General features: G+C 42.0%; 53 protein-coding genes (1 of these 53 running past the window's edge). 13 read left to right on the forward strand and 40 right to left on the reverse strand.

The genetic code is table 11. From position 1 onward, the window contains the following. The first annotated feature begins 480 nt into the window (after window positions 1–480). Complete coding sequence (locus AYJ08_RS19580; RefSeq protein WP_064019100.1) at window positions 481–978, forward strand: chemotaxis protein CheW; 498 nt, start codon at window positions 481–483, stop codon at window positions 976–978. Between the two features lie 161 nt (window positions 979–1,139). Here AYJ08_RS19580 and AYJ08_RS19585 read toward each other — a convergent pair whose 3' ends face one another. From AYJ08_RS19585 to AYJ08_RS19620, 8 genes are all read right to left on the reverse strand, one after another. Further along, a complete protein-coding gene (locus AYJ08_RS19585; RefSeq protein WP_064019101.1) occupies window positions 1,140–1,820 on the reverse strand; it encodes a hypothetical protein in 681 nt (226 codons plus the stop codon). A 125-nt stretch (window positions 1,821–1,945) separates the two neighbouring features. Further along, window positions 1,946–2,533 (reverse strand): RNA 2',3'-cyclic phosphodiesterase, encoded by a 588-nt coding sequence (gene thpR / locus AYJ08_RS19590; protein ID WP_064019102.1) that lies wholly within the window; start codon window positions 2,531–2,533, stop codon window positions 1,946–1,948. 77 nt (window positions 2,534–2,610) lie between these two features. Beyond that, window positions 2,611–3,099, reverse strand: coding sequence for a hypothetical protein (locus tag AYJ08_RS19595; RefSeq protein WP_022586508.1), 489 nt, complete (start codon window positions 3,097–3,099; stop codon window positions 2,611–2,613). Between the two features lie 91 nt (window positions 3,100–3,190). Then, window positions 3,191–4,219 carry a hypothetical protein gene (locus tag AYJ08_RS19600; protein ID WP_064019103.1) on the reverse strand — a complete coding sequence of 343 codons (1,029 nt, stop codon included), beginning with the start codon at window positions 4,217–4,219 and terminating at the stop codon, window positions 3,191–3,193. Window positions 4,220–4,238: 19 nt separating this feature from the next. Next, complete coding sequence (gene surE / locus AYJ08_RS19605) at window positions 4,239–5,021, reverse strand: 5'/3'-nucleotidase SurE (RefSeq protein WP_064019104.1); 783 nt, start codon at window positions 5,019–5,021, stop codon at window positions 4,239–4,241. A 185-nt stretch (window positions 5,022–5,206) separates the two neighbouring features. Further along, the gene (locus tag AYJ08_RS19610; RefSeq protein ID WP_064019105.1) at window positions 5,207–5,992 is read right to left on the reverse strand and encodes a class I SAM-dependent methyltransferase; all 786 of its coding nucleotides are present in this window, start codon (window positions 5,990–5,992) and stop codon (window positions 5,207–5,209) included. Between the two features lie 27 nt (window positions 5,993–6,019). Continuing rightward, window positions 6,020–7,195: a S8 family peptidase gene (locus AYJ08_RS19615; RefSeq protein ID WP_064019106.1), complete on the reverse strand. Its 1,176-nt coding sequence runs from the start codon at window positions 7,193–7,195 to the stop codon at window positions 6,020–6,022. A 61-nt stretch (window positions 7,196–7,256) separates the two neighbouring features. Further along, window positions 7,257–8,597 carry a hemolysin family protein gene (locus AYJ08_RS19620; protein WP_064019107.1) on the reverse strand — a complete coding sequence of 447 codons (1,341 nt, stop codon included), beginning with the start codon at window positions 8,595–8,597 and terminating at the stop codon, window positions 7,257–7,259. Between the two features lie 147 nt (window positions 8,598–8,744). Here AYJ08_RS19620 and AYJ08_RS19625 point away from each other — a divergent pair, with 147 nt between their 5' ends. The 3 genes from AYJ08_RS19625 (at window position 8,745) to AYJ08_RS19635 (ending at window position 12,759) form a co-directional block, all read left to right on the forward strand. Then, window positions 8,745–10,436, forward strand: a complete 1,692-nt coding sequence (locus tag AYJ08_RS19625) for a DNA repair helicase XPB (RefSeq protein ID WP_064019108.1) — start codon at window positions 8,745–8,747, stop codon at window positions 10,434–10,436. A 228-nt stretch (window positions 10,437–10,664) separates the two neighbouring features. Then, window positions 10,665–11,234 carry an RNA polymerase sigma factor gene (locus tag AYJ08_RS19630; RefSeq protein WP_064019109.1) on the forward strand — a complete coding sequence of 190 codons (570 nt, stop codon included), beginning with the start codon at window positions 10,665–10,667 and terminating at the stop codon, window positions 11,232–11,234. Next, window positions 11,215–12,759, forward strand: coding sequence for a hypothetical protein (locus AYJ08_RS19635; protein ID WP_064019110.1), 1,545 nt, complete (start codon window positions 11,215–11,217; stop codon window positions 12,757–12,759). Before AYJ08_RS19630 ends, AYJ08_RS19635 begins: the two co-directional genes overlap by 20 nt. 84 nt (window positions 12,760–12,843) lie before the next feature. On the opposite strand, the gene AYJ08_RS19640 is transcribed toward AYJ08_RS19635, so the two are convergent. Next, window positions 12,844–13,824, reverse strand: a complete 981-nt coding sequence (locus AYJ08_RS19640) for an ABC transporter permease (protein ID WP_081873091.1) — start codon at window positions 13,822–13,824, stop codon at window positions 12,844–12,846. Further along, entirely contained in the window at window positions 13,817–14,764 is a 948-nt protein-coding gene (locus AYJ08_RS19645; RefSeq protein WP_064019111.1) for an ABC transporter ATP-binding protein, read from the reverse strand. The genes AYJ08_RS19640 and AYJ08_RS19645 overlap by 8 nt, the downstream gene beginning before the upstream one ends. A gap of 174 nt (window positions 14,765–14,938) precedes the next feature. On the opposite strand from AYJ08_RS19645, the gene AYJ08_RS19650 reads away from it, so the two are divergent. Beyond that, window positions 14,939–15,751: a GDSL-type esterase/lipase family protein gene (locus tag AYJ08_RS19650; RefSeq protein WP_064019112.1), complete on the forward strand. Its 813-nt coding sequence runs from the start codon at window positions 14,939–14,941 to the stop codon at window positions 15,749–15,751. Between the two features lie 82 nt (window positions 15,752–15,833). Here AYJ08_RS19650 and AYJ08_RS19655 read toward each other — a convergent pair whose 3' ends face one another. After that, window positions 15,834–17,057 carry an MDR family MFS transporter gene (locus AYJ08_RS19655; RefSeq protein WP_064019113.1) on the reverse strand — a complete coding sequence of 408 codons (1,224 nt, stop codon included), beginning with the start codon at window positions 17,055–17,057 and terminating at the stop codon, window positions 15,834–15,836. Between the two features lie 219 nt (window positions 17,058–17,276). Here AYJ08_RS19655 and AYJ08_RS19660 point away from each other — a divergent pair, with 219 nt between their 5' ends. Continuing rightward, window positions 17,277–18,332, forward strand: coding sequence for a ketoacyl-ACP synthase III (locus tag AYJ08_RS19660; protein WP_064019114.1), 1,056 nt, complete (start codon window positions 17,277–17,279; stop codon window positions 18,330–18,332). Window positions 18,333–18,369: 37 nt separating this feature from the next. Here the strand turns inward: AYJ08_RS19660 and AYJ08_RS19665 are convergent, their stop codons facing one another. The 15 genes from AYJ08_RS19665 to AYJ08_RS19735 form a co-directional block, all read right to left on the reverse strand. Then, window positions 18,370–19,065: an SdpI family protein gene (locus tag AYJ08_RS19665; protein WP_064019115.1), complete on the reverse strand. Its 696-nt coding sequence runs from the start codon at window positions 19,063–19,065 to the stop codon at window positions 18,370–18,372. A gap of 71 nt (window positions 19,066–19,136) precedes the next feature. Then, window positions 19,137–19,976, reverse strand: a complete 840-nt coding sequence (locus AYJ08_RS19670; protein WP_064019116.1) for a YtnP family quorum-quenching lactonase — start codon at window positions 19,974–19,976, stop codon at window positions 19,137–19,139. A gap of 249 nt (window positions 19,977–20,225) precedes the next feature. Beyond that, window positions 20,226–20,522 carry a hypothetical protein gene (locus AYJ08_RS19675; RefSeq protein ID WP_031412369.1) on the reverse strand — a complete coding sequence of 99 codons (297 nt, stop codon included), beginning with the start codon at window positions 20,520–20,522 and terminating at the stop codon, window positions 20,226–20,228. Between the two features lie 627 nt (window positions 20,523–21,149). Then, window positions 21,150–21,818 carry an MgtC/SapB family protein gene (locus tag AYJ08_RS19680; protein ID WP_064019117.1) on the reverse strand — a complete coding sequence of 223 codons (669 nt, stop codon included), beginning with the start codon at window positions 21,816–21,818 and terminating at the stop codon, window positions 21,150–21,152. A gap of 121 nt (window positions 21,819–21,939) precedes the next feature. Next, window positions 21,940–23,451, reverse strand: a complete 1,512-nt coding sequence (locus tag AYJ08_RS19685; protein ID WP_064019118.1) for a hypothetical protein — start codon at window positions 23,449–23,451, stop codon at window positions 21,940–21,942. Window positions 23,452–24,134: 683 nt separating this feature from the next. After that, the gene (locus tag AYJ08_RS19690) at window positions 24,135–25,046 is read right to left on the reverse strand and encodes a BadF/BadG/BcrA/BcrD ATPase family protein (RefSeq protein ID WP_064019119.1); all 912 of its coding nucleotides are present in this window, start codon (window positions 25,044–25,046) and stop codon (window positions 24,135–24,137) included. 19 nt (window positions 25,047–25,065) lie between these two features. After that, complete coding sequence (locus AYJ08_RS19695; RefSeq protein ID WP_064019120.1) at window positions 25,066–26,154, reverse strand: DUF871 domain-containing protein; 1,089 nt, start codon at window positions 26,152–26,154, stop codon at window positions 25,066–25,068. Window positions 26,155–26,171: 17 nt separating this feature from the next. After that, on the reverse strand, window positions 26,172–26,519 hold the full coding sequence (locus AYJ08_RS19700; RefSeq protein ID WP_031412377.1) for a PTS lactose/cellobiose transporter subunit IIA: 348 nt from the start codon (window positions 26,517–26,519) through the stop codon (window positions 26,172–26,174). Between the two features lie 37 nt (window positions 26,520–26,556). Then, the gene (gene anmK / locus AYJ08_RS19705; protein ID WP_064019121.1) at window positions 26,557–27,711 is read right to left on the reverse strand and encodes an anhydro-N-acetylmuramic acid kinase AnmK; all 1,155 of its coding nucleotides are present in this window, start codon (window positions 27,709–27,711) and stop codon (window positions 26,557–26,559) included. A 2-nt stretch (window positions 27,712–27,713) separates the two neighbouring features. Continuing rightward, window positions 27,714–29,045: a 6-phospho-beta-glucosidase gene (locus tag AYJ08_RS19710; protein ID WP_064019122.1), complete on the reverse strand. Its 1,332-nt coding sequence runs from the start codon at window positions 29,043–29,045 to the stop codon at window positions 27,714–27,716. Between the two features lie 77 nt (window positions 29,046–29,122). Further along, window positions 29,123–29,410, reverse strand: a complete 288-nt coding sequence (locus AYJ08_RS19715) for a hypothetical protein (RefSeq protein WP_064019123.1) — start codon at window positions 29,408–29,410, stop codon at window positions 29,123–29,125. 170 nt (window positions 29,411–29,580) lie between these two features. After that, window positions 29,581–30,858 (reverse strand): PTS sugar transporter subunit IIC, encoded by a 1,278-nt coding sequence (locus tag AYJ08_RS19720; RefSeq protein WP_064019124.1) that lies wholly within the window; start codon window positions 30,856–30,858, stop codon window positions 29,581–29,583. Window positions 30,859–30,921: 63 nt separating this feature from the next. Next, the gene (locus tag AYJ08_RS19725; protein WP_031412381.1) at window positions 30,922–31,227 is read right to left on the reverse strand and encodes a PTS sugar transporter subunit IIB; all 306 of its coding nucleotides are present in this window, start codon (window positions 31,225–31,227) and stop codon (window positions 30,922–30,924) included. A gap of 229 nt (window positions 31,228–31,456) precedes the next feature. Then, window positions 31,457–32,356, reverse strand: a complete 900-nt coding sequence (gene murQ, locus AYJ08_RS19730) for an N-acetylmuramic acid 6-phosphate etherase (RefSeq protein ID WP_064019125.1) — start codon at window positions 32,354–32,356, stop codon at window positions 31,457–31,459. Between the two features lie 174 nt (window positions 32,357–32,530). Beyond that, entirely contained in the window at window positions 32,531–33,382 is an 852-nt protein-coding gene (locus AYJ08_RS19735; protein ID WP_064019126.1) for a MurR/RpiR family transcriptional regulator, read from the reverse strand. Between the two features lie 237 nt (window positions 33,383–33,619). Here AYJ08_RS19735 and AYJ08_RS19740 point away from each other — a divergent pair, with 237 nt between their 5' ends. After that, window positions 33,620–35,002, forward strand: a complete 1,383-nt coding sequence (locus tag AYJ08_RS19740; RefSeq protein ID WP_064019127.1) for a hypothetical protein — start codon at window positions 33,620–33,622, stop codon at window positions 35,000–35,002. A 253-nt stretch (window positions 35,003–35,255) separates the two neighbouring features. Here AYJ08_RS19740 and AYJ08_RS19745 read toward each other — a convergent pair whose 3' ends face one another. After that, complete coding sequence (locus tag AYJ08_RS19745; protein WP_064019128.1) at window positions 35,256–36,257, reverse strand: M23 family metallopeptidase; 1,002 nt, start codon at window positions 36,255–36,257, stop codon at window positions 35,256–35,258. A gap of 227 nt (window positions 36,258–36,484) precedes the next feature. Here AYJ08_RS19745 and AYJ08_RS19750 point away from each other — a divergent pair, with 227 nt between their 5' ends. Then, window positions 36,485–37,210, forward strand: coding sequence for a response regulator transcription factor (locus AYJ08_RS19750; RefSeq protein WP_064019129.1), 726 nt, complete (start codon window positions 36,485–36,487; stop codon window positions 37,208–37,210). Continuing rightward, on the forward strand, window positions 37,207–39,024 hold the full coding sequence (locus tag AYJ08_RS19755; RefSeq protein WP_064019130.1) for a sensor histidine kinase: 1,818 nt from the start codon (window positions 37,207–37,209) through the stop codon (window positions 39,022–39,024). Before AYJ08_RS19750 ends, AYJ08_RS19755 begins: the two co-directional genes overlap by 4 nt. A gap of 146 nt (window positions 39,025–39,170) precedes the next feature. Here AYJ08_RS19755 and AYJ08_RS19760 read toward each other — a convergent pair whose 3' ends face one another. Continuing rightward, on the reverse strand, window positions 39,171–41,171 hold the full coding sequence (locus AYJ08_RS19760) for an oxidoreductase (RefSeq protein WP_064019131.1): 2,001 nt from the start codon (window positions 41,169–41,171) through the stop codon (window positions 39,171–39,173). Between the two features lie 114 nt (window positions 41,172–41,285). Here AYJ08_RS19760 and AYJ08_RS19765 point away from each other — a divergent pair, with 114 nt between their 5' ends. Then, complete coding sequence (locus AYJ08_RS19765; RefSeq protein WP_064019132.1) at window positions 41,286–42,212, forward strand: NAD(P)-dependent oxidoreductase; 927 nt, start codon at window positions 41,286–41,288, stop codon at window positions 42,210–42,212. A 19-nt stretch (window positions 42,213–42,231) separates the two neighbouring features. On the opposite strand, the gene AYJ08_RS19770 is transcribed toward AYJ08_RS19765, so the two are convergent. From AYJ08_RS19770 to AYJ08_RS19795, 7 genes are all read right to left on the reverse strand, one after another. Beyond that, window positions 42,232–42,696, reverse strand: coding sequence for a hypothetical protein (locus tag AYJ08_RS19770; RefSeq protein ID WP_064019133.1), 465 nt, complete (start codon window positions 42,694–42,696; stop codon window positions 42,232–42,234). 105 nt (window positions 42,697–42,801) lie between these two features. Beyond that, window positions 42,802–43,104 carry a hypothetical protein gene (locus tag AYJ08_RS19775; RefSeq protein ID WP_031412395.1) on the reverse strand — a complete coding sequence of 101 codons (303 nt, stop codon included), beginning with the start codon at window positions 43,102–43,104 and terminating at the stop codon, window positions 42,802–42,804. A 393-nt stretch (window positions 43,105–43,497) separates the two neighbouring features. Then, window positions 43,498–44,997, reverse strand: coding sequence for an LCP family protein (locus tag AYJ08_RS19780; protein WP_064019134.1), 1,500 nt, complete (start codon window positions 44,995–44,997; stop codon window positions 43,498–43,500). A gap of 331 nt (window positions 44,998–45,328) precedes the next feature. After that, on the reverse strand, window positions 45,329–45,472 hold the full coding sequence (locus tag AYJ08_RS24130) for a hypothetical protein (protein ID WP_003340095.1): 144 nt from the start codon (window positions 45,470–45,472) through the stop codon (window positions 45,329–45,331). Window positions 45,473–45,590: 118 nt separating this feature from the next. Further along, entirely contained in the window at window positions 45,591–47,627 is a 2,037-nt protein-coding gene (locus AYJ08_RS19785) for an SEC-C metal-binding domain-containing protein (RefSeq protein ID WP_064019135.1), read from the reverse strand. Window positions 47,628–47,737: 110 nt separating this feature from the next. Beyond that, window positions 47,738–47,956, reverse strand: coding sequence for a hypothetical protein (locus AYJ08_RS19790; protein ID WP_003340098.1), 219 nt, complete (start codon window positions 47,954–47,956; stop codon window positions 47,738–47,740). Window positions 47,957–47,979: 23 nt separating this feature from the next. Next, window positions 47,980–48,951, reverse strand: coding sequence for a hypothetical protein (locus AYJ08_RS19795; RefSeq protein WP_064019136.1), 972 nt, complete (start codon window positions 48,949–48,951; stop codon window positions 47,980–47,982). 376 nt (window positions 48,952–49,327) lie between these two features. On the opposite strand from AYJ08_RS19795, the gene AYJ08_RS19800 reads away from it, so the two are divergent. Next, entirely contained in the window at window positions 49,328–49,942 is a 615-nt protein-coding gene (locus AYJ08_RS19800; RefSeq protein WP_064019137.1) for an undecaprenyl-diphosphatase, read from the forward strand. Window positions 49,943–50,014: 72 nt separating this feature from the next. Here the strand turns inward: AYJ08_RS19800 and AYJ08_RS19805 are convergent, their stop codons facing one another. From AYJ08_RS19805 to AYJ08_RS19825, 5 genes are all read right to left on the reverse strand, one after another. After that, window positions 50,015–51,166, reverse strand: a complete 1,152-nt coding sequence (locus AYJ08_RS19805) for a glycerate kinase (RefSeq protein ID WP_064019138.1) — start codon at window positions 51,164–51,166, stop codon at window positions 50,015–50,017. Between the two features lie 36 nt (window positions 51,167–51,202). Beyond that, window positions 51,203–52,471 (reverse strand): GntP family permease, encoded by a 1,269-nt coding sequence (locus tag AYJ08_RS19810; RefSeq protein ID WP_064019139.1) that lies wholly within the window; start codon window positions 52,469–52,471, stop codon window positions 51,203–51,205. A gap of 186 nt (window positions 52,472–52,657) precedes the next feature. Next, the gene (locus tag AYJ08_RS19815; RefSeq protein WP_064019140.1) at window positions 52,658–53,815 is read right to left on the reverse strand and encodes a sugar diacid recognition domain-containing protein; all 1,158 of its coding nucleotides are present in this window, start codon (window positions 53,813–53,815) and stop codon (window positions 52,658–52,660) included. A gap of 131 nt (window positions 53,816–53,946) precedes the next feature. Further along, a complete protein-coding gene (locus AYJ08_RS19820; RefSeq protein WP_064019141.1) occupies window positions 53,947–55,233 on the reverse strand; it encodes an ArsB/NhaD family transporter in 1,287 nt (428 codons plus the stop codon). Window positions 55,234–55,403: 170 nt separating this feature from the next. Continuing rightward, the gene (locus tag AYJ08_RS19825) at window positions 55,404–56,372 is read right to left on the reverse strand and encodes a helix-turn-helix transcriptional regulator (protein ID WP_064019142.1); all 969 of its coding nucleotides are present in this window, start codon (window positions 56,370–56,372) and stop codon (window positions 55,404–55,406) included. Window positions 56,373–56,511: 139 nt separating this feature from the next. Here AYJ08_RS19825 and modA point away from each other — a divergent pair, with 139 nt between their 5' ends. Together modA and modB are read left to right on the forward strand one after the other, a co-directional pair. Beyond that, on the forward strand, window positions 56,512–57,342 hold the full coding sequence (modA, locus tag AYJ08_RS19830; protein ID WP_064019143.1) for a molybdate ABC transporter substrate-binding protein: 831 nt from the start codon (window positions 56,512–56,514) through the stop codon (window positions 57,340–57,342). A 54-nt stretch (window positions 57,343–57,396) separates the two neighbouring features. After that, a protein-coding gene (gene modB, locus AYJ08_RS19835; RefSeq protein ID WP_022586457.1) for a molybdate ABC transporter permease subunit crosses the window boundary here: on the forward strand, window positions 57,397–57,671 show its beginning. 415 nt of this gene lie beyond the right edge of the window; the window shows 275 of its 690 coding nt (coding positions 1–275); its start codon is at window positions 57,397–57,399; its stop codon lies beyond the right edge, outside the window.

Raw genomic sequence — 57,671 nt, forward strand, 5'->3', positions numbered from 1 at the left:
ATTATACATATATTGTAATTGAAAAAAATGGTATTTACTTATTCTTTATTAACTTTTATTTATATTTAAATATTTCGACAATAATGATCAACGAAAAATAGGTACTAGTATCTTTTTCAGCCAGAATCTCGCAACTTTTGATGCTTGTAAAAAAAAACTTCATTCCATTTTCAACAGATTAGGAAAATAATGAATTTCCAGTAATTTTTCTATCTGAATATACACAAAAACATTGGATTTGGCTATTTCACGACAATCTTTTCGTAGACCGGAAAACCGACTTTTTCATTGCATTAAAAAATTTTATATATATTTATTATTATTTATTTAATCGATCCTACAAATATTTAATCCTAATGAAATCGAACATCATACATCGCTCATGAAACTGTGCTTTTCTAAAAGCAACGATTCCGGTTTCCATCTGAGATGATATAATAAACATACTTTTAGAAGGAAAAATAGAAAGGGGGAAGCCTCATGGAATTAAATCAAGATCAACTAGGCCTCAACCAATCTCAGAGCGAAGTCGAGGCCCTTTCTTATATCTTATTTACCATGGGTAATGAAACGTTCGGTTTTCCATTGGAGAATGTCCTGGAAATTGTTAAGCCAATGCCTATTACAAAGGTTCCTAAATCACCAGAGTATGTAGAAGGTGTCATTAATCTACGCGGGAATATCCTTGCTATCTTGCAAATCCGTAAAATGTTTGGACTACCATCCATTCAGCTTACTGAAGATAGTCGTTTTATCGTACTTAAAATAGACGGCTTTGAAGCCGGTATCGTTGTGGATGGTGTATCAGAAGTAGCCAAAATTGCACCTTCCTCCATAAAAACGGCTCCACCAGTAGTTGCAGGATTAGATGGTTCCAATTTAGCCGGAATTGCCCAAGAAGGAGAGCGTCTGCTCCTCTTGCTTGACCTTCCTACTATTTTTGCCCAATGGATTCAGCCTGTTACATCAGAGGCGTAAGCGATTATCGGCGGCTCATTTGTTCATATCAAAATGAGTCGCCGTAGTTGTTAAACGTGAACGCAACAAAGACCTTGCCCGCATCATTGCTCGGCAAAGCCTCTGTTCCTTGCTTTTTACTGGGTAAATTATCAGCTTCATCCCTATTTTCTTACACAGCATCATGCCAGCCCACTATCTCTTCCGCCGCTTGCTAAATACGAATAATTAACCCACATCATTTCTTCAATCCCTAAGATTTCCTTAAATAAATCCACTGAATCATAAAGTAGACTACTACCCGTTTCATAATCGATTTCGACTAGAATGTTTGTGTCAAACAAAGAATGAAGTTGCTGAATTTGTTTGGGAGACAAGAAGGAACGGAACAACTGTGGCTTACAGCGAGATAATCCCTTCTGCACTTCCTGGCGATATATCTGTGAGGTAATGATTGTATCAATTAGTTCATCGTACTCTTTGCGTAGGTTTTCTTCTTTCATATAATCATCTGGATCTATTATATCTGGATATCTCCGCTTCATTTCTATCTCCGCTAATTCCATATCTAAAATATAGCTAATCGTAGCAGACGATACCTCGTAGCCGCCTTCAAATAATCGGAAGCCCCAACCGCTGTCCTCCGCATCATGAAACCACAGCAGAGCCACTCCAAGCTTGGATAAATCCAATAGGTATTGCAGAGTTTCCGCCGTCTGTACCCACTCATCTTCCAGAAAAAACACATTCCATTCATCGTTTAGCCGCTTATGAAAATATGGTTGCTTTGAGTCAGGTAGTTGTTTAATCAGTTTGCTTTCGTATCGTCTTGGATATAACACCCCGGTAGTAAACTCACTCATTTTGAATTTCCACCGCTTTCTCAGCATCTGACATCTCATCGTGATCGCACACATTCGTGATCTTCTGTTTTTATTAAGTTTATTCAGATGGTGAGAAAATTTGAACGGCAAAACGGCGTTTTTTTCTATAAATTCGTTGTTTCGCCTAATATACTGGTGAATAGTGGAGTATGAATAGCTCCTTCTGGGCGTAACTCCGACTGAAATAGGGTAATTCCCTCTACCTTCCAGCTAGGCTTGGGATGAGGTAAAAAACGGTGTGACCAATCTGCTAACGGGAGAGAGAGCTCTTCATGTAACTTTGGCTTGCGGGCTATGGTTACATGTGGCTCATATGGTCGTTTGTCATACGGAAGGCTTTCATGACGATCTAGGCGTTTTCCCAACAGGAGATGCATCTGCTGCAAGGACTCTATATTCCCTTGCAGTCCTAGCCACAATACTCGCGGCTTTCCTCCCTTGGGGAACGAACCAAAATGATCAATAGACAAGGAAAAAGGACGGATAATGGAACTAACAATCTGGATATCCTTTTCAAGCTCCAGAATTTTTTGTTCATCAACATCTCCGAGAAAATGCAAGGTTAAATGTAAATTATGTAAAGGCTGCCATCGCTCAGCTCTAAGCTCCTGCTTCACCTGTTGTTGAGCAGCCTCAATATATGAAATTACATCGGTCGGAACATGCAGGGCAATAAATAGGCGTTTTACCAATAGATTCAGTCCTTTCTTATCCCTATCCGTAAAAAAAGAGGCCTCTCTTTAGAGAGCGCCCTTTTTTCCAGCCACAATTAGGCAGCCGTATTTCGTCCCGTTATCATGCCCAACACATAACGAATATATGCATCTATAATATCATGTTGCGGTTGATACTCGAAATGAACCGCTAAATCCATCTGCTTCGTCTGCTCAGTCGAAGCGACATTCCAGTGAACCTCTGCTTCGTATGAGAAATATTCGTTAATCCTCTGTTTAATGGTTTCTGCATCCCTAGGCGAATTGTAAGAGAATGAAAACCTCATAATTAGCGGAATATCTTGCCTATTGTCACGATTGAATCCATATCTACCCGGCTTGCTTTTCAGCGTAATGACGCCAGCCAAATCCCAAAGAGTAAAGTCAGCACAAAAGGTATTTGCAAACGTCTCTCCTGGCATAGAAAGTCGTACTCCTCCCTCTGTGCGAAGAGACAAGGCTTGAGCGATTTGCTCCACCTCTTTTTGTAGCCCCTGAAAGGATTGAGAAATAAGTGCGATACTACCTTGTTGGGAAGAATTCACTACCTACACCCCCATCGCTTTTTATCTTTACTCTTTTTCGCATTTTGGCTTGTCTAATCCTTTGTTGAAACCTGTCTAGTTTTCTGTATGTTTAGACAAATGGATTCGCGCTTGTTTTGTCTATATGAGAAAAAAGTCGAGCAAGCTTATTTTGCATCTCATGATTTAATTCCAGGTGGTAAAAGCATCCCGCTTCTCGTTGAAAAATCGGGAACGCGCCTTCTTTTAATGGAGATATTTCCCGAATGCTTTGAAAAGCAGGAAACCGACGAAATAATTCCAAAAACGGATCATCCTGCTGAGTCTGGTACATGGAACGTAAGGAAGGGCTTGTATAGATCGAGAACGTTTGCTCATTCCCATAAACCCAAACAAGAAGATCCGCTTCTCGAATATAACTGACAGGATGCCGGCTTAGCATATGCAGGGCCTGATACAAGCTCTCCATTAAGACATGCTCTGCTTGATCCTGATGCTTTTGCAGATGAACCTGATAAAGAAAATCATATGCTTCTCCCTGTTGTAGCAATAGGTCATCTGGCAACTCTAGTGCAGATTTTGAAAAAATCTCATTCCTACCTTCTTGTTCATCTGCTCCTGCTAATATTATGGGATTGTGAATGCGCTCATCTAGCTCCTGTAGAATTTGATAAACATCTGATCTTTCAGTAGATGAAAGAGTAAGTACTTCCGTGAAGATGTGAACCAGCAGGTCTTGTTCCCTTGCTAAAAAAAACAGCTCCAGATCGGGCTGCTCTAGCAATGCATGAAGCCAAGTACGTTCAACAGGTACATGCGGAAGAAACGAAAGCGGGAATCCTAGCGGAGCACTTTCATCATATTTTGTCCATACGATCAGAAGCAATTGCTCCTTATACGTGCGAAACTCGACCGTACTAAGTCCCTCCACTGCTTGACTAAAAGAGTCAATATCTTCAAACACCAGATAAAGCTCTGCTACCCCCTGATCATTTAATCGCCCGAAACAGGGATAGCCTTCCTCATGAACAACTTGATATAGGGAAGCGTAAAAGTCTGTAGAGAGAACCTCCCCTGATGTTTGAGCATCAGGAGACGGTCCAGGGAAAGAAAGTAAGGATTGCATCTGCATTTCTGCCATTTTTTACTCTCCCCTTAGGTTATTTTTTTAAAAGTGGCCACTCTTTCATTTGCTCCAATAATGTACGATCCGTGGAATCAATATGAATAGGGGTAACAGTCGTATATCCTTTTTTTAATAGTTGAAAATCCTCTTCTGTACTTTGTTTTTCCAAGCGTTCGGGATACTCTCTTCCCAGAAAATAACCTGAATCTGAAGGACTGTACACGTCGTGATAAAAATCAAACGCTAACACAGCGGGAGTGATGCCTTTTATCTGGCTTTTAGGCAAATCAGGTACATTTACATTCCAGAACACTTTCGGAGGCATTTGTTTTTGCTTCGTTTGCTCCATAAATTGCTTTATCAGAGGTTCAATAATCCTTCCAACTTCTCCAAAGCTTGCCGGGTTATGATAATTATCATAGGACAAAGCAACAGCCGGGATGCCTAAAATTACTGCCTCGCGAGCTGCACTACACGTCCCTGAATAGTAAACATCTTTTCCTAAATTAGCCCCTACATTAATTCCTGATAACACAAGATCAGGACGCTCCTGATCTTTAAACAAGAGGTAATAGGCCGCCTTTACACAATCGGCAGGATTGCCATTTACGCTCCAGGCCTTTACTGGCAAACCATAAAAATCATGCGGTGCAGGCGCTAATGCTTCACGAAATGTAACACCGTGACCCACTCCGCTTCTCTCTTCGCTTGGGGCAACCACATAAATTTCAAGGTCCTGTAAAGGAAGAAGGGCCTCCGCAAGGGTTCGTATACCTAATGCTTCAATGCCATCGTCATTTGTAAGTAGAATACGCATGATACCAATCTCCTTTAACCATCTGATCTAGTAATTGTAACAAAACGACTGGAAAGTTTCACCTCTCCTCCCTGCTTTCATTCATATAAAAAACCGAGGAAGTAAGCCTTCTCGTATGATGCCTTACTACCATACGAGTTATGCTATTTCCCCCGGTTATTAATTTGAATTGTTCATTCATTTCGTTACTCCCGAACACTTGCCACTATGGCAAGAGCCGGACCGTTAGGATAGATCGGATCGTCAAAGCTGATTGCGTCTATCTGGAAACCAACATGGTTTAAGCCTGCAAGTAAATCCTGTCTACTGAGCCAGTTGCTAAAAGGGAGTGTGCCCCCAATAAACAGTTTGCTATCGAGTGCTTGCAAATAATTATGTTGATATAATGTGTGAGCAAAGCCATATTCTGAAGCAGATTGGCTCCCGCTAAATCGCAGACGATAATCAACTGAATGCTGTAAGATATTTTCATCAAAATAATGCGTCCATAAGTACATTTTCTTACATCGTTCCTTTAATAGCCCCAGCACCATAATTGGATTGACCATATGGTATAAGACACCAGAGGCGAAGCAAACATCAAAAGTCTGATCTGTTTGTTTTAAAAATTCTACAAAATCTCCGCATAAGTAACGTACACGTTGCAAATTCGTTATTTCTTTTGTTACCAAGCAACGTAAAAAGCACTTCGTATTGGCTTCAATTCCAAGAATGCTAGCGGCATCCCCCTTTTTTTCCAGCAGATAACTATGTGCCCCCTCCATCGGTCCTAACTCCAATACCGATTTACCTGCTACTCCTCCTAATTTATCAATTGCCCAGATAGCACGATTATCTTCAAATAAAGGAGCAAAGCCCCCCTCAATCTGATATTGTGCAGGAAAAATACTAATCCACTCATCTTTAAAAATAGAAGTTGCTGTTTGATAAGAAGGAGCTGTTTTTACATAATAATCAAGCGCATAATGCATTCACTTTTCCATCCCTTCATTCGCATGTCAGCGTCTTTTAAATAGAGAAAGAAGATTGAATCTGTTTTGACGGTTGGGTGCAGATTTATTCTCGGAGGCATGTGCTTGGTTCTTTTCATGGTCTTTTTCATGGTTCATTTCATGTTTCTTTTTATGTTTCTTGACGTGATTCTTTACTTGATTTTTTTCAATTCCTTCTTCCTGTCTAGTTATTTGCTTATTCCAACGATAATTCGCTTTTTTGTTGAGTCGATTCATGGCTCTGGTACGTTGTTGTGCTAGACGTAAAGCATATAGTCCCGAAATATGAGCAGCTGCCATAGAAGTACCGTCCAACGTACGATATCCTTTTTTGAGCCAGGTAGATTTAATGCCAACACCAGGGGCAACTGTATTCATTCCTCTGCCTCTCGCGCTAAATTCAGCTAGCTTTGCCTGTTGGTTGATCGCCCCTACCGCAATTACTTCACGATAGGCAGCGGGGTATTCCAGGCCCCCACCATTATTCCCCGCGGACGCTACGAGTACGATTCCATTTCTGGAGGCTACACGTAAGGCTTGATGGAAAGCAGGATGATCCTCACTCGTTCCGAAGCTCATGTTAATAATATCCACCTTCTGCTCGATAGCCCAATTGATCCCGGCTATGATGTCACTGATATTAGCTGTTCCATCCGCTCCAAACGCTTGCACATCATAAAGATCAACCTCGGGAGCAATACCAACAATCCCCCGATTATTGGCTACAGCCGCTATAGTTCCCGCCACATGCGTACCGTGTCCACCGATATTAAAGCGTCCCGCCCCAGCTATCACTGACACTTTTCCTTTTATCTGTCCCTTTAAATCTGGATGAGACGATGAAATACCAGTATCAATCACGGCAACTTTAATTCCCTTACCCTTTGTTACATGCCACAAGGCAGGAGCCCCTATATGCTCTACCCCCCATGGAATTTCATCCTTATTATCCTTACTTTCCTTACTTTCTTTACTGTGTAATCGCACCTGGACTTCATTTGATACGGTATATCCTTCACGGCCAATTAATCTGGTTAATTTTTCAAATTCATCCTGCGCTACTAACAAGCAACCAACAGATTCACAATGCCTAACTGAGGGCATGATGGATTGATTTTCTTTTAATTTTTTGGCACAGATACTATAACCAAGCGTTTTGGGAAATGAAATAATCTTATACACAAAAAACCCTCCACGAATATCATGTCTATTTGATATCCTATGCAGGGACCTACTTGATGGCTTATGCTTCCTTGTTATCTTTTATCAATTTTTTAACAAAGACACGAGTAATACGTAAATGATTCACTTCTCCAACTTCAAATTCATACCCTTCCTCTACCACTTTCATGCCTAAGGTCGGGGGATGGGTGATTTTTGTGTAAATCCAGCCAGCGATCGTATCTACTTCTGCGGTATCTAGCTGTATGTTGAGATATGCGTTTACTTCTTCGAGCAGCATACGCCCATCAAAAGAAACAATGCTTTCCTCCTTCTGTTTAAATTGCTCGATCTCAGGTCGCTCATCATCAAATTCATCCTGAATGTCTCCAACAATTTCCTCTACAATGTCTTCAAGTGTAAGTAATCCAGCAGTCCCACCATATTCATCTATTAAGATAGCGACTTGACTCCGTTGTTTTTGTAGCATGGTTAACAATTGACTGATAGAAATGGTCTCTGGTACAGATAAAACAGGACGCAATAAATCACTCAAATGGCGTTCCTTCTCTATTTCCTTTAAGGCATAGGTTAAAATGTCTTTAATATGCAAAATTCCAACCACATGATCCTTATCCCCATTTATCACTGGATAACGGGTAAATCTCCCTGTACTCACAATATCTAAATTATCCTCAAAGCTGTCCCTAATATCGAGAACAACCATATCTGTTCGCGGCACCATGATTTCGCGAGCTGTTGTTTCCGAGAATTCAAAGATATTGTCTACCAGCATTAATTCAGTGTTATCAATTAGTCCACTTTTGTGGCTTTCATTGACTAAAATCCGAATTTCTTCTTCTGTATGTGCCGCTTCATGCTCAGATACCGGTTCAATACCAAACAAACGTAAAATTTTGGAGGCTGCTCCATTTAACAGCTTAATAAAGGGAAACATTACCTTATAAAACAACTGCATGGGACGTGCTACAAATAAAGAAACTTGTTCGGCACGTTGTATAGCTAATGATTTAGGTGCCAGCTCTCCTAATACGATATGTAAAAATGTAATGATCAAAAATCCAATCACAACGGATATCGAGCTCATCCATGGCTCTGTTATCCCTGCATATGTAAAAACGGGATGCAATAAGTGCGCTATCGCTGGCTCCCCAATCCAGCCTAATCCTAGAGAAGCAAGCGTAATTCCCAATTGAGTTGCGGATAAATAAGCATCTAGCTGATGTAATAATGTATCAACTAATCTAGCCTTTACATTGCCTTCTGCTACAAGCTGAGTAATTCGAGATTCACGTATTTTTACCAGAGCGAATTCGGTTGCTACAAAGAACCCATTTAGGAAAACAAGAAATAGAACAAACAATAAATTAATGCTTGTCCCAAGAATGCTACCTGATGCCACATTCTTCCCTCCTATCTCTATAAAGGTATTTCTATTGTAACCTGAGCCCCTGATTTTGAATCAAAATGATAGCTCGCCCCTGCTTTTCCCTTTCGTCCCCAAATATGGTACCATTGGCAATATTGATACCGCTATGAGGTGACGACCGTGTCTTTTCAACCCCATTTACCACTAATTGTACAAAGTGATCGGAGCATTTTAGTAGAAGTGGAAAACCCCTTATTTGATGAAGCAAGACAATCGATTAGTGGCTTTGCTGAGCTTATTAAAAGCCCAGAATATATACATACCTACCGTCTAACTCCACTTTCTTTGTGGAATGCAGCGGCAAGTCAGCTACAAGCAGAGCAAATCCTTGAAGCACTCAGCCGCTACAGTAAATATGGACTGCCCCCTTCTGTTGCGGATGAGGTTAAAAGAGCATTCTCGAGATACGGATTGATCCAGATGCATACCTTCGAGGATCAAATCGGACTGACAAGTGCAGACCCTCTTATTCTCGCAGAAGTTATGGGCTACCAATCTATGCAGCCTTATATAGAAGAAAAACGTTCGGAGAGTCTGTATATACTGAAGCCGTACTCACGTGGACTAGTAAAACAGGCTCTTATTAAGCTTGGCTATCCTGTGCAGGACTTAGCCGGCTATCAGGAGGGCGAACCGTGCCCGATGGAGCTTGTCTCCTGCGATGACACAGGAACTCCTTTTGCCCTGCGAGACTATCAGCTAGCGGCCGTAGATGCCTTTTATGCCAATGGTACTGCTTATGGTGGCAGTGGTGTTTTGTGCTTGCCCTGTGGAGCTGGGAAAACCATTATTGGAATTGGTGCCATGTCACGCTTTGAGACGGCGACTCTTATCTTAACAACAAGTACAACATCTGTCCGACAATGGATCAACGAAATCATAACGAAAACCACCCTGACCGCTGACATGGTAGGCGAATATACTGGTGAACAAAAAGAGGTGCGACCTGTTACCGTTACCACCTATCAAATGGTGACTTCAAGACAGCGTGGCTCAGACGAGTTTCCCCATATGAATTTATTTACGGATCATAACTGGGGACTAATCATTTATGACGAGGTTCATATGCTCCCTGCTCCTATTTTCAAGATGACCTCAAGCATTCAGGCCAAACGGAGATTAGGGTTAACCGCTACTCTAGTACGTGAGGATGGCAAAGAAGATGAAGTCTTTTCCCTGATCGGCCCCAAAAAATACGAAATGCCATGGAAAGCGTTAGAAGCTCAGGGCTGGATCGCAACTGCCCTCTGTAAGGAAGTCAGACTACCACTTCCTTCTATTTATCGCGAGGCCTACGCCTTTTCAAGCACACGTGAGAAATATCGACTAGCAGCGGAGAATCCGATTAAGGTGAACTGGGTTCAAAAATTGCTGAGGCAGCATAAAGACGATCATATCCTCATTATTGGTCAGTACATCAAACAATTAGAATTGGTAGCCAACACTCTAGGCTTACCGCTCATCACAGGTAAAACACCTGAGGAAGACCGTGGCCGCTATTATGAGATGTTTAAGCGTGGAGAAATCAAACAGTTAGTAATATCTAAAGTCGCCAACTTTGCTGTAGACTTACCTGATGCTAATGTTGCAATTCAAATCTCAGGTACATTTGGTTCTAGACAGGAGGAAGCTCAGCGATTGGGTCGTATCTTGCGTCCTAAGGCAACCAACCAAGCCTATTTTTATACACTGGTGTCACGAGATACCCGTGAACAGGAATTTGCGAGCAAACGCCAAATGTTTCTATTAGAACAAGGTTATCACTATCAAATCATAGAACCTGATGAAGAGCCTAAAAGCATTGGAGGGTAAAGCGTAAGATATGTCCCAATCCTTTCCTAGTTTTTGTAACGTTTTTTTTCTTTAAAAAATGTTAGAATGGGATGGAATCTTTACATGCATCAGCTTTTTACTATGACTATCCATATCGTTTGATCATGGAAGAACACTGGAAATATTTATGGATAAAATTCAAAAAGACTAACTGAAACGTTTGAAAACAACGTATCGTCAGATGAAGTGAAGGGAGGCAATACTTCGATGCAAGCCGACAGTGAAATTGTACAACAGGTTTTGCAAGGGGACGTCGAAGCTTTTCGTGACATTATTCAAAAATACCAGCATATGATCTATATCTTCATATATAAGATGGTAAACAACAAGGCAGACGCTGAAGACCTGACCCAAGAGGTATTTATCAAAGCCTACGAAAAGCTGAACACCTATCGAGGTGAAAGTCAACTATCAACGTGGCTCCATACTTTAGCAAGGAATCGTACCATTGACTTTCTCCGGCGCCGGAAGTTCCATGATACGGATGAACAATTGGCTTTCGTCCCTTCAGGAGTACAGAATGAATTACCACAGGAATCGCTTTTGCGAAAAGAACAACAGAAGACCATCGCCGAAGCTTTCGAACAGCTATCTGACTCCTATAAAGAAGTTATTGTGCTTCGTTGTACGCACGAATATCCCTTTGATAAAATCGCTTCCCTGCTTGGGGTAGCAGAGTCTACAGCACGGGTTCGATATTTACGAGCAAGGCAAGAATTTGCCAAAGTGTTAACGAAAATGGAAGGAGGACTCGTACATGAATTCCCAGGAATTTAAGGCAAAATGGACTAACACTGTTGACGACGATATCGCTCTTTCCCATTTAGAAACCTGTGATGAATGCTTGGCTTGGCTAGAGAATGAATGGTCATCTAAAGAGGAAAATCTGTTCCTAAAAGAGATTCCACAACCTTCCATTGACCTAGAAGATAGCATTATGAATAAAATATATGCCGCTCCCCAACATCATGGAGGTTCTAGTCAATCTGAAAAAACAGAGCCGGGGATCATTCCGCTTGCAGTAGCTGATGAAATACCAGAAAGTGGCAAGCCGTCCAAAGCAAAACGCTTTCGATTCTTTTCGTATCCTGTCTTGGGAGCCGCTAGTGTCCTTTTGGTCATGGGGCTTGTAGGCGTTCAGGCTTTAAATGGAGGTTTTACAGGTAGCGTTGATAATACTGGTACGGAGCAATTGCCATCTCCACAGGTAGCTTATGCACCAATGCCTGAGGGGTCGACCTCCTACATGGCAAAGACACCTCAAATTGACGCTAAACAAGCTCCTAACGAGGGCAAATCATCTGAGACTACAGCACAAGCATCTGACCCAAAAGCTGCATCTCAAGAAAAATTACAAGCAGCTCCTGCACCTAACATGAAAAAAGCCGAAGGAACACCTGAGAGACAAGACACCAAGCCAGCTAGAAGCGACAAAGATACTGCGGTAGCTCAAGCAAAGAAATCCCAAGCCCCTTCCGCAGACTCAACAATCGCTATGCTTGATAATGGTAAACAACCCGTTCAACAAGCACAAAATAATAAGCCAGCTTCGTCTTCTCTGCTCGCTTCACGCTCGCTATCTCCAATGCAAGCGGCATCCAAGGAGCATGCAGTAACAGCTTCTGGGACAACAGAGAACAAAGCTGATCAAAATCCAGGCTCAGAGTCTACATCCTCTGATCAATCCGAAAAATTACATGACATAGCAATAGCACCCTCTGAAAATCAAGGGGGCGCAGCAAGTCTAAATAAATCCTTAACAGCGACTGAAACGCCGTCCGTAGACGAATCCGAGGTAGAGTCAATTGGTGAAGTAACAAGCGAAATGTTCACCCAAGAGACAGAGAAGGAAAAAGAGAAACCTCAAACCTTCTCCAGCTTCACCTCTTTGGAAAAGGCAAAGCAAGCCTCGGATATGCCGCTCGCAGGTATAGTCAAAGCAGATTTTAAGCTTGCTTCTGTTGCTATTCATTACGAATCAGAAACAAGTAAACATGTCTCTTCTCAAACATCTATCTATCAACATGGTGACGCTCAGATTCAGCTAGAGGTACTGCGCAATGACACGCAAAAACGTACTTTGTCCATTCCAGGAACCTTTGCTGGGTCTCCGCAAATTTTCTATGTCGGTACTGATAAAGCGATCGGAGTAACTTTCGACTCTCAAGAAAAAAATACAATGCAGCACGCAGTTCACCTTATTACCACGAAATCCTCCCAACAGCTCTATATAATTGCAACAGCAAAAGGAATGAGCTTACAGGATTTAATGGATACTGTAAAAACTATGAATTGGTCATAGTTTGATGCTGTCTGCCAAATACAATAAAAGAACCCTCTAGCCAAAGATAAAACGATGGTTAGAGGGTTTTTGATTATATCTTCATTATGTAACATCTTGTCTAGTAAACACTACATAGGCAATCACTAAAGAAGCAACTCCCCAAACAGATAATACCCCAAGAGAAAAGGGCAGGCTCATGCCTTTAATGGGTGGCAAACTCCCCGCTAAATACGTCGTAAGCTGTAAATTTACATTAAACAAGTACTTCGCTTGTTCCCACGTAGAGGCCATTTGAGTTAAAATAGCCCCACTAATAAGAGCAGCCATCATAATCCCCATGCCAGCCGCTGTGCTTCTCACCAAAACAGAGATCATCAACGATATTGTACCTACCACTACACAAACGAACCAGCCTAATCCATATTGCATCAAAATATATTTCCATTGATCCAATACAAATACCTGTGAGGTTTGTAAGACTTCTCCTGTCGCTTTAAAGCCTGTTAAAACAGGCATCGTCCACCCTCCATAACCAAAGACAACTCCTGAGATAAGATACGCTAGTACTAGAGATAACAATAAGGTCAAGGAAGTGAACAAGAGGAGTGTTATATATTTACTCGTAAGGATTTTCCAACGTTTGACTGGCCTTGTCAGCAACAGTTTAATTGTCCCTTCACTAAATTCTGAAGATACGAGATCAACTGCTAAAATCACAATAATCATCGGTAGAAACAGTCCAACAGACTGATCCATAAATCCGCGTGCAAATGTAACGGCCCCTGGCGCTGACGGATCAATATCATGATCTAAATAATACTGTTGCAACTGTAATTGGGTTTTCAGAAAATCCTTCCATTCAGGAGGGATTCGAGTGGAAGCCAATCTATTTTGGGTATCTACTATCTTTTGTTGAAGAATGGTACGCCAGTCATCGGTACCAATTTGTGCTCGAGCCACCTCTACTGATTGATATTGCGCATATGTAAACAACGGAATCAAAATAAGCAATATGAGGACGACTACATAGAAGCGTTTGCGTCTGACTAGCTTTAAGCTCTCGTTATATACCAGATCAAGCATGCTTCCCCTCCTCATCTACTGCTTCATCTTGGGTTAGCGTAAGAAAAAGGTCTTCCAATGTAACAGCCTTTTCTTCAATGCCAATAACATCTACTCCTGCATGGATAAGGGAACGGTTAACCTCAGCTATTTTGTCCGTTTCCATTCTACACTTTACTCTGCCGTCTGACAAAGCCATAAGTTCATAGACATAGGGGCTTGCCTGCATTAGCTCAACAGCTTTCGGCAAATTATTGTCTCTAAATTTCCAATTCACCTGATCCGCAAATTGCTCCATTAATTGTTTAACGTGGCCAACTGAAATAACTCGTCCCTTATTAATAATGGCTACCCGATCACACATAAGCTCAATCTCACTAAGCATATGACTGGATATAAAGACGCCGATCCTCTCTTCTAGCGCTAAGCGGCGTATGAACTGCCTCAATTCACGAATACCTGCCGGGTCTAATCCGTTGGTAGGTTCATCCAAGATAAGTAAGCGGGGACGATGCAGCAATGCTTGTGCAATTCCTAAACGCTGACGCATGCCTAACGAATATGTTTTTACCCGTTCGTGAATCGCTTCCGTCAGCTCCACCTGCTCTACAACTTCACGAATTCTTTCAGAGCTTACCTTTTTACTCATTCGGGCAAACATTTCTAAGTTCTCTTGTCCTGTTAGAAAGGGGTATAATTCAGGGTTCTCCACAATACATCCGACCTGATCAATTGCCTTCAAAAAATGGTTTTGTAAAGAATACCCACCGATTTTTATCTCTCCTCCATCAGGTTTGGTAAGCCCGACCAACATACGAATCGTGGTTGTTTTTCCAGCTCCATTAGGTCCAAGAAAACCAAATACCTCCCCTGCTCGCACATCAAAGGTAATATCATGGATCAGTCGTTTTTTCTTTATTGATTTTTGTAAACGAGCAACAGAAAGAACTGCGTCTGCCACATGTCTCCCACCTTTCTCTCTTATATTTATAAGCATAGGATTTCTTATTCTTTCACAAGGAAAGCTTCCTCATGCTTTTTCTCCTACATGAGCCTCTCTGGTTTGATCACTATTTAGAATGGTACAATAGAAGTGCAGTGTAACAAGAATACCTGCTCAATAAGGAGGTTCTCTGTGCTTAGTTCTAAAAAACATCCGTTAACGAAATGGCTTCTGCTACTGGCTTGCATATCTTTTTTGGCTCTATTAGTCGGCTTCTGCTTTGCGTTTACGCCAGTGCATTTAGCTGATAAAAGCACATCTGAGCTTCAAACCCCCAAAGAAGACCAAACACCAGAAGCTCCTCCTCCTGCTATCCTGCCCACTACAGGCACATTAAAAGTGGTAGCGCTGGGTGACTCCTTGACACGCGGGTTAGGAGATGCAAGCGGATTAGGCTATATTGGAATTTTGAAGCAAAAGGCTGAAAAGGAGCGTAATCAAAGCATTCAGCTAAGCAATCTAGCTATCAGCGGCAGTGAATCAGGAGATGTAGTAAACCAACTGAAACAAACTAATGTTAAGCGCCTGATTTCCGAAGCCAACCTCATATTGTTTACGATTGGGGGGAATGATTTGTTTCGCCAAAGCGGCGGTATATTTGAATTTGATCTTGAGAAACTATTGGACGCTTCAACCCAGCTTACTATCAACTATGAAGCCATTGTAAAACAAATTCGATCTATAAATCCAGAAGCACCCATTTTTTATACCTCTCTCTATAATCCTTTCGGCGATACAGAGTTCAAACAAGAATCAAGTACCCATGTTCAGGAGTGGAATAATGAAGCTACTGCTATCTCAGCCCGTTATCCTAACGTGCTGGTGATCCCCTCCTACGACTTATTTTGGAACAAAGAGAAAGCCTATCTATACACGGACCATTTCCATCCGAATCATGCTGGATATGAGCGCATAGCCGATCGAATTATGCAGGCGATAAAATAACTCGATTGATGACTATTCTCCTTACATAAAAAACTGTCGAGGCCTCTTGCCCCCGACAGTTTTTTTATTTGTATTCATTTTCCTACCGAGTCATCGTCATAGCTTGACCTGTACGAGCAGTATAGCAGTTGCGTCCTAGAGTATAGAACAAAATACTGAAAAGCGAGATACAGGAGATAACCGTAAACATAATTGTTCCATTGTATATTCCCAGTATATATCCTCCTAGCACCGGCCCTAAAAATTGTCCTAAATTATGAAAGCTTTGGGCGCCAAAATAAGTTCCTCGCATCCCCTCAGGTGCTAAATAGTCAATAAAAACGGTGGAAGCAGGGAAGGTTAAAATCTCCCCAATGGTAAAGATGCACATGGAAATCATAAAAGTCAGCCAACTCGATGAAATCCCGAAGCCTAGCAATCCCATCGCATACATGATGGTTCCCGTTACAAGACTAAACAACGGGGTCTTTTTTTCGGCCCATCTGGATAAAGGAAGCTGCAAAGCAACCACCACTATGGCATTTAAGCTCATCAGATATGAAAATAGGATGGCTCCGTCAACGAACATTCCCTGAACGAATTGGGATAGGGTTACAGTCATTTGAGAATAGCCCACTGATACCAGAATGCCACCGACAATAAAGTAGCGTAACGCGACATCCTGACGTACCACATTCCAGGCCGAAGCAAATGTAATTTTTTCTTTCTTTTGACCCTCAATTTGTTTTATGCCAAATTTATGTAACAAAAATTGCAGGCTGATGACATAGAGCAAATAGATCATGGCCGTAACAATAAACGGGAGAGCCCCGCCTAGTAATGCTAAATAAGCCCCAAGCAAAGGACCCACGGAAACACCAATGTTTATAGCCAGATAACGCATGGAAAAAACTCGAAAGCGTCGCTCTGGCTCTGTTAAATCTGCCATGAGCGCTTGCGATACAGGCTCGTAAAAGGAACGGCAAAATCCCGCCAAAATGTTAAGCAAAATAAAAAAGATTGCGCTTTTTCCAATCGCAAATCCTAAAAAAACAAGTACCCAGGTATACAATGCCCACAGCATAATTCTCCTTCGTCCAAATAAATCAGATAACGTTCCTGCAATAAATCCTCCCACTGTAGATGCCAGAGGACCAGCCCCAATAGTAATTCCAATCATGACCGGACTCAGATCAGTTGTCTTGGATAAATGAATAGCCAAAAATGGCATACTCATAGAACTAGCAGCTCGCACAAAAATCGTACCGATAAGTAAGGAGTGTATTATAGGGTGAAATTCTTGCCAGTATGCTCGTAGTCTGTTCATCTTTTACTCCCCTTTATCTATCTTTATCTCTTTGTGATAAACCAAATTGTAGGAATATTCAAATGAAAAGTCAATGACAGCTCCCTATTCTTCTATATGAAAAATTTGATTAGGATTATCTAAATCTTTAATGGGGATAAACTATTGACTTTCTTAATTTAGTACCTGATACTATTATCAGATACTAAATTAATTCACGTAAGAAATGGGGTCATATTGATGTCGGCTTACTCGAATCCTTTTTCCAATTCTACCTCACCTGATTTTGGGTCGCCTGCTTTGTCGTCTAAAGCCCGTATCACAGCTATAGGGTCTTACGTTCCAAACAAGCGACTCACTAATTTTGATTTAGAAAAATTAGTAGAGACTAGCGATGAATGGATTGTTAGAAGAACTGGCATGCGAGAGCGACGCATAGCTGAACCCGACCAATTTACAAGCGATCTTTGCCTACGAGCTGTTCAGCATTTGCAGCAAGCATATGATAAAGAAATAGAGGATGTTGATTTCATTCTTGTATGTACGACCACCCCAGACTATCCTTTTCCCAGTGTAGCTAGCCAACTACAGGCTAAGCTATCAATTCGTTTTGCTGGAGCGCTTGATGTAAATGCCACATGTGCTGGTTTTGTCTATGGACTACATCTAGCTAATTCTCTGATAAGCAGTGGTCTGCATAAAAAAATTCTTGTGGTAGCCGGAGAGACATTATCAAAAGTGACTGATTACTCCGACCGTAATACCTGTGTTTTGTTTGGGGATGGCGCTGGTGCAGTACTTGTTGAACGTGATGAACAGAATCCTAGCTTCCTGCATTCCTTTATGAGCAGTAATGGTAATGGCGGGATTCATTTATACCGTTCAGGTCTCTCTAATCAAATGGGGGATGTAGAGCTGCTTGGAAAGGGAAATATCTATCAAAATGGTCGGGAATTATATAAGTGGGTAGTCTCTCAATTGCCTCAGGGAATGCACCAACTGGTTGAGGCAAGTAATTTCTCATTACTGGATGTAGATTGGTTCGTGCCACACAGCGCTAATTTACGCATGATTGAGTCGATATGCGAAAAAAGCGGATTTCCGTTAGAGCGAACGCTGCACAGTTTGGAATATTTCGGAAATACCTCCTGCGCTACTATCCCGCTCGCTTTAGATATGGCTTTATCAAACGAGCAAATTAAACAAAACGACACGGCTATTCTTTACGGTTTTGGCGGCGGTTTAGTTCAAGCGGCTTCGCTTGTGCGTCTGTCTTTAGATAAACGTCAGGATTAATTTAAACGAGATGTAAAAAAGCCATCCCCATCGAAGCCTAAGCTTCTAGGGATGGCTTATTCTGTTTTCCTTTACCTCGTCGGAAATATAAGTAGGAATAAATATAGGTAGATAGAATCGTTAGGCACACGGAAGAAACGATTAACAATAAGCCCAACCATCCTGGCAAATACGGACATAACAGATAGACTACACCTGTCAGCATCCAGAATACGGACAATTTACGATGAGTATGAACCCAAACCTCCTGTTCTGTTTTCGTCCAGGACGTACGCATACCCAACGGATGCAGATACGATATCCATGGCAACAAATAGCCATAAACTAACAAAATAATACCTACTATAATCATGCTATACATTTCGATGCCTATCGGAATAAATAAATTTTGCAATATCAATAAGCAATATATTGTACTAAATATTACTGCTTGAGCTATTCGTAATAAATCAAAGCAAATCTCCATCTGTCTCGTCTGTCGCTCACGTTGGCGAGAAATCGTAATAAATGCTCGTAACAAAATGGGAGCAATGATTAGGACAAGACTAAAAATAAGGAGAAACAGCAGCTTATCCTGATAGTATCCGGTCTCATCCCCTATCCTCATCGCTACTAACAGCTTATCGGGCATTTGGGTGTAAAAACCGATCGCCGCAATAATTGGAGACAAAGTGATCAGCACTAGCATAAAGTCAAGCCAATACCACACTCTTTGCGTACGATGCAATTGCATGTTGTTTCACCGCCATTCTTCCTATTAAAAACCTGCCTCTATTCTTTTAGAGGGGGAAAAACTAGTGATTATTAGATGGGTATGGATTGAAGCATCTCACCTTGGTCATTCCATTTCACTGCTCGATACTTGGCATCATGGTAAAATGTAAACCACGCTTGTTGGGCTATCATTTCCTTCAACCACTTTTCCTTAGCATAGATAGAGGTCATTGGATAATCATCATAGGCCATGACCCATAGCGGGTTCTGATGTGCATGCGTAGGCATAATATCTGCCATATGGCAAGCCTTCTCACCCTTACTTTCGAACAAAATAATAGCATGTCCATCACTGTGGCCACCCGTATGCACCATTTTTATGCCTGGAACAACCTCTTTTTGGCCGGCATACGTGCAAACCTGCTTCTCGATGGGGCGCCAATTGTCCTCCCAATACGTGTTTTTAGACCTGATATTAGGAGATCGCATTTCATTCCATTCAATTTCGTTGATATAAATAGTAGCATTAGGAAATGTGGAATAGAGACTGCCATCCTCTGCCACACTTACTAATCCGTTCGCATGATCATAGTGCATGTGGGTCATTAGGACCAAATCAATGTCTTCAAATTGCAACCCGACTTCTTGAAGAGATTCCGACAATTCCGATTCCTCAACCAGTCCAAAGTTACGTTTTTGTTTCTCATTTAAGCGATTTGTCCCCATTCCCGATTCGATCAGTATATTTTTTCCGTGGACTTGTACAAGAATTGGATCAGAACGGAGTGGAATTTGATTCTGTTCATTAGAAGGGTAGCGTTTACTCCACAAAGCCTTTGGGACAACTCCAAACATCGCTCCACCGTCTAACTGGGTCATTCCACCTCTCATCCACGTTAGCTTACAATCACCAATTTGCAGTGTATTCATGCTACTCCTCCTCTAACCCATTTCTCACGCGAAACTCTTATCTCTACGTTACACCAAGTCAGCTTTCTGGTAAAGAAAACTTCCTTGATTAGATTGATTTGTGGATAAACCTGAAAAATTTTGTAGGTAAGGAAAGCCTGATAAATTAAAATCTATGACACAACCAACAAATTATTCCTAGCTGTTAAACATCCACGAAAAGAAAGGCACCCGATGAGGGGTGCCTATGTTACATATAGACTATTGTACCTACTTTTCTTGAAAAACAACCGTTTTTGATAACCCAATTATTTCTACTGCATAATCACTAGATACTGCTTCCATGATAAATTGAAATTCTCCATTTGATCTGCGCAAGATCATTTGTGCTATTTTTTCTGACTTCTTAAACAAACTGATAGCATGGTCATTTTCTGGATAGCCATCCCTCGTTGCTATGAATCGACAACCTGCAGGCAAACAGAATCTCCAACCTTTTACTCGAATATTCTGCTGTTGTGCATGAAGAAAATGACGCTTCCCTAATAATATCATGTGTTCGCCCATTTCCACGCCACCTTCACCCTAAAGGGCTATTAAAGTTATTTTTATTGTGCAATGAAATCGTTAGAAAAGGAAGTGCTTCGACAAAAACTCCAATAAAGCGACAGCATAAGTAAAACACTGTAAATCCTTTACATTTACAGCTAAATTTATGAAATAAGCGAACAATCACTCCTTACTAGGCTCATCGAATCTGTTACTTGCAGGAGTATAAAACCTATCTTATGTATCTATTTCCAAAATTTATATAAGAGTTTTTTTTATGATCTCCTAAACATAATCATCTGGAAGGGGGAATTGTAGGAAAGCTTGTTTTCATTTACTGAAAATTCATTTTTGTATTTCTTTTTTCTAACCAATTTTTTTCTTTATCGTTCGACATTTTCCTCTCATTTCGAGCATTTTTTCATTATCAATTTTTTGCTATTATATTTTTCCAGCGTCACTTCTTTTTACTTCCTCTCGTGACATATCTACAAAAGGATTATTGATAACTTTCTCAAAAAATCCAATTATTACGTTTGAGAAAATACGAATAACCAAGTAAACTAAATCATGGATAGTCTGATATCCGCAAGTATTTGCCCGCCCAAAACATGCAGATCGGCGGGCATTTTTTTATTCCTAGGTTTATTTATCCATACGTACAAATGTAACCCCGCTCATATCTTGGATTTCTAGTAGCATGTGATTGATTTCTGTAGAGAGTTGTGCTTGAATCTGCAAATCAAGCATTGTTTTTGAGTTCTCTTCTTCATCAGGCATTTCCACCTGATAGGTCGTTATTTTAACACCATTATTTGCCAATTTATCAATCACATCCCGTACGTGATTTTGTCCTTGCAAATGAACCACGAGACGCATTGTTTTTGGAAATAGCAATTGCAAGCTGCGATCTAGAATTTCCAATCCAATCAATACGAGGATTGTGGCACAAAATCCGATGCCATACATACCTGAACCAATAGCAAGCCCAATACCTGCTGTTGCCCACAAGCCTGCTGCTGTTGTTAAACCACGAATCGATTGTTTTTGCACTAAAATAGTTCCCGCTCCCAGAAAGCCAATTCCGCTCACCACATTGGCTGCAATCCGACTTGGGTCTAGCTTGACAGAATCCCCCAAAACATCAAAAAAAGCATATTTAGAAACAATCATGATCAATGAACTGCCCACTGCTACAAGGAAATGCGTGCGCAATCCCGCTGCTTTCTGTCTACTTTTACGCTCAAATCCGATAAGTGCCCCACATAAGCCCCCAACAAATAAACGCAAGAGTAACTCCCATTCCATCGCCATCCCCCCTCTCTTCTCTATACCCTTATATGCAGTCCGTTAAAACCAGATCAGTGTCATAGTAAAAAGAGCAAAAAATCTGACTCTCGTGTGGAGAATCAGACTATATGCAGCTACCCTTCCTCTAATTCGGTTCTAAAACATAGGAATATGGCACATGTAAAAAGGAAAGTAAACGATTTTGCCCCTCTTCCTCCTGAACCATTTGAAGAATTTCGCTGAGCTCCTTTTGGACAGACTCATACCGAAGTTCGTGCTGCTGCTCTGATTCCGCATTTGTTTCATACTCCATTATCCAACCTGCCACTTGCTTTGCTACAGGGAAAAGGGCCTTCTGAATTTTCATATAGCTCATTGATAATTGGTGCTGATTTTGTTCGAAAAGCTGTTCAGAGCGCTGTTCCAAATATCCACGAATCTCCGCCAAGCGAGACAGTAATTCTCTTAATTTCCATAGTTGCTTATGCTGCTTTCGTTGCTTTGAATCTAGAAGTGGGAACGGATCGCTGGATAGTAGGGCTTGCAAGTCTGGCCACGGCTTTTTCTGAAGTGATTCCTCCAGCTTTTTCATGCAATACGCATCAGCAGGAAGCAGTTCTACCGTTTCTCTGAAGGCAGGTAAGGTATTTCGCGCATAGCTTTTCACTCCCCAATCGCTATGAGCTTGCAGGGCTTTCACAAAAGAAAAACAATGTGGATCTAATAATTCCAGTTCTCGCTCGCTTACCTCATGAGTAGACAAAATTGTTTGTTTAACGGTGTTATCTGGTATCTGAGAATGTCCTTCCCCCAATTGCATTCCTCTCTTCACATAAGTCCGCAATGTATCACCTGTCAAAGAGGAATCCTCATTTCCTTGATAAAGCTGGATACGGAAGGCGGCAAATTCTTCAAAGCCCTGCAGATTCCCGTATCCATCATCAATGATATGCAAATCGGCCTGTACTTCCATTAGCTCACTTAGTACCTGCTCTTCTAATGCGTAGATACATCCCTCGATGTGAGTCCAATAGCTTCTACATTCCGCCTCTGAACCCAATACCCTTTGATAGACATCATGAAATAAGAGAATATGAGCAATTTCATGAAAATAATTTTGAAACGGAAACTTGAGATTTTCTCCCCGGAGATAGGAGCCTGCATTCTGATAGATTTTCCCGTGCTCAGGACGAAACAGTGTAGGTAAGGTGGAATCTACATCTAAAAAGAGTTCAATGCCCGCATTATAGCTATTAGCCCATATAGCTAGGTAAGTTGGACTTAGCAGGAGGGCTATAGAATGGTTGGTAATTTGTACAGGTAGATTAAAGTGAAGACCATTCGTCTCTTCCTGCAAGGATAACCACGTCATCCCTACTGCCAAAGCCTGATACAACGCAAATTCACCCTGTACAACCGAGTGTCTCGCATAAAGCTGTAGCTGTCTAAGGCAATTCGTGACACCTTCTGCTTCATATGTATATTGTTGTTGAAACTGTTCAAGGCCCTCTACAAAATCCTCGTGTTCAATCGTCAAAAATACATTAATTCCATCTACCCAGAAGTCCGATCCTATTTTCGACTCCAACCATTCATCCGTCTGATGTGCTAGCTTACGTAGTTCCTCATAACGCTGTAGCATTTGAGGGGAATTCATTTTATCCTATCCCTTCTTCAAATTGATAGAAATGCTTTTCGTCCGATAACAAAACAAGAGCACGCGTCAAACCATACGTGCTCTTGCCTTACACATTAAAGCTTACAAACTCCGGTAATAATTGGATGTGCCATCCCTTTAAGTTCAGCTACTTTTTCATTGTTGACCGTAATTTTTACAACTTTTTTCACAGCAAAACCCTCCTTTACGTTGAAAGTTCATTTTACTTTTAAAAAAAGCACTGCTTTACAAGCAAACGTCAACAACTACACGCCACATTAACTCTTTCATTTGCTTTACATTCTTGTTATCCGAGAGTTCTACTTTTACTACTTTTTTCATCATTTACATCCTCCTTATAACCAGATTTATATGATAGGAGTGATAACTATCAATACAGACATTATGGCGGATAATTCTGAACATTTCAATAATATTACATTTTTTTTATATTATACTAGCTTTGGCAGACGAATTACATCAAGTAACATATATAGAGAGACTAAGGCATGGAAATGTTTAGAGAACAACTATTACATACAAATAAGAATTGAAATAGGCCAATGAAAATAAAAACGGAGCGATAGAAGGACAAATTCCTGTCTACTACTCCGGCTTATCATGCTTTTTACTTGCTTTTTTATCTGTATTTGGCCTTACCCGGCAGTTTTGCTCCTCATGCTCTACCGTTTTTGCTCATTCATCGCTTGCAGGGCCAAATAATAAGCCCCTTTTGAAGAACAAATCTCATCTATAACAAATACGGGGTCTGGTATATATTTTTTTACCTCTTCGTAAAACGCCTCTTGCACAAGCGCAATTTTGGTCAAGACACTGCCCTTTAAAGCAATGGAAACAGGCGGTTCAAACCTGAATTTATGGTACAAACGGATCGTTATTTGAGCCAAATGCTCTCCCGCCCTTTGTAGAATTCGTTGAGCATTTGGTTCGCCAGCTTCCGCTTCTCTCACAACTAAGGGGGTTAGGGCTGCTATTTTATCCTTTGAAGAAGAATAGACAAAGTCTTTGATCTGTGCTGTCTTTTGGATTTTCAAATATTCGACCAGTCTCTGGCCTAATGAGCTGTGTTCAAGTCCACACTCTTCCTCTAGGATTAATTGACGCAGAGCTTCCATTCCAATCCAATATCCACTACCTTCGTCACCTAGTAGATGCCCCCATCCTCCCGTCATTAAGCTTTGACCTTGATGTACTCCAAGCGCTACCGCTCCCGTACCTGCGATGGTCAAAATGCCATCTTGCCCTTGCAAGCAAGCCGCATGAGCAATTCGGGCGTCATTTGTGATCGTGAGAGGTATTCCAAAACGCTCTTGTAGACTCGTTTCCACTACTTCCCGATGTGTTCCGCTCTGAATACCGGCTAGCCCTAAAAATAAATAGGCACATTCACAATCGTCTATGATTGCACTCTGACATTGTTCAATGGCTTTTATGATATGTGCGATAGCTGTCTCTCTATGCACTAGAACATTACCGTATCCGCTTTCTGCCCTTGCAAGCTCTGCTCCTTGAAAATTGTAGGCTACCGCTATTGTTTTCGTTCCCCCGCCATCAACTCCAATGATATAGGCCACTTTTCTTCACTCACCTTACTTACGCTTTTTCAACAAACGCAAATTTTCCCCATGGCTGTAATTGATCCAATAAGAAAATTTCTTCTTCCGCAATACGGCCAACCACATTGGTCTTCCCTGAATTCTCCATATCCTGCAAGGCAAGTTGCAATTCTCCTTTGTACTGTCCATATAGATTGTTTTCAATTAAAATATCTCCACGGCGGATATGCGGTGTATTGGATGGCGGAAAATCCTCCTGCTTGTATTTCACGCGAGATTGTGTGGATCGAATTAGGTAATCGGACACGTCCCCGCGATAGAAATGTGGCTCTTCTACTACAATCTTTTTCTCAAGAGGCGTAATGCTGTCATGTAACTGGACCCTAAAAGTTAATTTATGAGGATTCACTTCGCTTACTTCACGTAGCTCTGATTCTGACGCATAAGCATTTGCAATAATGATATCGTCAATCAGCCCCATTGAATACAGGTGCTTTACCTGTGTAGCGATAGGAAGCGTACGGTGCATTTCCAGTGAGCAAAGCCCCTCAGTGACTGGCCACGGACCAAATGTAGCTGCCGTCGAGGTAACAAACGCCGCTGTTCGAATTCCTTTTTCTTTAAATTGGCGGCTACAAGCTTCAAAATGCTTCAATGACAAGCCTGAATAGCGATGCGGATAAAAGTTATGTGAGCCAAGTATATTATCTACTTGAGGCTGGTACGCCATAATATTGTCAATATACTTCGTTCCGCTGCTCATATTCAATTCAATTTTTAACCTATACGGATTATAGGTCATCATCGCTTCCTCATGACCGGTAAATCCCATATCAAGACGAATGCCATAAGCCCCTAGACGATGGAAAAAGGATAGATCATCATAGGAAATGCCCAGTTTACCAAAAACACGCGGTGCTATATCCACGATGACTTGCATATCTAGGCTATTGGCGAAATCAATGGTTTCTTTAAATTCCTGCACAATTGTCTCAGCATCCCCTTCAACAGACAATAGGCAAGTAAAAATCCGTGTAAAGCCATGTTGATGCGCTAGTGCAATATACGCTTTGTCCTTCTCGACTGTACTATGCTCCGGGTAAATAGAGATACCTAGCTGATGCATATCAAACCCTCCTTTGTCTATTTTGAGGTTTCTGCTTTTACTTTTTGTAAAATACGAATCATATGCTCAATCAGCTTTTGCTCACTCATTGAGGTCATAAGATGGTCTTGTGCATGAATCATTAGCAGTGTTTTCTCCGCAGGTGTGCCGTTTAATTCAGCCTGAATCAAATCCGTTTGCGTGTGGTGAGCAAGTGTCAATTCTTCCTGCGCCTGCTTCATCAGCTCAGCAGCTTTTTCAAAGTTATACTCTTCGGCTGCTGACAAGGCTTCAAAAGCCAGACCACGAGCATTTCCACTATGGACAATAATTTCAAAAATGACCGTCTCATTGTTATTGATTTCGTTGTTCGTTTCGTTTTGCATGCTGATCCACTCCCATTCATATCATGATTCCTCTTCTTTACACGCTTCTAGGAGGATACGTTACATTCCCCAAAATAACAGGCTCCCGAGCTCCTGTAGCAGTTGGCACATTACTTGGCAGGCGGTGAAACGTTTCATGGGCCAATAAAGCAAATGCAACTGCTTCCTTAGCCTCGGACGACAATCCGACATCCTCCTGTGTGATAACCCTGCATGTATTTCCCAACTGTTGTTGCAGCATGGAGAGTAGCGTTTTGTTATAGCTGCCGCCACCCCCAATAATCACCTCATCCACCTGCAATGTGGGAAAAATATAATTTTTGTAATGATAAGCAATCGAGCTAGCTGTAAACATCGTCATGGTAGCAAGTAAATCGTATGGGGATAGATGAGTATTTTCACGTATGATTTTTTCAACAAACTGCTTACCAAATAGCTCTCTACCCGTGGATTTAGGCGGTTGCAGCTGCATATATTCGATGCTCATGCATTGTGTAAGCAAATCCTCATCCACTACTCCTTGAGCCGCCCATTTTCCATCCTGATCATAAGCTGTATCGAATAGGATTCTGCACAGCTCGTCGATAATCATGTTACCAGGGCCTGTATCAAAGGCATACACATCCTGTAACTGAGCGGCTTTAGGAATGACGGTTACATTGCCGATCCCACCAATGTTTTGCAACAGCCGCGACTTCTCCTGATCTCGGTACATGATCAGCTCGGTGTAGGGGACCAGAGGAGCTCCCTGTCCTCCTGCAGCCATGTCCATGGTACGAAAATTGGAGATGACGGTTGTATTGGTACGATAGGCAATTACGGCAGGCTCACCGATCTGCAAAGTAGACGCTACATATGGTCCCTCTGACTGAGGCTGATGATAAATCGTTTGACCATGAGAACCAATGACAGAAATACTGGCAAAATCAAGCTGATTTTGTTTACAAATAACTTCTACAGCGTCTGCAAATAATTCTCCGAGTTTAAAGTTAAGGCTGCAAATGACCTGTACGTTCGAGCGTTCAAGTGACAAACTGTCCATAATTTCGTCGCGCACAGACTGAGTAAATGGAAGCGTCATAAAATCAAGTAGCTTAACCTGTGAATCATAGCCCTTTCCCTGAATATCGACCAGTGCTACATCAATGCCATCCAAAGAGGTACCTGACATAAGTCCGATCACATAAGCCATAATTAAGCTTGCTCCTCTTTAAAAAATTGAGGCAGATAATCACGATGAGCCTCTAACAAATCATCTAGCACAGCCTTAGCTTTTTCATCGCTTGGCACTAAAGGATTAATAGTCAATGCCAGCAAGGCTTTCTCATAAGAACCAGTCACCGCCGCCTCTGCACCTACCCGCTCAAACGATTTGATCTGTTGAACAAGTCCATTAATAGCTGTAGGTAACTCGCCTACTGTGATTGGTTTTGGCCCTTCCTTCGTAACAATGCAATTTACTTCGATTGCTGAATCATGAGGAATCCCCTGAATGGTTCCATTGTTTCTAACATTTAATGTCTGAATATCATTTGTTCCATTATACAGAGAGGAGATAAGACTACAAGCGGCATCACTATAATACGCACCACCGCGTTTTTCCAACTGTGGAGGTTTGATTTGTAGCTGTTCATCCCGGTATAGCTCAAAGAGATCGTCTTCCAATCGTTTTACCACCTCTGCTCGCGTGGTTCCTGATTCGAATGCTTTTAATTCCTCAGCTAAAATATCCTGTGTCTTATAGTAGTACCGATGATATGGGCATGGGATTACGCCTAATGCTTGCAGGAAAGCTGGCTCCCAAGGCATTGGAGCGATATTGCGCATAGATAATTGTTTCTCTGGGTCAGCCAACATGTGCAGGACCTGCTTGGTTACATCCTCCCCATCAACTGTAGCGCGAAGTCCATATACAAGATGGTTAAGTCCGGCAAAATCAATGTGAAGTCGTCCTACATCAATATCAAGCATCTTTGCTATCGTCATCTTTGTGGTAATCGGTACGTTGCAAATACCAATGACCTTAGAATGCTTACCATAACGCAATAGAGCTTCGGTTACCATGCCAGCCGGATTGGTAAAGTTAATCAGCCATGCATTCGGGCATAGCTCTTGCATATCCTCGGCAATTTGTAGCAGTACAGGTATCGTACGCAGTCCCTTACATAATCCACCTGCTCCATTGGTTTCCTGGCCAATCATTCCATGCATTAATGGAATTCGTTCATCCTTAATCCGCGCTTCCAATAATCCAACCCGCATTTGTGTCGTAACAAAATCGGCGTCCCGTAAAGCTTCCCTGCGATCCAATGTTAGATGAATCTCCATCGGTACACCCGCTTTTTTGACCATACGTTTAGCTAATTCACCAACAATGTGTAGCTTCTCTCGCCCTTCCTGGATATCTACCAGCCATAATTCACGGATTGGCATCTCATTGTATCTCTTAATAAAGCCTTCCACCAGCTCCGGAGTATAGCTAGAGCCTCCTCCGATTGTTACAATCTTAATCCCTTTTTTACTCATCTTGCTTTCTCCTCTCTGTCCCATTTCTCCTATACTTGTCCGCAGATTTCTAGTCTTTTGAGGAAATAATGGCAAGCTTAGTACAAGTACACGAGATAATAACTAGCCGCCGTACAAACTGCTAATGAACCGATGATAAATGTGATAGCCTGCCTATGATTTTTATATTTGCCTTCAAAGTAAAGCATAACGATACTGACGCCTGCGCCTCCAGCCAAGCTATTTACTAGAAATAGACTCGCTCGCTGGGATAGTCCCAACCACATCAGAAACGGGGTAAGCAGCAAATTTAAGCCCACCAAAAACGTAAAAAAGAAAAAAGCGCTTTTCCAACGAAATCTAATAAGCTTGTTGCTCTCCTCCATTGTCCATTCCTCCCCTATATGCAAAACGACACTATCAGACAACAAGAACGTAATCTGAGTAGAATGTTACTCATTTATCATGTATGCTTCTCCAGCAAAAGAGACGTGGACAAAGAATGCCATAAGCTCCCTTTGCTCCACGTCCCCCCTTTCTTTATCTTACATGATGTCTAAATTGTCGCTGTTTCCTCAGCTTCTCTTTCTTGGTCCACTACTTTTTTGTCATACATTTTAAAGAATGGAATGTAGATCAGGAAGGAAATCAGGATATTCATTACGACCAGAATAATGGCTCTCCAATCTCCACCCGTAGCCAGATACGCTCCAATCGGTGCTGGCAGTGTCCACGGTACCATAATGTAGGTCGGATTCACCAAGCCAAGCACAGTGGCATAATACGACAAGGAAGCCGTAATAACAGGAACGATAACGAAAGGTATAATCAGCACTGGATTTAACACAATCGGCATCCCGAAAATCACGGGTTCATTAATATTGAAGATCCCCGGTACAATGACGGTTTTTCCTAATGTCTTGTGATAGTTTGATTTGGCAAATAACAGCATGCATAGGACAAGACCAAGTGTCGCACCTGATCCTCCAACCCAAACAAACCATTGAAAGAATGTTTCAGGTGCCACATGCGGAATCGCTTGACCAGCGGCTACTGCCTCCGCATTTTTGGCCAAATACACTTCCCATAGTGGACGAGCAATCGTCCCTACAATGGAAACCCCATGAATACCAAATGCCCAGAAGAACGTAATTAAAATAACGGGAATTAGTATACCAGGTAAGCTATCTCCTGCTTTTACTAACGGTGCAATAATTTTATCAACAAGTCCATGTAAATCAATTTTAAAGACAACCGTAATGATTGTCATGATCAGAAGCACGACTGCTACCGGGATCAATGCTTCAAAAGAACGTAGCAGGGAAGGCGGCACCTGTTCTGGAAGCTTGATCATCAAATTGCGCTGTTTACAGAAGCGCAATACCTCTACAGCAAAAATAGAAGCAAGCATCGCTACGAACAAGCCGTGTCCACCTAGATTGGTCATTGGAAGAACAAAGCCTGCTCCATCCATCACTTTAGGTGCAATCGTCATGAGAAATGCCATGATTGCTAATTGTGAACCTGCCAAAGGATCAAGATTGTAGCTCTTCGCCAGATTATGCCCGATCCCAAAGGAAATGTAGAGTGACATGATAAACATCGTCATACGGTATGGAATAAGAATTTGACCCGCATTTTCCTTTGCCCACATTGTGATTGCCCAATCTTGCGGCAACGGTGGGAAAGCAATAATTAAGAAGAAACTTCCTACGATAATAAACGGTAAAGCGGAGATAACCCCGTCGCGGATTGCACGTAAATGGCGTTGTTCAGCGATACGAGCAATAGGACCTGACAAGTGTTTATCTAGAAATTGTACAAAAGCGTCCATGTCTTACTTCCCCCTTTACTCCCTGCGGACATCCTCTTTACAAGAAATGTTCTAGGTGTCTGATTACTTTGCTACTTCCTGTACTTTTTTAAATAATGTTGCTCCACCAAGTGGTGTGTAGCCCTGAGGCGGAATCAGTTCGCACGGCACTCCTGCTGCATCCGCTTCTTGTTTTAACTGTTCAAAACGATGACGTACCTGAGGAGCTACCATGGCTACATTCCAGCCATTTTTCACTTCCTCAGCAAATTCTTGTGTACTGACAGCCTTCACTTCCATTTCGATCCCATGCTTATCTGCTTCTTTTTTGAGAGCGTTTACCACAATAGCACTGGACATCCCTGCGGAACATACGAATAATACCTTCATTACGATTCCTCCTTTTGCATGTATGAAAGTTTTTTGTAACCTTTACTAAAATAAAGCACTAGCTTTCAAGAGCGGGGGAAGCTCTTGGACATCAGCAGGTAGGTTTTATACAAGCATGATGAATGAAATGCTTTTCGATACCTGCTTTCTACCTGCCTTTAGTGTTACACCCCACTATGCATGTTGTCGAATCTATTTGTTTATAATGGTTGTATTTTTACTTGCGACACTATTCTGATGATTGTTGCAGGGCGTGCTGAACAAATCCCTCATACTTTTGCAAACGCTCCAGCGCCTCTTCATATTCACATGCAGCTAATATCATCACGATTGCTGCTTTTACATTCTTGTTAGCCTTTTCATAGAATTCAGTAGCTTGCACGTAGCTAACCTCTGTTGCTTGCATAATAATTCGCTTGGAACGTTCCACTAGCTTTAGATTAGTTGGCTGAACATCTACCATCAGGTTTTTATACACTTTGCCAACGCCAATCATCGAGCAGGTGGAGATCATATTTAATACTAGCTTCTGTGCTGTTCCCGCCTTTAATCGAGTGGAGCCCGTCAAAATTTCAGGACCTGGAACTACCTCGATAGCTACATGAGCAAAACGACTAATCTCCGCACCCTTATTACAAGCAAGACTGGCTGTGCTGGCTCCTGCACTGCTCGCATACTGGAGAGCGCCGATAACATAAGGTGTGCGTCCGCTGGCTGCAATCCCGATAACGGTGTCTTTGTCTGTTAATCCAATGGCTTGCAAATCATTTTTAGCAAGCTCCGCATTATCCTCGGCACCTTCCACCGCAACGACAAAAGCCTCTTTTCCCCCAGCAATCAATCCTTGTACCATCTCAAAATCAGTACCAAAAGTAGGAGGGCATTCCACTGCATCCAGAATTCCTAATCGTCCGCTGGTACCGGCCCCTATATAAATGAGTCTTCCGCCTTGTTTAAAAGAGCGAATTACTAGCTGAATGGCTCTTTCAATCTGCTCCAGCTCAGCAGCAATGGCACGTGGTACCTTTTGATCTTCCTCATTCATGATTTGCAACACGTTTAGGATCGTCATCTGGTCCAAATTCATCGTTCTATCATTACGTGTCTCTGTTACCAATTTCTCCAGCATGCGCTCACCTTCTGCTCCTATTTTGTTTCCGCTTTCATTTTACCACTTTGAAATAAAACGTCAATTATTTTATTTATTTTATGAATCAACATTTCAATACAAAATAAAAAAATAGGTAGTAAGAGAGCAAGGATGCAGCATAAAGGCAAGCATCCGCGCACCTAATCTCCCCTCCTACCTGCTAGACCGTAATACCTCTTCACGAATTTCATTAAAGTTCTCAATAACTGTTTCCCCTATTCGATTAAACACACTGACATATAAGGCATCCACAATCGTTAAGTGCATAATTCTGGAAGCAAAACTGCCTACACGAAAATCCTGTTCAATATTTGGCGTACACAGCTTAATGTCGGCTTCTTTATACAAAAGAGATTTCGTTAAATTGGTAATAGCGATAACCGTCACCTGCTTCTTTTTAGCGAAACGTACGATTTCCAGCACCTCTTTGGTATTCCCGCTTACAGAAATAGCGATTAGTACCCCTCCTTTTTTCATATTGGACACCACAGGAAGCATCATATGAAAATCGGTGGTCATCTCTGAGTAATAGCCAATTTTTCTAAATTTATGACAACCATCCAAGGACACCACCGAGGAGCCACCTACACCATAAAAGATGACACTCTTCGTCTGTAAAATAGCCTCTACCGCTTTTTCTAATTCCCGTCTGTCAAGAGAAGTGGATATTTCCTCAATAGCAGTCTTATTGTGATACTGGACTTTTTGAAATAATTCATAGGGCTCGTCCTGCTTTTTAATAATGGAGAAGTCGCTCATATTCATGTCTGAGCGAGTTAAATCTCGAACTAGCGCCAGCTTAAACGCCTGAAAGCTGCTCATCCCAATTGATTTACAAAACCGAACGACACTAGCTTCGCTTGCGCCTGATTGCTTGGAAATTTGTTTTGTTGTCATGGTTGGAATTAATTCGGCATGATTCACAATATAGCTCGCTACTTTTCTCTCTGCCTGCGTAAAGCTGCTTAATTGGCTTTCAATCTTATTTATAATCATGGAATGCATCTCATTCGCCCCCGTTCTTCTCTAGTTTTACCACATCTTACCTAGTTTGTAATAGTAGAAACCCATAAGATTTTCGTTTTTCGCACATAACATAAAATCTCTTCGAAAAAATCATCATTAAATTTTTATCTTTCATTCAAAAAAATGTAATAAATAATATATGGAATATTTTTACATTTATTGATAATATAGTATTTAAGCTATTAACTTCATCACAAAGGGAGGTTTGTTATTCAAATGGTGAAAAAAGTGTTATTATCTGTTGCTCTCCTCTTTACGACCGCTTTTAGTAGTAGTGTAGGCTTTGCCAAGGAAGTCATTGAAGAGAAAAAGCCGGACAAGCCCCAAATTAAAGAAGTAGAGTTAGGCTCAGAAAAGCTAGGAAAACCTTTGGGAGAAAAGCTAGTTGTTGAGGAAGGTGCAGAAAAACTACTTGATCCTGAAGAAAAAACAGTGGACATTGATGATTCTCTCTCCGCCCCCAAAAAGAAAAAATCCGCTACCGCCGAAGCTGAGGCAGAAAATACGGACGCAAATAACGCTAAGGCAATCACCATCGACTCCATTCACTCTGGCACCATCAATAAGGAAGGCGAGATCAGATGGTATGCCTTCTATAATACTACTCCTGGAAAATTAACCGTCTTCCTTCAAACAGTTCGCTCCACTGACGTGAATTATGATCTGCATCTCTTTAAATTAAATGAGCAAACCATGAAGCTTGAAGAAGAAACAATCTCCTCCTATCAAGAGGGGAAAAACGAACAGGTTGCCCGCATCGCCCCTGAAGGATATTACTACATAGCCGTAAATTCCGTTAAAGGCTTTGATACGGCTAATACCTTTGCTCTCGTAGTCAAGCACTCCACTACCTATGACAAATCTGAACCCGATGACAATGCATGGCTCGCTCAGGAAAAAGATTCCACCACCTTTACCAATACCCAAACGATTGATAATCCATTCGATGAAGATTGGAGCTACTTCCACGTACTAGAACCAAAATCACTCTCTGTCACCCTGCAAAATCAGATTTCAGGTACCGTTTATCGTGCAGATATATTAGATGCAGCAGCAAATGTACTCCTGAGCCTCGATCAAAACAAACAGTATCTCGTTAATTTCCCGAAAGGTGACTACTTTATTCGCGTTCTCTCTTCATCAGGCTACAGTGATTCTCAGACCTATACATTAAATGTTAAAGACCAATCAGTAGCGAGCTCTGTAGTAATCAACAACATTAACTCAGATGGAGGTGTGGAAGGCTTAGTCGATTATTCTCAAGGGAAAAAATGGAGAATTAAAAATAATATTACCGTCCATGGAAAAGCATACGATGCCAATGGCTACCCGGCTTATAATGTTCCCATTACGGTGTATGTCGTGACACGTCTTAATAATACGGTCTATTCAGGCACAGGAACAGCCGATGCCAATGGAAACTTTAGTATCGCCGTGAACGGAATTGGCCCGGCTATCGGTCAGAACACCCACTACCTCTACTTGTCTATACACTATTATGATGTGATTCCGCTTGTAGTGGCTAGTGGATCAACGAAGCTAAATTCTAATGTAGACAGTGTCTATCACTTCGCTTACTCGATTTATAATAGAAGCTAATTCTCCTAGCTGTGTAGATAAAAAACGTAGCAAGAAGCTGTATACTTATGCTTCTTGCTACGTTTTCCTTCTGTCTTACAATCACCGTTAATACGTGATGTTATTTTGTTTCTCTGATAAACCCTTCCGATCCATAGATGGAAAAACAATTTTGCCCCATTTTTATGACAAAAAAACTGCCGAGATATCTCGACAGCTTTCACTTGGTTGCTAGATATTCTTATGTTATCTTCAGCCCTTACTTCGTTAAAATCTACGAGCCTTTTTTCATGTATTCGCCGCGAATCGGATTCGCATTCCCTTCCCACTTAATTCGAATGGACTTATTATTCATAACCTCAGGTGAGTTAGAAACTTGAAAATGAATATGTGCTTCACTAGAATTACCTGAATTTCCGCACAATCCAATGACCTCGCCGCGTTTCACCTTATCTCCTGCTTTTACTGTAAGAGAGCCTGTTTTTAAATGGGCAGTGACACTATACTCGCCATTTCCATGGTCTATAATCACATGGTTACCAAGCAGTTCTGTTTTATTCGTTGTGCCAACGGGTACGTTATCAGGGATTTTATTTTCCACCTTCACTACCTTGCCATCCGCCGCAGCACTCACCTCCTGCCCGTAAGCATAGTAGCTTTCATTCTTAGACGGGTCACCCTGATAGGTCTTGCCATCCTTCATGATAACCAAATCGTAAGCATAACGCTGATTTTCTTGCTCATAATGGTAGTTAAATAATTCGTTTGTCCCTCCCCAAAAGACAAACCAATCCTGTTTGACAGGGGGAGTAAAGACGTTTTTTGTAAAGGCCTGATCCGTTTGTGGAAAAGCCTTTAGTGGTATAATTTTTAGCCCATTAATTTTTTGTTGCTGGTCAAATATAGCACTTAATCCCTTTGTACCACTTTGATCCAGCCATAGATATTGCTGATAACCATTTCCTATTGGTACATCAGCCTGTAACGTATAGCCTGTTATTCCCTCCTGAAAAGGATGGGCGAGTTGTTTCAATTCCTCTGAGCTTACTTGCTGCTGAAATTCCTTGGTCATTTGTGCATGGATTCGTTCATACTCCTCGTGTAAAAATACTTCACCTAATTGCTTCGGCTCGATCGGCTGCATGATGCTTCCCGTCTCCTTTTTTTGCACTACTTCTGTTTTCTCAGGCTGATGAACCACCGGCTGCCCGCAAGCAGTGAGACTGACTCCCAGCGCGGCTGCTAAAAGGATAGGCGGGTAAATAGATCGTTTCATAAATAGACCCCTCTCGAAATTTTCTTTTTTAACCTTATCAGAAGAACATTATCCCTCTCGAAACTCTTCCTTACGAGTAGCTTACTTTGTACGCTTGTCCTCTTCCTGTTCTTCTTTATTCGTTAAGACTGAGTTAAGATCGCGTGTCTAAAATCCCGAGAAAATCATGGTATGATAAACCCTAGAAGCAGTCCGGAGAGGATATATACATAAAGGAGGAATGGTGCATGCTTCATGCACAACTTTTGGTGGTGGACGATGAGCTAGCCATCGGTAAAATGCTAAGAACCGTTCTTTCTAAAGAAGGATTTGAGCATGTGGATGTGGCAACCTCAGCCGAAGATGCCTTGAATGCCTGTCAGAATAAAACCTACGATCTTATCCTATTGGACGTCATGCTGCCTGGAAAAAGCGGCGTAGAGATATGTCCATTACTGCGAGTGTATACCAATGCTCCCATTCTGTTTTTAACGGCGAAAAATACCGATTTAGACAAATTATCCGGCTTTGCGGTGGGTGCAGACGATTACATTACCAAACCCTTTCATCCTTTAGAGGTGGTAGCCCGTATAAAAGCCCATCTACGTCGTTACCTACAATCAACAAAACGAGAACCCATAGCAGTAAATCCGACCACCGTCTATGATTTTGGCCACTTTCAATTAGACGAACAAGCTGGAGAAGTGAGAGTCGCTAATAAGGTTGTCGATTTCCCCGCTCAGGTTTATCAGCTCCTGCTATTTTTATGCCAGAATCCGAATCGGATTTTCAGTAAACAACAGCTTTACGAGCATGTCTGGGGGCACAATTCCTTTTCTGATGACAATACGGTAATGGTGCATATTCATCGGATTCGTGAGCGAATTGAACCAATACCAAGTAATCCAATCTTTCTAGTTACGATTAGAGGACTTGGTTACAAGCTACTCCAGCGTGGGGCTAAACCAGTATGAATATGAAAAATCGTCTCATTCTTCAATTCATTTCCTTATTATTAGTCGCCTCCTTCATCTCGATTGGCTTCGTCACGGTGGCTTTTTCATTTATGCACGCTAAAATCAATGAGCTAGAGATGAGCCGGGATTTTACTCGTGCAGGTTTATCCAATTTAGTAACCACCCTGCGCTTAGAGAACGGAAATATTATTTTTGATCCCGATATGCTGGCTCAGGTGAAAAAGTCTGGAGGCTGGCTGCAAACCATTGACGAAAATGGAATGGTGACCTCCAGCTACTTGACCCCTCCCGATGTGCCGAATCACTATAGGCCTGGAGAAATTCATGCCATTTGGAACGGGGAAAAGCAGTTTCCATACTCCCTGTACATCTGGATCGAGCCGAAAGATGGCGTAACCTACACACTCTTATATGGGGTTAAATATAAGGAGGCAGAGCTGCTTAAACAAATTAGCAAAGCTGCAACCCTGCAATCAGAGAGTGTAGCTATTCCCGCCTCCTTGGAGCAGGAACTGCTTCAAAGCAATATGTGGCTTCAACTCCTTGATGAAAACGGAACAGAAATGGCTTCCTTATTGAAACCACCTAATGCCCTGAACCACTATTCTGTACAAGAATTAACTCTGAGGATACAGTATCCAGCACGCTATCAGGAGCGTCTTTTTACCACCTATGATGATCAAACAAAACAAACCTGGATTCTCCATGCACCTGTCACTGCTTCGGGGACTTCTACAAGCTTGATTTCTCTTTCCTCCGAAGGTCAGATTGCTGGGGTCACTATCATTGTCCTACTGATTGCTATTATTACGGTATTTTTATTATTATCTCTTTGGTACGGACATCGGTTTGGCACGCCTATGCTACACTTGTTAGAATGGCTGAATCAGATCGCAAAAGGAACCTATAAGGAGCCCCAAGACAGAAATGGTCTATCTAAAAGTCTCACCAAGTCCGGTCACTATAAACGCAACTATCGCATTTATCAGGAAGTTATGTTCTCCATGCACCATCTCGTGGCATGCTTACAACGTAACAACGAAATCCGAAATCAATTAGAAAAAACTCGCGAGGAATGGATAGCTGGAGTCTCGCATGATTTAAAGACTCCTCTTTCCTCCATATTGGGTTATTCCAAAATGCTGGAGAATAAAACCTATGAATGGACACCGGAGGAAATTCGTGATTTCGGCTCAATTATGAGCGAAAAATCTGCTTACATGGATGCGCTGATAAATGATTTGAGCATGACCTATCGTTTAAAAAACGGAGCTTATTCGCTTACTTTTACCTCTCAAGATATTAATGAGCTTGTTCGGCGTTCTATTATTTCCTTTTTGAATCATCCTCAATTTCAGGAGGCCGCACTTACCTTTCGTCCGGCTTTACCAACGATTCATTATCCTGTAGACTCGTACGCCTTTCAGCGCATGGTTGATAATGTGATTGCAAATGCCATCCTGCATAATCCTGTAGGTACATCTATAGAGATTTGCTTACTAGCTTGTGAAACGGATGATCCAAATGCAGAGGGCTTCACGTTAACGATTCGCGATGGTGGTACAGGAATGAATCCCGAGATTGCCCACCAATTATTCGAACGCTACTATCGGGGAACCAATACAGACGGTCTGACTCAGGGAACTGGATTAGGCATGGCAATTGCCAAAGAATTAGCATTGGCACATGGAGGAGAAATTCAGGTGGCAAGTGAGCTTGGGAAGGGGACAGCTATTGCGTTTACATTCCAAAAAGAGAAGGATTTATTGCCTTCTTATCACCTAAAAAACCTCTCCACCCACAGTAATTAATACGAGTGGGTGAGAGGCTTTATTTATGTTGTACGTAAGGCATTGCATGATTTGTATGCGACAAAAACAAATAACGTATGGCTTAATTGACTTTTTGTACAGCGAAATACACTTGTTCTGAGTATCCTTTTGAACGGTAGGGTACGCTATACTTCTCTCCCTACGCTCATGCCCTCCCATATGGCTCGTTTCGCATCCAATTCCCCAGCTTCCTTCGCTCCACCAATCAGATGAACCTTCATTTCTGCTGGCAAAGAATCCGCAAGCATGCGATTCGGTGTGCTTCCAGCTGCTATTATCACCGTATCTGCCGGAATGATTACTTCTTGTCCTTTCTCTATAATACGAACGCCATCTGGTAAAATTTCTTTATACTCAATTTCCGTTTTCATCACTACTCCGTGTCTCTTTAACAACGCTAGAACGGCCCAGCGAGTGGTTTTGCCTAATCCCGTACCAACATGTTTACCTCGACGCAAAAGCGTGATAGAACGCTTGTTATATTGCATGCTACCATATGATTTCGCTGACACGATCCCATACTCCGCTAAATATTGACCTGCTTCTGCTGAAAGAGTGGTGTTCGTTACCAGTAGATGTGATAAATCGCAGGCAATTCCCCCTGCTCCAATGATCACTACCTGCTGACCCACTGGCACCTTTCCTGTAAAGACATCGGCATAGCTTACGACATGCGGCAGCTCCGTCCCCGGAAGCTCAGGTGATCGTGGTATTACCCCGGTAGCAAGGACGACTTCATTTACCCCTTCAGCGACAAGCTTATCGCTGGTGGCCTCCTCTCCCAGATGTACCTTTACCCCTAGTCTACGTAGCTCATTCTCGTAGTAGCGGAGCGTTTCCTTAAATTCGCTCTTCCCAGGAACCTGACTGGCAAAATTAAGCTGTCCCCCTAAACGATTATTCCTCTCCCATAATGACACGTCATGCCCACGCAATGCCAGCACACGCGCTGCCTCCAGCCCAGCCGGACCTGCTCCGATAACTGCCACCTTCTTGGTCTTTTCCGCTGGTGTAATGCTAATGTCCCATTCACGACCTGCTAATGGATTAACTAAACAAGAAGCTGTTTTTCCTTCAAAAATGTGGTCGAGACAAGCCTGATTACAGGCGATGCATGTATTAACCTCAGCAAAACGCCCTGCTCTGCTCTTGGCTACAATATACGGGTCTGCCAAAAAAGGCCGAGCCATGGAAACAAGGTCACTATGTCCCTCGGCAACGATTTGATTTGCCAAACGAACATCGTTTATGCGATTACTAGCAATAACCGGAATGCCAACCGCCGCTTTGATTTCCTTTGCTACCCAAACATATGAAGCGCGAGGAACCATCATAGAAATAGTGGGCACTTGCGACTCGTGCCAGCCAATGCCAATGTTTAAGGCATCAATACCTAGTTCCTCCAGCCATACTGCAAATTGAACAGTTTCTTCTAATGTCGTACTGTTGGGCATAACATCAAGCCCAGACATTCGAAAAAAGACAGGATACTCTGGACCAACCGCTTTCTTAACCTGCCTAGCTATCTCCAATCCAAATCGCGCACGTCGTTTTAAGTCTCCTCCCCATCCATCTGAACGCTGATTGGTCACAGGTGACAAAAATTGATTAATTAAGTACCCCTCTGAGCCCATGATTTCAACTGCATCAAAGCCTGCTTCCTTTGCTCGGCGGGCTGCATCTGCAAAAGCTTGAATGGTATGTAAAATTAATTCCTCATCCATTTCAATAGGGGCAGTTCGATTAATAGGTGCTTGTAATGGAGAAGGAGCTACAGGGTCGAGACCTGTCATTTCCTTATAAGCATAACGCCCCGCATGAAAAAGCTGTAGCGCAATCCTTCCACCAGCTGCATGGACAGCACGAGTCATATTATACAGTGGTGGAATATGCTCATCTGCATAGATGTTCGTAAAGCCTGCTCCGCCACCTCCCTCTGGCAACACTGCGGCCCCTCCCGTAACAATTAAGCCTGCTTCTCCCTTTGCTCGTTCTACATAAAAAGCAGTAAGGCGCTCATATCCATGATCTAATGCTTCCAAGCCCACATGCATGGACCCCATAATCACACGGTTAGGGAGCTGTAGTGTTGCAATTTGAATTGGTTGAAAAATATGTGATAGCATCCGATATCCCCACTTTCCATTTTTGAATGAATGTTCACTCATTTCTCTACGCACTTCAAAAATTCCTTTTTTTCTGACTATGATTGTTTTGCCCTGTTATAATAAAAGGTAAGCATGACCTATGCAAAATTGGAGGAGATTACACTGGATACAATTGGATTTATTGGACTAGGTACGATGGGACTACCTATGGTACAAAATTTACTAAAGGCTGGATTTCCTGTGCATGTTGTTTCGAGAAGTCGCGGCCCTATAGACAAAGCTGTTTCTCTAGGTGCCGTTGAAGCTAAAAACCCTGCCGATCTGGTGGAAAAGGTAGATATTTTACTTACCTGCTTACCTCTTCCCTCTACGATTGAAGAAGTTTATTTTGGCGAAAATGGCATTCTAAGTGCTGATCTGACAGGAACATTGGTGATTGATCACTCCACAATAAGCCCGTTATTAAATCAACGCGTGTATGACGCTATCACAGCAAAGGGAGGATCTTACATGGATGCTCCGATCAGCGGCGGTCCAATGGGAGCTACTGCTGGTACCCTAGCTATCATGTGTGGCGGATTAGAAAACGATTACGAACGAGCTAAACCAGTCTTTGAAGCACTCGGAACAAATTTGTTTTACTTAGGAAAAATCGGTAATGGTAGTATTGCTAAGCTGATGAATAACTATTTGATTGGCGTACATACGACTGCTTTAGCAGAAACCTTCATGTTGGCTACCAAAGCAGGGGTTGATACCACTCAGTTGTATGAGGTGCTGTCAGCAAGTACGGGAGATAGCAAAATGCTGCATCGAATCGTTCCATTGGTACACCAACGTGATTTTGATGCACGCTTTAGCAATCAATTGTTATACAAAGACATGCGCATTGCTGGAGAATTAGCAGAAGCCTACGAGCTGGACATGCCGATCAATAAGCTGGCTGAACAAATGTATCAGCAAGCTAGCGAAAAATATCCAATGGAGGATATGGCCGCTTTATTTAAAATTTATGAAGAAAAGACCGGAATTATGGTAAAAGAAAAGGCTCTCGATTGAGAGCCTTTTCCTTCATAGGTTAATAAACAATACGCACCAATTTTCCTACATGTGCTGCCATATTTGTAAGCACTGGCTTCCATTCATCCTGCTCATCCATTGGATTGAGCGGAAGCATAAAATGAAAATCAGCAACCCATTCCATCTGCGAGTCCTGCTCTGGCGATAGCATGCGCTTTTTGCTTGTAAAAGCGATCTCTGGCACAATGGCTTTAGCAGCTTGCCATAAAGCATTGGTATCTCGTCCATCTACAAGATAAGTAACCTCTACTTCAATTTCGCACATTTTTGCTTCTTCAAGCGGAAATAAGTGAATAACGGCTACTGGTGCACCTTCCCTTGCTTCATCCTCCATGAACCGCATCTCAACCTCGTGATATTCTTCCCCTTCTAAAATCGAACGTTCTGTTTTTAGTAATACCTCTGTGGTTACACCGTAGGCTGAAAGCTCTTCGTCTACTTTTGCTACCAATATATCTAACATCGTTTTTTCCTCCTCATGATGCACTTCATCCATCATACTGAAATCAGAGGAAGCCGTAAAGCAAAGAAACCGCTTTCACAAAGCAATAGCCTTTTACTTTCTCATTCATAGTGTTGGATGGCAGTCCTTTTTATTTAGAAATTCCGACAGCCATATCCGCCTGACATCTTTATTTGGACAGTATCCCAGCAGATAGCTATCTCCTAGCATATACTTTTCTTTTAGCCACTCCTTATGCTTACGGAAGAAGGCATTCTGAAATTCAATTGGCATTTGTTGATATTCTTCCAACGCAGAAGGGTGTTCGAGGAAATAATCTTCATCATACAGGATTTCATCATCGTTCTGACGACTAATAAAATACAAGAATAAAAGAACAAGGCCCGTATTCACCAAAAAAAGTGTCATACCTATCTCCCCTTTCCCTTACAGCCAATGTCATTCGTTCAAAACATACAACCCTAAAAATATTCTGATTGTTCCTTTTATTTTATCATGATTTTTCTCTTTGGTAACTACCTCATATCCCTTTGAAACAATTTATTTTGGAAAGGATTGATTCATTCAAAGCATCAGGGCCTGCCACCAGTAAATCAACCTTTTATAATCTTTCCCGGGACATGAACATTTTTTTATCACAGGCACCTTTCCTGAAAATACGATTCCGGCATAGGTTTGTACATAGTTATATACCCTTATTAGCAAAAAAAACCAGCTGGAGTTCTCCAGCTGGCATGCTATTATATTATTTGTTGCTATGAGTATTCTAAAACCTCTATTTCCCACTAACTATCAGTCTTTTTAGGACACCTGGCTCTCTGGAAGTGTTACCTTTCCAACAGAAGGTGAGCTCGAACCAGCTGGCGGCGTAATATTTACCGGTGGAGGCGTCATTTCGTGATTAGAAGCTGGGGTATTTTGCTGGAAATTAGGTGCGTCAATAATATCGGCTGGCGGTGAATTACTCTCCGACTGTCCTGAGCTTCCATTATTGTTATCCCATCCATTATTTCCGGAATCATTTGCACCATTTTGTCCATTACCATTTAACAGGTCTTGTTCGTTACTTTGCTGCTCATTCCCATTTTTGGTTGTATCGGAGTCTTTCGCTTCCGATTGAACTTTGTTACTTGATTGCTTAGATTTCGTCGATTCCTGCTTCTTTTTCGATTTGGAATTATTTACATATTCCACTACTTGATTATCAAACGGAGAGTCGTTGTAATCAATTTTGGCCACCTCGTTGCTGTCTAGCCTCATAGCAGCTTGTAAGGTTTGGCGAATCTCATCTTTTTTGCTCGTTGGTAGCAATGTGTAGCTTGTACTTGAGCTCCAGAAGGCTCCACTGTCTACTACCATAAAATTATCCATGTTAAAGCTTTTAAAATCATTGGCAATGCCTAGTATTTGTTCCTTGCTAAAATCAGTGTGGATATGATCACCAGTTGTTTCAATCACTTTGGGCAATTTAGCAAAGCCTTCGATCGACAGCATCTTATTCATAATCGCCTTAATTACTTCCTGCTGACGTTGGTTTCGATCAAAGTCATTGGAATAATACTTGGTACCGCGATTATCGTGACGATGTCGCACATAATCAAGTGCATTCTTACCATTCAGCACCTGGCGCCCCGGATTAAGGTTAATATGGGTGTTATCAGTAGGATCGTCATATACAAGTCGACGATCTATGTTGACTTCCACTCCACCTACCGCATCCACGACTGCTTTAAATCCATTAAAATCAACCTCAACATAGTGGTTAACCGGAATACCTAGCACCTGCTCAAGCGTTTTTTTCGTTAGGGTGATCCCATTTTCGGTAGGTGTTTCCCCTTTTGCTTTCGCCTGACGGCGCTCAGCCTCTCCGTTGGCAAATACAGCATTCACCTTATGATATCCGCGGTAGCCTGGAATTTTGACTCGGGTATCTCGGGGAATGGAGATCATGGTCACCTTTTTCGTATCAGGATCAATAACCCCAACAATCATTACATCGGTATTAGCCGAGCCTGTCTCTGGCCTCGAATCTCGTCCTAACAGTACAACAGAGATAGGTTTGTTTGAGCTATAGCTTGTATCAGCAGGCAGCACATTGTTTACATCTTGATAAGGGTCTTCCGTTGCCTTATCCATAGCTTTATCGATTGTCTGGTACACATAATAGGCATAGGCCCCACCACCCAAAATGAGTAAGGCTAACAGGGTGAGAAGAATTATGCGTAGCTTTGTCTTCTTTTTCTTAGGTTTCTTCGGTTTGGAAGCGGTGCGCTTACTCGTGTTCGCAACCGTTTCTTGCATATGTAATCAGTCTCCTTATGTGACAAATAATCTTGTCACTCGCAATCTATGTTCCTTTGTTAAGACAGCCAACACCTCAGAAAGGTTACACTTAACATTACAACCCAAGCCTCTTGTCTCACAATTCCCATCATTATAAATTGAGATTTCAGGAAGTGAAATAGAGCTTTTCACCTATTTTTGCTAAAAACTACATCCTCTATCATATCACAAGCATGTGGTATTTTGTAGAAAAATGTCTATGAAATCAGAAACCCCTTTCGCTAATAAGAAACGAAAGGGGTTCGGAAAAGTGAAGATAGCCAGATATGATTTGGAGTTAACAGATGAACTATTGCATCCCGTGAGGTGCTTGGCTAAAGCCCTTTACCGGCTTGCTTTCATTCTCATGCTTTGCATTTTGCCCAGTATGGTGCGCATCTCCGCCATGACGAATATGATACTTATCGCTTTTGCCTTTGATTTGCTTTGCCATCTGTTCTCCTCCTTTTATCTTGCTCTCTTATTGTGTGAGTATCCTTGCTTCTCCATTCATAGGGGCCATAAGCAAAACATCCCGCCTCACTCAGATAGCAAGACGGGATGAATATGAATTACGCTTTTTGTTTAGTAGCAGCTATCACCAATTCAGTAATAGCGGGTGGATAAATCTCTGGGGCACCATAGAGACGGAGTGTACCATCCTCTACAAGCCCAGCGATAGCAAATATGCTCCAGCCCTCGCTCATCACTATTTCTTGTTCTGTTACAAATGATAGTTGTTCACCATTTTGACGCATCAAGGCATGCTCAGGTTGTTTTTTCCCGGCATAAGCTAACATTTCTTCTAGAACCGCCTGCGGTTGCAGAGAGGATTGGTGTAGAGAATGATTCGCCTCCTTGGATAACAACGTGCGCATACGATATGCCTCAGGCAGATCCTCTTTAAGCTGACTAATTAAGTTCAGCATATCAGCAGTTAATAAAGTCTGATGCTTTTTATCTAGCCATTTGAAGAACGCTGTTAGAACGGAAAGCAGATTGTTCGCCAAAGTTTTGGACGGCGTATCAACACGTTCCAACACATCATGCGCTAAGAAATAAGCAACATGCTGAATACGTAATGCGTTCCAATCAAAAGTAGGACCAAAAGCATTACGAATAAATGTACGGAACAGGTTCATCGTCTCATCGTATTTTTTCATCGTTAGCTCAGATTTTCCTGCTGTCATTTCCTCTACGAAAGAAGCTATGTCAGCCAGCACTTCTGGGCGAACCGTAAAAATACTCTCCGGTAAACCTTCGATTAACGGACGATCCAACAGATTAGCAATATGATGCAAATGATTCGGCATGGACAGTTTGGTCTTTAGCACTTCAATATTCATAAAGCGCGCAATGCCTTGTCCCATCGCTTCCTCATGCTCTAGCTTGTCTAAGATTTGAGTAAGGACATTTTTTAACTCTTGTTTATCAGAAGCGGCTACCAGCAATGGTGGTACATCCTGAAGCTCCATCTGAGACGTCTGCAACCACTTCTCTGTAAAGTAACTCTGAACTGCCCATTGTAATACTTTAGGCGGTAATGTAGGCGCACTTGTGATGAATAATGTACCCTTCGTCAGCTTTGTTCCTGTCGAGCTTAATCCATTAATCGCTATCTCTTCAGTTGGGGCACCTAGCTGAAGCGCATCACTTGCCTGTTCAACGCCTGATTTATAGCCTTCAATCGTTAGTCGTTTTTGTTCTAAAATCAATTCTGCTGCAATTTCATGAAGTTCCAACAAAGCACTGTCTAGAGAGCGAATCAGGAATTCATCCTTTTGCGAAGCATATACCCAAGTCTCTTGAGAAGGCTCTTGCTTTTTGGATTCAAAAGACCCGTGTGTTTTTAATAAGCGTCTGATTTCAGGAGCATGCACGCCTTCATAAACAAAGCGAACCATACTCTCTTCCTCAGGCTCCTGCTCATAGCTTACACCCTGCTCATTTAAACGCTTGTAAAGAGCTAGTGATACAGCTTCTCTACCGGAGCTTTCCATATTTTTCACTATCGTTAGCAATTCATTTTTAAGCGTAGCGCTTACCATGAGACTGCCTGAGAAGATAGAATCACGATAGCCTAGCGGAATTAATCTAGCAAGCAAGAGTTGGCCTGGCTTTAGCACAACAGATTGGGAAGAGATTAGATTGTGCTCCTGATTGGTGTACAAATCAATAACAACAGTCATATCTTCTGTAACGGATGTAATCTCATATAGACCTAATTGAAGATGTAATAAACCTTCTTTTATCTCTTGGTCCATTCGTTTACCGTATTGAGCGATGAAATGTTCAAGGACAGAAACACCCTCGTTTTTCACATCGAACACATACCAATTCATAAAATGGTCCATCCAGCGTGGTTGGAACAGCTCTTTTAGGGTAAGGCCCGTTTCTTGTGCAAAACGGTCTCTAGCCCTGCTTATTTCTATATCGTTGACATGCTGCACCACATATTTCGTTAGACGTTCTGTCCAAGTAGCAAACTCTTTGCGGAGCTTTTGCTCGCGAGCCATGCGTACCTGAGCAATGTCCGTCACAACACCACAGCACTTTTTATATTTCTTACCGCTGCCACATGGACACAGTTCATTTCTACCGACTGACATGGGGGGTTGTTTCTCCTTTCGACCCAGCTAACCTTCAGCTAGGAATTGCCACAATCCTTCTAGTTATATCGCATTTCCTGAATTGATTGCAAGTTATTCTACCCGAATGCCTAGTAATCAATACTCATATCCGTGTATGCTTCCCATTTTTCAACAAAATGCTGCAGCTTTTTAATAAGCTTCTCAATTCTCTCACGTTCAGCAACACATTCAGATATGGCTTCTAATTGATTAGTGGAAAAAAATTGTACCACCATTTTTTCCATATGCTTTAAGCGAGCCTCATACTGCAAAATGATCTCACGGATCACATAAAATCTCTTTTCCATGCAAATGGACTCTTCTGCCTTCATTATTCTTGATCAAGTGTAGTCACAATATTTTTAATGTCGGCAACTACCTGTTCGTTTTTATGTTTTTCCTTCATCAAAATTTCAATGGCGTCCATGTTACTCTCTTGGAAATGAGAAATTACCTCTTGGGACATTTCGGCATTACGTTGATCCAAAAGGGAAACTGCCTTATTTAATAGCTGTTCTACTTCTGCTAAAACGTTTTTTGTTTGCGTTGTGATCATGATTTTTTCCTCCTGTACGGCCTCTAAATTTTTTGCTTGTGGCTCGGTTTGGTCAAGTGCTAGCTGATCGTTTTCGATCACAGTCTCTGCCGTAGCTACTTGTGCCTGCGCAGTTTGCATTTCATGTACAGCTTTTGCTTTATTGTCTTGGCCATTTACATAAATGTTTTCGCCACTAACTGTAAAGCGACCGTCCAATTCCGGTACAAACATGCTTTCTTTGATAGACAGCTTCAACTCATTTTCCACCATGTGGAACAAAAGGCGGATAGATAGTCTGTCGATTTCCTTGCTAACCAAAAATTCATAAATGGAGTCATTAGCCAGTTTCCATTCAGCAAGATACCAGCGTTCATCTCCAACGTATTGAACGAAACGCGGGTCTTTATCCAGTATCAGCAATTTGGTGATCTGATTCCAGGAAAAATGGGTATGTTGACGCAATTCACGCATCATTTGGTCTAAATTTTTGGGAGAATGAGATTTTCTCACAAAACGATATGCCTGATCAAATAATTGATGTGGTTGGTATGTAAGCTCTAGGATCGCTTCGGTTCTGCCAACCTTTATGGGCGAATCAGTAAGCTGCATGGCTTCGGAGAGGATTTCTTCCGCGCTTTTTCCATTTGGCATAAAGTGTAATTGCTCTTCTAAGCGCGCAATGATATCAGTTCTTGGAAGTGAACGCTCCCCTGGCCGAAAAACCTTCTTGATGTAACTAGCGATGGTATATGTTGGCCTATTCATGAAACATTCTCCTTCTGCATTGCAAAGACTTTCCACAAGACGGAATAGTAACCTATATTCTACATCAAAGCAGAAAATCCTACATTTACTATTGTTTTTTTATGACTGAATGTGATTTTGTAACAGCCCAGCCATCATTGTAATCGTATACATGCCTGTCCTATCTAGGTTTCAAACATTTTTTATAGAAACCTGCTTGCCCCGTAACCTTTTTCTTCCCTTAAACGTAATGGTAAATAGCCTATCGAAAGGATTCTTCTGTTTGTGACCTTAGATAGAGATTAATTTAGTAAGGATTGGTGGTGGATTTACTACCTTTACGGTATATAATGGGGGAAGGATTTTTGTCAGAGTTTATGAACTGGAGGAAATAACCTTGGATTCTACTGTTGTACAAGCCCTCAGCTCCTTTGCTGGTTCCTATTCAGTTGTCGGCTGGATTAGCATTTTTCTAGCTAAATATGCAGAATACCTCTTTTACCTGAGCATCCCCGTTTATTGGTTTTTTGGAAATCGTAAAAACAAACGGATGATTATCCAAACAATCATTGTCTGTTGTATTTCCATGGGAATAAGCTGGGTGCTAGGACATCTCATCTATCGCGACCGGCCGTTCGTTACGCTGCCACTGACACCATTGGTACCGCATGATGCGGATGCTTCTTTTCCAAGCGACCATGCGACAGCAGCACTAGCTATCGCAGCTACCTACTGGTATTATATCAAACCAAAGGGTAAACGCTTCTGGATGGTTCTCGCGGTTGGTGTATCCCTTTCCCGCGTGTTCATTGGTGTGCATTATCCAACAGACGTTTTGTCCGGTATGGTTCTTGGGATGAGTTGTGCTTATGCTATTCATCGCTTACTTCCAAGATTCCCTCGCGTAGTAGGCTTAATTGATGAGGGTATTCTTTTGTATGAAAAAATCGAGAGTGCCGTCATACCGCCTAAAAAATCAGCTACACGCAAAAGACATCACACGATTGAATAATGACCAATAAAAAGCCCTTTTTATCACTTGAAACTTCAGCAAGTTTCCTGATAAGAAGGGCTTTTTGTTTTCCTATTTACTCTTCTGCCACAATGCTCCTAGTTTCAAGGACATTGCCACATTGCGCGCCGTCCGTTCCATATTTTGGGCTCCTTCTTGCAAAATCTCTTCCAAGGGAGCTAAGTGAGGAATAATCGGGAATAAAAGATCAATTCCATGCTCGTGTACAATCTTACTCTCCTCAGTCACACAACCCGCAATGCCGATTACTGGAACATTGTAGAGCTTAGCCGTCTTGGCTACACCAATCGGAGTTTTTCCATGAATGGTCTGGAAATCTACGCGCCCTTCCCCTGTGATCACAAAGTCAGCATCCTGTACATGTTTATTTAACTCAGTTGCCTCTATTACAATTTGAATCCCGCGTTTTAATTCACATTGAAAGAAAGCTAGCACACCTGCTCCTAGACCACCTGCAGCCCCAGCTCCCTCGATTTTATCAACATCCTTACCGAGGTATTCTTTTAATTTTTTCGCATAATGGGCTAAATTTTGATCGAGCAGAGCTACTTGTTCAGGCGTCGCTCCTTTTTGCGGTCCAAATACAGCAGAAGCTCCTTTTGGTCCTGTCAAGGGATTATCTACGTCACAGGCCACCTCAAAGGTTACCTTCTGGATGCGAGGGTCCAGAGAGCTTATGTCGATTTCAACAAGCTTATGAAGCTCTCCGCCGCCATCGCCAAGCTCCTCGCCATTCTGATCTAGCAGCCTTACACCTAGCGCCTGCGCTGCACCAGCACCACCATCATTCGTTGCGCTTCCCCCTAAACCTAATATGATATGTGCGACACCTGAATCCAAGGCATGGAGAATTAATTCCCCAGTACCTCGCGTAGTTGTAATAAGCGGATTTCTCTCTTCGCGTGGCACCAGATGCAGGCCTGAAGCTGCTGCCATTTCAATAACCGCCGTTTTTTTATCGCCTAATAATCCATAGAATGCTTCTACAGGCTGTCCAATCGGGCCTGTTACTTGGCAAGTAACAATCTCTCCACCCGTAGCATCCACCAGCGATTGAACCGTTCCTTCACCACCATCTGCCATCGGTATCAAAACACACTCAGCGCTAGGGAAGACTTCTTTTACTCCTTTTTCAATTGCCTCTGCTGCCTGCATAGCCGTTAAACTTTCTTTAAAAGAATCCGGTGCAATAACGAATTTCATCGTCGTCTCTCCTCTCGCATGCTGTACTAGCTATTTTCATACCATAATTTGAAAAATACCGAATAACAGAGTAGAAATGATAGCAAGTACAAAGCCAATCACTGTCTCATAAGGAATTAAGCGTAGCCGTTCTTTCATTGCCATGTTAATGCTACCACCAGTAGCGTGGAAAAAGCTTCCGTGCGGCATATGATCAAACACAGTCGCACCCGCATGTATCATTGCCGCCGCTGCTAATGAGCTTACACCAAGCTCAACGATCGTACTACCAAATACAGAGCTTGCTACCACCGTGCCAGCTGTTGTAGAGGCTGTAGCCAAAGACATTAACGCACCGCTAATCGGCGCCAACAGGTATGCTGGAAGACCAGAAGCAGTCAAGGCAGAAATAATGACACCTTTTAGTTCTGAATTGGCGATAATTCCGGCAAGTGTTCCCGTTCCAATCAGCATAATGGCTACACCCGACATCTTACCTAACCCATATATTGTGTACTGATTCACTTTTTTTACGCGTCCCATAGCAATTGCTCCTACAAGCCCCCCCAAAGGCAAAGCAATTAACGGATCAATATTGATATCAAATAGAGGTCGCAAAGCTAGTAAAACAATGGCTGTAAACGGTGCCAAAATTGCTGTTCCAAAGCTTGGAAGCTTACTTCTATCAACTTCACTACTTTCGTTTGCCGCTACTTTGCTTCCTTTTTGCGACAGTCTTTTTGCAATCATGTAAGTCACAGCCACTCCAATGAGAGCAGGAATAATTCCTGCTGCCATCACAGAAGTCAATGGTACGTGGAATGTATCGGCCGCCGCGATTGTATTAGGGTTCGGCGACATGATATTACCAGCTTTCCCCCCTCCAATCATCGCAAGCAAAATACCCATCTTCGATATATCAGCTCGCTGCGCGATCGCCAAAGCAATCGGAGCTACGGTAATTACTGCTACGTCAATAAAGACACCCACCGCTGTCAGAATCATCGTTGCAATGGCAAGGGCTAGCAACGCTCTTGTTTCGCCTACTTTTTTTACAATAGTCTCAGCGATTGTGGATGCTGCTCCCGATTCAATTAGTACCCCAGCCAAAACACCTGCTGCAAGGATACGTAAGACAGCCGGTATAACACCCTTGGTTCCCTCAATCATAAGGGTAACGGTATCCGGCAAATTAACTCCGCCGATGACACCACCAATCAAGGCACCAGCAATCATTCCATAAGCAGGCGGCACTTTACGCAAAATAAGAACGATGGCTACAATCAACGCCGCTAATGCCCCAAAAACGCTTACGGTTACATCCATGTGTGACTCCTCCTTCTGACTTCAGCTCTATTTGTATGCTTTCTATCTCTCGTCTATATCATAGCGCTTTCATGAAAGCGGATTCATCAGCCACAAAAACAAAACTCCCGCCTCACGGACAGGGAGTTTTTGTTCATTTGCACAATAGGCTCCTTTCGATTGGTAAAATTGGAATTTGTTCCTTTTTTATGTTTGTTTATTTTTAAGCTTATAGAGCCACATAGCAAATTGTAATGATAGGAAGTCACTGATTCTTTTGGGGTCCTTTCCTGTGATGTCATAAATGCGTTGCAGTCGGTATCTAAGCGTATTACGGTGAATGACAAGCCGCTTTGCAATCCGATGCAGTTCTCCCTCTTCTTCCATATAAACGTGAAGAGTTTGCTGAAGCTCTCCACTTTTATCCTGTGTGATGAGATTTTTATACACCTTGATCAACTCTTCTGATTTCCAAGATTCCTGTACGGAGACCATCAGTGTTTCATTTAAAAAATCATCATAGTAATAAACGGTTAATTCTGGAGCCATCGCTTTACCAGCTACTAATGTATCCCGAGCAGACTCATAGCAATAGCGTAGCCCCTCTGCACCTGAAAAGGCTTTTCCAACTGATATTTTAATAGGCGTAATGAGTTGATTTTTTAGCAATTGTAATATTTGCTCAACACCTTCACAAATCGCTTCCTTATCCCGATAATGGCGTGATTCCTTTACTAAAACAATCTGTTTTGAATTCTTAATGGCCATCATTTCAATGGTATCACGCAGCTCCAATAAGCCAACCATTTGACGTAAGGTCGTGTAGGCACTATCGTCAGAAATCCCGATATCCACTAATTCAATGACAACCGCCACTCTCTTAATGGATAGATCGATTTGCAGCCGCCTTGCCTGTTCCTTCCATAAAGAACTATCCTGATGGTCGGAATGTATGATGGACAACAAAAAATCTTCCCGTAATCGTTTATCCAGCTTGGCCTGCTCTAGTAAGTAGGATTGCTCCAGAAACATCTCTGCTGTCATTTTGACAAGCTCTCCATACTTCGTCACCTCACGTGGATCACCGGTAATACCAATCACGCCCACTATTTCATTTTGAAATTGGATAACTAAATTGGTTCCAGCCTGAACACCAACCAGGCGCCTTACATCTTCCGGATACACCTCAAAGCGGCCTCGGCGCTCAATAGCAATAACTGCGCCTTCATGTTTTTGATGCAGCCTATTTTTATCTCCAGAGGCAATAATGTATCCTCGCTCATCCATTACATTGACGTTATAACCAATGACCTTCATCATCCGAGTAACAATATCCTGCGCGAGCTCTTGTGTGACTTGCAACACTCCGGCCACTTCCTTACCTGATCGATGTTTTTTTGCTCCATTATTATCTTATAAAAGAAGACTAGTAGCAAAAAACCACCGGCTAAGGCTCTCGCCTCTTTCGATGGTTTTTTAAGCATATCTACCTAATATTAAGCAAAGAAGAAATAACGTAGATACACATATATGTGAGATATGATCAATGTAATAATCGTGATCGGAAAAGCAACCTTGAAAAACATCCCAAAGCTAATTGGGTATTTCTCTTTCGAAGCCATTCCTACAACAATTACGTTAGCACTAGCTCCGATGATCGTACCGTTCCCCCCTAAGCAAGCGCCAAGGGCAAGACTCCACCATAGTGGCTCCAAATTCGTAATCCCAAGGCTTCCCATCTCTTTAATCATAGGGATCATTGTCGCTACGAATGGAATGTTATCAACAAAAGCAGATGCAATTCCACTCATCCACAGTATGATAATCGATGTTTTCAATGTATCGCCCTGTGTAAATTCGATTGCTTTTTCAGCTAGGGAAGCTATAACACCTGTGTTTACCAGACCAGATACCAATACGAACAATCCGGCAAAGAAAAAGATTGTATTCCATTCTACTTTCAGCAAAGCTTCCTCTAAATAATGCTCTCCTGTTAATAGGAGTAATAAGAACGCGCCCACTAATGCAATCGTGGCTGATTCTAGATGAAATACACCATGCAAGCCAAAGCCAATAATCGTTAAGGCAAGCACTGTTAATGATTTTTTTAATAAAGTAGGATTTGTTAGCTCCTGCTTTTCATCTAGTAGCATTAGTTTTTGCTGTAATTCTGGAGTTGTTTGTAATCCTTTTCGATAAACGAGTAACAAATAAATAATGACAACTACTAAAATAATAGCTATGACTGGAGCCATGTGTATGAGGAAAGCCATAAAGGTCAATTCCGGTACAGCGCTCCCAATCATGATATTTGGCGGATCACCAATCAGTGTCGCGGCCCCCCCTACATTAGAGCAAATGATCTCACTAATCAGATAAGGAATCGGGTTTACATTCAACTGACGTGCAATACTAAATGTGATAGGCACCATGAGTAGAACGGTTGTTACGTTATCCAGCAAAGCTGATGCCAGAGCAGTAATTAAGCTTAATGCAATCAGGATTTTAACCGGATCGCCCTTTACCGCTTTAGCGGCTTTAATGGCTACGAAGGTGAACACACCCGTTTGTGCTGTTATGCTCACGATGATCATCATTCCGATTAATAAGCCTAATGTATTAAAATCGATATGATGAATTCCTTCCTCCTGGGTAACGATACCCGTGAGGATCATGAGCAATCCCCCTGCCATCGCAACAATTGTACGGTGCAGTTTTTCGCTGATAATAAAAGCGTAGGTAATGAGAAAAATCGCAATTGCTAATAATGCTTGATTATCCACTTGATAACCTCTCTTTCTTTCCCCTGAAGTTTATTTTGTTATATTATCCAAAAGCTGGATGTAAAAAACGACAAAAAGAGCCCATCAAATGACAGGCTCCTCCATAACACATTCGTATCAAGTTATATCCTATAGAATAACGGGATTTTGATCATTTGTAAAGTAATTTATCACCAAGAATGAATAGGCCCCTTCAGCTTGATCTCACCCGTGAGCGTTACATCATAGCCCCCGATAGCCTGTAGTTCTTGTTTAAAAGCCTCACTTTGCAGCAATTTCAGGAGACTGTTTATCCAATAATGACTTTGTTGTGTAACCAGCATAACTAGATCATAGTGCTCTTGAATTAAAGGAATAAACTCCACGTCTACAATTCTTGCAGCTTTTTCAATGCCAATCCCTACGTCTGCGGCTCCCCTCGCGACTGCCGTTGCGACTGCTAAATGACTATGCTCTACATGATTAAAATACCCAGATAGTCTGGCTGGATCAATCTGATGAAGACGCAGTTGCTCATCTAATAAAACCCTTGTTCCAGAACCAACCTCTCGATTGACTATTCTGACTCCTGACTTTTGTAAATCAGACCACGTGCGTAGCTGTAAGGGATTCCCCTTTGCTACATAGAGACCTGCTTGGCGAGCCATCATATGAACAATCAGATATGGTCGACCTGTTAATACGCGCTGTACATAAGGCAAATTGTAGGTCCCGCTGTCACCGTCAAAAAGATGTGTACTCACAATCTGCGCTTCTCCTCGATAAAGAGAGACCAAGCTATTTAAGCTTCCTTGGTAGGAACGAAGCGCTCTTATACTGCCTGTTTGCTTTTCTAGCTGAGAGGCTAACAAATCTAGTGCCATATCCTGTCCACTAATAATAATGGATTGAATCCCACCAGACGATGGTTTATCTGCTGCGATAGGTTTTCCTACTTGTGAAAAGGAGGTGGTGTTAGCGGTTTTTTTCGATTTTGTTTTTAGCTTGTAGGATTCCAGATCGCTTGCATCTACTCGCATCTGTCTACCAACACGATAAGCAGACAGCTCTCCCTTTTTTATGAGGTCATATACTGTCAGCTTGGATACTCGCAAAATATTAGCAACCTCTTCAGTCGTATAGGAGATGTTTTGCGTCATTGATAGCCTCCTTTTCAAGTATTAAATCTTTACTAGTAAAAATATCTTATCATAACTAGGAATCCAAGCTATAATGTTCTTAATTAGTTATATCTAAATATAACTAATTATAACTACTTATATTGAAGGAGAGTCTTTCATGTTAACATCACGCCAGAAAAAACGCTTCCTGAGCAGTTTGGTCAGCTTCTCCTTATTACTGGCTACTGTAGGCTGTTCTACTCCGGCTCCATCAGCCACTCAACCTACTGGTGATTCGAAATCCCCGCAAACCAAAACAGAAATCTTTGTGTCTGCTGCAGCAAGCATGACCGATGTGCTACAAGATGTAAAAAAAGAGTATGAAACCAAGCATCCTGAAATTACATTGACTTATAACTTCGGTGGTTCAGGTAAACTTGCCAAGCAAATTGAACAGGGAGCCCCAAGCGATCTCTTCATCTCCGCTAGTTCCAAGGATATGAAGACGTTAAAAGAGAAAAGCCTGATCATCGAGGATTCCCAAACCGAATTAGTTACGAATGAAATGGTATTAATTGCTCCTAAAGAAAGTACCATCTCCATCGATTCGTTTGAGAAAATAACACCTGAAACAGGTAAGCAGTTTGCGATTGGTGAACCAAGCTCTGTCCCAGTCGGTCGTTACACAGAGGAATCCTTGACAAAATTAGGTCTGTGGGAAAAAATGAAGCCGAACATGGTGTATGCAAAAGATGTTCGTCAAGTTCTAACCTACGTTGAGTCAGGTAATGCGGAGTTGGGTGTCGTATATAAAAGCGATGCACTTACATCTGATAAGATCAAAATCCTAGCAACTGCCAAGCAAGATTGGCATAGCCCTATTGTCTACCCGGCCGCCTTGGTAAAAGCTACACAGCATCAAAAGGAGGCTCAAGAGTTTTTAACATTCCTAACCACTGATTTTTCGAAAGCTGCCTTTGAGAAATACGGTTTTCATCCTGTAAAATAAGCGATTTTCAAGCTTACATATGGGCAAAGCAAATTAAAGTGAGGGTACTTTTTTATGCCTGACATCTCTTATTCCCCGCTCTACCTGTCGTTGAAGGTAGCGGGGATTTCGACTATTGTTGTATTTATCAGCGGATTATTTATCGCCTATTGGTTCTCGCGTCGTCAATTTTTTGGCAAAAGCATTCTCGAAGCATTGTTTCTGTTGCCTCTCGTGCTTCCTCCCACTGTAGTAGGCTTTGGTCTGCTTCTACTGTTTGGTAAAAACGGGTTAATCGGAAAATTTTTATTGGAGGCTTTTCAATTTCAAATTGTATTTACTTGGGTAGG

This window comes from Brevibacillus sp. SKDU10, assembly GCF_001645205.1.
In the GTDB taxonomy this organism is placed as follows: Bacteria; Bacillota; Bacilli; order Brevibacillales; family Brevibacillaceae; genus Brevibacillus_B; species Brevibacillus_B halotolerans.

Excerpts from the sequence above, each read along its gene's own strand:
- AYJ08_RS19580 (WP_064019100.1), top strand. The coding sequence starts at position 481 with ATGGAATTAAATCAAGATCAACTAGGCCTCAACCAATCTCAGAGCGAA.
- AYJ08_RS19585 (WP_064019101.1), bottom strand. The coding sequence starts at position 1,820 with ATGAGTGAGTTTACTACCGGGGTGTTATATCCAAGACGATACGAAAGC.
- AYJ08_RS19600 (WP_064019103.1), bottom strand. The coding sequence starts at position 4,219 with ATGGCAGAAATGCAGATGCAATCCTTACTTTCTTTCCCTGGACCGTCT.
- surE (WP_064019104.1), bottom strand. The coding sequence starts at position 5,021 with ATGCGTATTCTACTTACAAATGACGATGGCATTGAAGCATTAGGTATA.
- AYJ08_RS19610 (WP_064019105.1), bottom strand. The coding sequence starts at position 5,992 with ATGCATTATGCGCTTGATTATTATGTAAAAACAGCTCCTTCTTATCAA.
- AYJ08_RS19630 (WP_064019109.1), top strand. The coding sequence starts at position 10,665 with ATGCAAGCCGACAGTGAAATTGTACAACAGGTTTTGCAAGGGGACGTC.
- AYJ08_RS19635 (WP_064019110.1), top strand. The coding sequence starts at position 11,215 with ATGAATTCCCAGGAATTTAAGGCAAAATGGACTAACACTGTTGACGAC.
- AYJ08_RS19640 (WP_081873091.1), bottom strand. The coding sequence starts at position 13,824 with ATGCTTGATCTGGTATATAACGAGAGCTTAAAGCTAGTCAGACGCAAA.
- AYJ08_RS19655 (WP_064019113.1), bottom strand. The coding sequence starts at position 17,057 with ATGAACAGACTACGAGCATACTGGCAAGAATTTCACCCTATAATACAC.
- AYJ08_RS19660 (WP_064019114.1), top strand. The coding sequence starts at position 17,277 with ATGTCGGCTTACTCGAATCCTTTTTCCAATTCTACCTCACCTGATTTT.
- AYJ08_RS19665 (WP_064019115.1), bottom strand. The coding sequence starts at position 19,065 with ATGCAATTGCATCGTACGCAAAGAGTGTGGTATTGGCTTGACTTTATG.
- AYJ08_RS19670 (WP_064019116.1), bottom strand. The coding sequence starts at position 19,976 with ATGAATACACTGCAAATTGGTGATTGTAAGCTAACGTGGATGAGAGGT.
- AYJ08_RS19675 (WP_031412369.1), bottom strand. The coding sequence starts at position 20,522 with ATGGGCGAACACATGATATTATTAGGGAAGCGTCATTTTCTTCATGCA.
- AYJ08_RS19680 (WP_064019117.1), bottom strand. The coding sequence starts at position 21,818 with ATGGCGATGGAATGGGAGTTACTCTTGCGTTTATTTGTTGGGGGCTTA.
- AYJ08_RS19685 (WP_064019118.1), bottom strand. The coding sequence starts at position 23,451 with ATGAATTCCCCTCAAATGCTACAGCGTTATGAGGAACTACGTAAGCTA.
- AYJ08_RS19695 (WP_064019120.1), bottom strand. The coding sequence starts at position 26,154 with ATGCATCAGCTAGGTATCTCTATTTACCCGGAGCATAGTACAGTCGAG.
- AYJ08_RS19700 (WP_031412377.1), bottom strand. The coding sequence starts at position 26,519 with ATGCAAAACGAAACGAACAACGAAATCAATAACAATGAGACGGTCATT.
- anmK (WP_064019121.1), bottom strand. The coding sequence starts at position 27,711 with ATGGCTTATGTGATCGGACTTATGTCAGGTACCTCTTTGGATGGCATT.
- AYJ08_RS19710 (WP_064019122.1), bottom strand. The coding sequence starts at position 29,045 with ATGAGTAAAAAAGGGATTAAGATTGTAACAATCGGAGGAGGCTCTAGC.
- AYJ08_RS19715 (WP_064019123.1), bottom strand. The coding sequence starts at position 29,410 with ATGGAGGAGAGCAACAAGCTTATTAGATTTCGTTGGAAAAGCGCTTTT.
- AYJ08_RS19720 (WP_064019124.1), bottom strand. The coding sequence starts at position 30,858 with ATGGACGCTTTTGTACAATTTCTAGATAAACACTTGTCAGGTCCTATT.
- AYJ08_RS19725 (WP_031412381.1), bottom strand. The coding sequence starts at position 31,227 with ATGAAGGTATTATTCGTATGTTCCGCAGGGATGTCCAGTGCTATTGTG.
- murQ (WP_064019125.1), bottom strand. The coding sequence starts at position 32,356 with ATGCTGGAGAAATTGGTAACAGAGACACGTAATGATAGAACGATGAAT.
- AYJ08_RS19735 (WP_064019126.1), bottom strand. The coding sequence starts at position 33,382 with ATGCATTCCATGATTATAAATAAGATTGAAAGCCAATTAAGCAGCTTT.
- AYJ08_RS19740 (WP_064019127.1), top strand. The coding sequence starts at position 33,620 with ATGGTGAAAAAAGTGTTATTATCTGTTGCTCTCCTCTTTACGACCGCT.
- AYJ08_RS19745 (WP_064019128.1), bottom strand. The coding sequence starts at position 36,257 with ATGAAACGATCTATTTACCCGCCTATCCTTTTAGCAGCCGCGCTGGGA.
- AYJ08_RS19750 (WP_064019129.1), top strand. The coding sequence starts at position 36,485 with ATGCTTCATGCACAACTTTTGGTGGTGGACGATGAGCTAGCCATCGGT.
- AYJ08_RS19755 (WP_064019130.1), top strand. The coding sequence starts at position 37,207 with ATGAATATGAAAAATCGTCTCATTCTTCAATTCATTTCCTTATTATTA.
- AYJ08_RS19760 (WP_064019131.1), bottom strand. The coding sequence starts at position 41,171 with ATGCTATCACATATTTTTCAACCAATTCAAATTGCAACACTACAGCTC.
- AYJ08_RS19765 (WP_064019132.1), top strand. The coding sequence starts at position 41,286 with ATGACCTATGCAAAATTGGAGGAGATTACACTGGATACAATTGGATTT.
- AYJ08_RS19770 (WP_064019133.1), bottom strand. The coding sequence starts at position 42,696 with ATGTTAGATATATTGGTAGCAAAAGTAGACGAAGAGCTTTCAGCCTAC.
- AYJ08_RS19775 (WP_031412395.1), bottom strand. The coding sequence starts at position 43,104 with ATGACACTTTTTTTGGTGAATACGGGCCTTGTTCTTTTATTCTTGTAT.
- AYJ08_RS19780 (WP_064019134.1), bottom strand. The coding sequence starts at position 44,997 with ATGCAAGAAACGGTTGCGAACACGAGTAAGCGCACCGCTTCCAAACCG.
- AYJ08_RS24130 (WP_003340095.1), bottom strand. The coding sequence starts at position 45,472 with ATGGCAAAGCAAATCAAAGGCAAAAGCGATAAGTATCATATTCGTCAT.
- AYJ08_RS19785 (WP_064019135.1), bottom strand. The coding sequence starts at position 47,627 with ATGTCAGTCGGTAGAAATGAACTGTGTCCATGTGGCAGCGGTAAGAAA.
- AYJ08_RS19790 (WP_003340098.1), bottom strand. The coding sequence starts at position 47,956 with ATGGAAAAGAGATTTTATGTGATCCGTGAGATCATTTTGCAGTATGAG.
- AYJ08_RS19795 (WP_064019136.1), bottom strand. The coding sequence starts at position 48,951 with ATGAATAGGCCAACATATACCATCGCTAGTTACATCAAGAAGGTTTTT.
- AYJ08_RS19805 (WP_064019138.1), bottom strand. The coding sequence starts at position 51,166 with ATGAAATTCGTTATTGCACCGGATTCTTTTAAAGAAAGTTTAACGGCT.
- AYJ08_RS19810 (WP_064019139.1), bottom strand. The coding sequence starts at position 52,471 with ATGGATGTAACCGTAAGCGTTTTTGGGGCATTAGCGGCGTTGATTGTA.
- AYJ08_RS19825 (WP_064019142.1), bottom strand. The coding sequence starts at position 56,372 with ATGACGCAAAACATCTCCTATACGACTGAAGAGGTTGCTAATATTTTG.
- modA (WP_064019143.1), top strand. The coding sequence starts at position 56,512 with ATGTTAACATCACGCCAGAAAAAACGCTTCCTGAGCAGTTTGGTCAGC.